Origin of the sequence: Streptomyces sp. NPDC058000 (assembly GCF_042886435.1) — a bacterium.
Lineage (GTDB): Bacteria > Actinomycetota > Actinomycetes > Streptomycetales > Streptomycetaceae > Streptomyces.
In genome coordinates, this window is record NZ_JBHVQS010000015.1 from 1 (window position 1) to 55,452 (window position 55,452).

General features: G+C 72.4%; 52 protein-coding genes and 1 pseudogene (1 of these 53 only partly in view). 23 read left to right on the forward strand and 30 right to left on the reverse strand.

All coding sequences use genetic code 11. The features are described from left to right. The first annotated feature begins 224 nt into the window (after nucleotides 1–224). Complete coding sequence (locus tag ACFVT2_RS17245) at nucleotides 225–524, forward strand: hypothetical protein (protein WP_390018141.1); 300 nt, start codon at nucleotides 225–227, stop codon at nucleotides 522–524. Nucleotides 525–573: 49 nt separating this feature from the next. On the opposite strand, the gene ACFVT2_RS17250 is transcribed toward ACFVT2_RS17245, so the two are convergent. Then, complete coding sequence (locus ACFVT2_RS17250) at nucleotides 574–1,311, reverse strand: ferritin-like fold-containing protein (RefSeq protein WP_390018144.1); 738 nt, start codon at nucleotides 1,309–1,311, stop codon at nucleotides 574–576. Nucleotides 1,312–1,513: 202 nt separating this feature from the next. On the opposite strand from ACFVT2_RS17250, the gene ACFVT2_RS17255 reads away from it, so the two are divergent. Both ACFVT2_RS17255 and ACFVT2_RS17260 read left to right on the forward strand, forming a co-directional pair. After that, entirely contained in the window at nucleotides 1,514–4,084 is a 2,571-nt protein-coding gene (locus ACFVT2_RS17255) for a DEAD/DEAH box helicase (RefSeq protein WP_390018147.1), read from the forward strand. Nucleotides 4,085–4,215: 131 nt separating this feature from the next. After that, a complete protein-coding gene (locus ACFVT2_RS17260; protein ID WP_390018151.1) occupies nucleotides 4,216–5,109 on the forward strand; it encodes an alpha/beta fold hydrolase in 894 nt (297 codons plus the stop codon). A 71-nt stretch (nucleotides 5,110–5,180) separates the two neighbouring features. Here the strand turns inward: ACFVT2_RS17260 and ACFVT2_RS17265 are convergent, their stop codons facing one another. Next, on the reverse strand, nucleotides 5,181–6,107 hold the full coding sequence (locus ACFVT2_RS17265) for an NYN domain-containing protein (protein ID WP_390018154.1): 927 nt from the start codon (nucleotides 6,105–6,107) through the stop codon (nucleotides 5,181–5,183). Between the two features lie 210 nt (nucleotides 6,108–6,317). Between ACFVT2_RS17265 and ACFVT2_RS17270 the strand changes: the two genes are divergently transcribed. Beyond that, nucleotides 6,318–6,473, forward strand: coding sequence for a hypothetical protein (locus tag ACFVT2_RS17270; RefSeq protein ID WP_390018157.1), 156 nt, complete (start codon nucleotides 6,318–6,320; stop codon nucleotides 6,471–6,473). 103 nt (nucleotides 6,474–6,576) lie between these two features. Here ACFVT2_RS17270 and ACFVT2_RS17275 read toward each other — a convergent pair whose 3' ends face one another. The 3 genes from ACFVT2_RS17275 to ACFVT2_RS17285 all read right to left on the reverse strand — a co-directional run bounded on the left by ACFVT2_RS17275 (nucleotide 6,577) and on the right by ACFVT2_RS17285 (nucleotide 9,035). Then, nucleotides 6,577–7,182 (reverse strand): MarC family protein, encoded by a 606-nt coding sequence (locus tag ACFVT2_RS17275; RefSeq protein ID WP_390018160.1) that lies wholly within the window; start codon nucleotides 7,180–7,182, stop codon nucleotides 6,577–6,579. A 163-nt stretch (nucleotides 7,183–7,345) separates the two neighbouring features. After that, nucleotides 7,346–8,200, reverse strand: coding sequence for a PHP domain-containing protein (locus tag ACFVT2_RS17280; RefSeq protein WP_390018163.1), 855 nt, complete (start codon nucleotides 8,198–8,200; stop codon nucleotides 7,346–7,348). Nucleotides 8,201–8,396: 196 nt separating this feature from the next. Further along, complete coding sequence (locus tag ACFVT2_RS17285) at nucleotides 8,397–9,035, reverse strand: DUF6758 family protein (RefSeq protein ID WP_390018166.1); 639 nt, start codon at nucleotides 9,033–9,035, stop codon at nucleotides 8,397–8,399. A gap of 208 nt (nucleotides 9,036–9,243) precedes the next feature. On the opposite strand from ACFVT2_RS17285, the pseudogene ACFVT2_RS17290 reads away from it, so the two are divergent. After that, nucleotides 9,244–9,459: pseudogene (locus tag ACFVT2_RS17290) on the forward strand (MFS transporter); the annotation flags it as partial. 75 nt (nucleotides 9,460–9,534) lie between these two features. Here the strand turns inward: ACFVT2_RS17290 and ACFVT2_RS17295 are convergent. After that, complete coding sequence (locus ACFVT2_RS17295) at nucleotides 9,535–10,119, reverse strand: suppressor of fused domain protein (RefSeq protein ID WP_390018169.1); 585 nt, start codon at nucleotides 10,117–10,119, stop codon at nucleotides 9,535–9,537. A 509-nt stretch (nucleotides 10,120–10,628) separates the two neighbouring features. Here ACFVT2_RS17295 and ACFVT2_RS17300 point away from each other — a divergent pair. Both ACFVT2_RS17300 and ACFVT2_RS17305 read left to right on the forward strand, forming a co-directional pair. Further along, a complete protein-coding gene (locus ACFVT2_RS17300; protein ID WP_390018172.1) occupies nucleotides 10,629–11,771 on the forward strand; it encodes a magnesium and cobalt transport protein CorA in 1,143 nt (380 codons plus the stop codon). A gap of 90 nt (nucleotides 11,772–11,861) precedes the next feature. Continuing rightward, nucleotides 11,862–12,452, forward strand: a complete 591-nt coding sequence (locus ACFVT2_RS17305; protein WP_390018175.1) for a hypothetical protein — start codon at nucleotides 11,862–11,864, stop codon at nucleotides 12,450–12,452. 24 nt (nucleotides 12,453–12,476) lie between these two features. Here the strand turns inward: ACFVT2_RS17305 and ACFVT2_RS17310 are convergent, their stop codons facing one another. Beyond that, nucleotides 12,477–13,265 (reverse strand): hypothetical protein, encoded by a 789-nt coding sequence (locus tag ACFVT2_RS17310; protein ID WP_390018178.1) that lies wholly within the window; start codon nucleotides 13,263–13,265, stop codon nucleotides 12,477–12,479. Between the two features lie 217 nt (nucleotides 13,266–13,482). On the opposite strand from ACFVT2_RS17310, the gene ACFVT2_RS17315 reads away from it, so the two are divergent. The 3 genes from ACFVT2_RS17315 to ACFVT2_RS17325 are packed head-to-tail and all read left to right on the forward strand — an operon-like array spanning nucleotide 13,483 to nucleotide 16,606. Beyond that, complete coding sequence (locus ACFVT2_RS17315) at nucleotides 13,483–14,796, forward strand: magnesium transporter MgtE N-terminal domain-containing protein (protein WP_390018181.1); 1,314 nt, start codon at nucleotides 13,483–13,485, stop codon at nucleotides 14,794–14,796. Then, nucleotides 14,786–15,397, forward strand: coding sequence for a DUF1003 domain-containing protein (locus ACFVT2_RS17320; protein WP_390018184.1), 612 nt, complete (start codon nucleotides 14,786–14,788; stop codon nucleotides 15,395–15,397). Before ACFVT2_RS17315 ends, ACFVT2_RS17320 begins: the two co-directional genes overlap by 11 nt. Before the next feature lie 42 nt (nucleotides 15,398–15,439). Then, nucleotides 15,440–16,606 carry an Mrp/NBP35 family ATP-binding protein gene (locus ACFVT2_RS17325; RefSeq protein ID WP_390018186.1) on the forward strand — a complete coding sequence of 389 codons (1,167 nt, stop codon included), beginning with the start codon at nucleotides 15,440–15,442 and terminating at the stop codon, nucleotides 16,604–16,606. 138 nt (nucleotides 16,607–16,744) lie between these two features. Here ACFVT2_RS17325 and ACFVT2_RS17330 read toward each other — a convergent pair whose 3' ends face one another. The 5 genes from ACFVT2_RS17330 to sigE form a co-directional block, all read right to left on the reverse strand. Continuing rightward, nucleotides 16,745–17,392 (reverse strand): hypothetical protein, encoded by a 648-nt coding sequence (locus ACFVT2_RS17330; RefSeq protein WP_390018189.1) that lies wholly within the window; start codon nucleotides 17,390–17,392, stop codon nucleotides 16,745–16,747. A gap of 117 nt (nucleotides 17,393–17,509) precedes the next feature. Next, on the reverse strand, nucleotides 17,510–18,001 hold the full coding sequence (locus ACFVT2_RS17335; protein WP_390018192.1) for a sec-independent translocase: 492 nt from the start codon (nucleotides 17,999–18,001) through the stop codon (nucleotides 17,510–17,512). Nucleotides 18,002–18,118: 117 nt separating this feature from the next. Beyond that, nucleotides 18,119–20,350, reverse strand: a complete 2,232-nt coding sequence (locus ACFVT2_RS17340) for a trypsin-like peptidase domain-containing protein (protein WP_390018195.1) — start codon at nucleotides 20,348–20,350, stop codon at nucleotides 18,119–18,121. Between the two features lie 154 nt (nucleotides 20,351–20,504). Next, nucleotides 20,505–21,452 (reverse strand): zf-HC2 domain-containing protein, encoded by a 948-nt coding sequence (locus ACFVT2_RS17345; RefSeq protein WP_390018198.1) that lies wholly within the window; start codon nucleotides 21,450–21,452, stop codon nucleotides 20,505–20,507. Beyond that, nucleotides 21,449–22,150 (reverse strand): RNA polymerase sigma factor SigE, encoded by a 702-nt coding sequence (gene sigE / locus ACFVT2_RS17350; protein ID WP_390018201.1) that lies wholly within the window; start codon nucleotides 22,148–22,150, stop codon nucleotides 21,449–21,451. Before sigE ends, ACFVT2_RS17345 begins: the two co-directional genes overlap by 4 nt. Nucleotides 22,151–22,452: 302 nt before the next feature. Between sigE and ACFVT2_RS17355 the strand changes: the two genes are divergently transcribed. Then, entirely contained in the window at nucleotides 22,453–23,136 is a 684-nt protein-coding gene (locus ACFVT2_RS17355; RefSeq protein ID WP_390018204.1) for an O-methyltransferase, read from the forward strand. Between the two features lie 91 nt (nucleotides 23,137–23,227). Here ACFVT2_RS17355 and ACFVT2_RS17360 read toward each other — a convergent pair whose 3' ends face one another. After that, on the reverse strand, nucleotides 23,228–23,395 hold the full coding sequence (locus ACFVT2_RS17360; RefSeq protein WP_003985072.1) for a DUF3117 domain-containing protein: 168 nt from the start codon (nucleotides 23,393–23,395) through the stop codon (nucleotides 23,228–23,230). 323 nt (nucleotides 23,396–23,718) lie between these two features. Here ACFVT2_RS17360 and ACFVT2_RS17365 point away from each other — a divergent pair, with 323 nt between their 5' ends. Beyond that, nucleotides 23,719–24,519 (forward strand): enoyl-CoA hydratase/isomerase family protein, encoded by an 801-nt coding sequence (locus tag ACFVT2_RS17365; protein ID WP_390018208.1) that lies wholly within the window; start codon nucleotides 23,719–23,721, stop codon nucleotides 24,517–24,519. Between the two features lie 72 nt (nucleotides 24,520–24,591). Here the strand turns inward: ACFVT2_RS17365 and ACFVT2_RS17370 are convergent, their stop codons facing one another. Beyond that, complete coding sequence (locus ACFVT2_RS17370; RefSeq protein WP_390018211.1) at nucleotides 24,592–25,197, reverse strand: DNA-3-methyladenine glycosylase I; 606 nt, start codon at nucleotides 25,195–25,197, stop codon at nucleotides 24,592–24,594. Continuing rightward, entirely contained in the window at nucleotides 25,194–25,736 is a 543-nt protein-coding gene (locus tag ACFVT2_RS17375) for a DivIVA domain-containing protein (protein WP_390018214.1), read from the reverse strand. Before ACFVT2_RS17375 ends, ACFVT2_RS17370 begins: the two co-directional genes overlap by 4 nt. Nucleotides 25,737–25,831: 95 nt before the next feature. On the opposite strand from ACFVT2_RS17375, the gene folP reads away from it, so the two are divergent. Continuing rightward, on the forward strand, nucleotides 25,832–26,692 hold the full coding sequence (gene folP, locus ACFVT2_RS17380) for a dihydropteroate synthase (protein ID WP_390018217.1): 861 nt from the start codon (nucleotides 25,832–25,834) through the stop codon (nucleotides 26,690–26,692). A 51-nt stretch (nucleotides 26,693–26,743) separates the two neighbouring features. On the opposite strand, the gene ACFVT2_RS17385 is transcribed toward folP, so the two are convergent. Next, a complete protein-coding gene (locus tag ACFVT2_RS17385; RefSeq protein WP_390018220.1) occupies nucleotides 26,744–27,496 on the reverse strand; it encodes a TIGR00730 family Rossman fold protein in 753 nt (250 codons plus the stop codon). 159 nt (nucleotides 27,497–27,655) lie between these two features. Beyond that, entirely contained in the window at nucleotides 27,656–28,756 is a 1,101-nt protein-coding gene (gene dapE / locus ACFVT2_RS17390) for a succinyl-diaminopimelate desuccinylase (RefSeq protein WP_390018223.1), read from the reverse strand. A gap of 41 nt (nucleotides 28,757–28,797) precedes the next feature. Here dapE and ACFVT2_RS17395 point away from each other — a divergent pair, with 41 nt between their 5' ends. Then, nucleotides 28,798–29,730 carry a heavy metal transporter gene (locus ACFVT2_RS17395; protein WP_390018226.1) on the forward strand — a complete coding sequence of 311 codons (933 nt, stop codon included), beginning with the start codon at nucleotides 28,798–28,800 and terminating at the stop codon, nucleotides 29,728–29,730. A gap of 319 nt (nucleotides 29,731–30,049) precedes the next feature. Next, nucleotides 30,050–30,508 carry an ATP-binding protein gene (locus ACFVT2_RS17400; protein WP_390018229.1) on the forward strand — a complete coding sequence of 153 codons (459 nt, stop codon included), beginning with the start codon at nucleotides 30,050–30,052 and terminating at the stop codon, nucleotides 30,506–30,508. A gap of 78 nt (nucleotides 30,509–30,586) precedes the next feature. Here ACFVT2_RS17400 and dapC read toward each other — a convergent pair whose 3' ends face one another. Beyond that, on the reverse strand, nucleotides 30,587–31,714 hold the full coding sequence (gene dapC, locus ACFVT2_RS17405; protein ID WP_390018510.1) for a succinyldiaminopimelate transaminase: 1,128 nt from the start codon (nucleotides 31,712–31,714) through the stop codon (nucleotides 30,587–30,589). Between the two features lie 192 nt (nucleotides 31,715–31,906). Beyond that, nucleotides 31,907–32,239 (reverse strand): ferredoxin, encoded by a 333-nt coding sequence (fdxA, locus tag ACFVT2_RS17410; protein ID WP_390018232.1) that lies wholly within the window; start codon nucleotides 32,237–32,239, stop codon nucleotides 31,907–31,909. A gap of 142 nt (nucleotides 32,240–32,381) precedes the next feature. Here fdxA and ACFVT2_RS17415 point away from each other — a divergent pair, with 142 nt between their 5' ends. Next, nucleotides 32,382–33,425 (forward strand): GNAT family N-acetyltransferase, encoded by a 1,044-nt coding sequence (locus ACFVT2_RS17415; RefSeq protein WP_390018235.1) that lies wholly within the window; start codon nucleotides 32,382–32,384, stop codon nucleotides 33,423–33,425. A 17-nt stretch (nucleotides 33,426–33,442) separates the two neighbouring features. Beyond that, nucleotides 33,443–34,312 carry a tetratricopeptide repeat protein gene (locus ACFVT2_RS17420; RefSeq protein ID WP_390018238.1) on the forward strand — a complete coding sequence of 290 codons (870 nt, stop codon included), beginning with the start codon at nucleotides 33,443–33,445 and terminating at the stop codon, nucleotides 34,310–34,312. A gap of 58 nt (nucleotides 34,313–34,370) precedes the next feature. Here the strand turns inward: ACFVT2_RS17420 and ACFVT2_RS17425 are convergent, their stop codons facing one another. The 9 genes from ACFVT2_RS17425 to ACFVT2_RS17465 form a co-directional block, all read right to left on the reverse strand. Beyond that, nucleotides 34,371–35,492, reverse strand: a complete 1,122-nt coding sequence (locus ACFVT2_RS17425) for a PP2C family protein-serine/threonine phosphatase (protein ID WP_390018241.1) — start codon at nucleotides 35,490–35,492, stop codon at nucleotides 34,371–34,373. 527 nt (nucleotides 35,493–36,019) lie between these two features. Beyond that, nucleotides 36,020–36,625, reverse strand: a complete 606-nt coding sequence (locus ACFVT2_RS17430) for a response regulator (protein ID WP_390018244.1) — start codon at nucleotides 36,623–36,625, stop codon at nucleotides 36,020–36,022. A gap of 249 nt (nucleotides 36,626–36,874) precedes the next feature. Continuing rightward, nucleotides 36,875–38,155: a sensor histidine kinase gene (locus ACFVT2_RS17435; protein ID WP_390018247.1), complete on the reverse strand. Its 1,281-nt coding sequence runs from the start codon at nucleotides 38,153–38,155 to the stop codon at nucleotides 36,875–36,877. Then, nucleotides 38,152–38,889 (reverse strand): ABC transporter permease, encoded by a 738-nt coding sequence (locus ACFVT2_RS17440; protein WP_390018250.1) that lies wholly within the window; start codon nucleotides 38,887–38,889, stop codon nucleotides 38,152–38,154. Before ACFVT2_RS17440 ends, ACFVT2_RS17435 begins: the two co-directional genes overlap by 4 nt. Beyond that, on the reverse strand, nucleotides 38,886–39,857 hold the full coding sequence (locus tag ACFVT2_RS17445) for an ABC transporter ATP-binding protein (RefSeq protein ID WP_390018253.1): 972 nt from the start codon (nucleotides 39,855–39,857) through the stop codon (nucleotides 38,886–38,888). Before ACFVT2_RS17445 ends, ACFVT2_RS17440 begins: the two co-directional genes overlap by 4 nt. A 171-nt stretch (nucleotides 39,858–40,028) precedes the next feature. After that, a complete protein-coding gene (locus ACFVT2_RS17450) occupies nucleotides 40,029–42,095 on the reverse strand; it encodes a hypothetical protein (protein ID WP_390018256.1) in 2,067 nt (688 codons plus the stop codon). Nucleotides 42,096–42,559: 464 nt separating this feature from the next. Continuing rightward, complete coding sequence (locus ACFVT2_RS17455; protein WP_390018259.1) at nucleotides 42,560–43,117, reverse strand: DUF6113 family protein; 558 nt, start codon at nucleotides 43,115–43,117, stop codon at nucleotides 42,560–42,562. After that, the gene (mshB, locus tag ACFVT2_RS17460; protein ID WP_390018262.1) at nucleotides 43,114–44,133 is read right to left on the reverse strand and encodes an N-acetyl-1-D-myo-inositol-2-amino-2-deoxy-alpha-D-glucopyranoside deacetylase; all 1,020 of its coding nucleotides are present in this window, start codon (nucleotides 44,131–44,133) and stop codon (nucleotides 43,114–43,116) included. Before mshB ends, ACFVT2_RS17455 begins: the two co-directional genes overlap by 4 nt. 110 nt (nucleotides 44,134–44,243) lie before the next feature. Continuing rightward, entirely contained in the window at nucleotides 44,244–44,438 is a 195-nt protein-coding gene (locus ACFVT2_RS17465; protein WP_016572735.1) for a hypothetical protein, read from the reverse strand. Between the two features lie 233 nt (nucleotides 44,439–44,671). Between ACFVT2_RS17465 and ACFVT2_RS17470 the strand changes: the two genes are divergently transcribed. Then, entirely contained in the window at nucleotides 44,672–46,834 is a 2,163-nt protein-coding gene (locus tag ACFVT2_RS17470; protein ID WP_390018265.1) for a prolyl oligopeptidase family serine peptidase, read from the forward strand. A 22-nt stretch (nucleotides 46,835–46,856) separates the two neighbouring features. On the opposite strand, the gene ACFVT2_RS17475 is transcribed toward ACFVT2_RS17470, so the two are convergent. Beyond that, nucleotides 46,857–47,783 (reverse strand): hypothetical protein, encoded by a 927-nt coding sequence (locus ACFVT2_RS17475; protein WP_390018268.1) that lies wholly within the window; start codon nucleotides 47,781–47,783, stop codon nucleotides 46,857–46,859. Nucleotides 47,784–48,271: 488 nt separating this feature from the next. Here ACFVT2_RS17475 and ACFVT2_RS17480 point away from each other — a divergent pair, with 488 nt between their 5' ends. The 5 genes from ACFVT2_RS17480 to ACFVT2_RS17500 all read left to right on the forward strand — a co-directional run bounded on the left by ACFVT2_RS17480 (nucleotide 48,272) and on the right by ACFVT2_RS17500 (nucleotide 54,565). Then, nucleotides 48,272–49,306 carry an ABC transporter permease gene (locus ACFVT2_RS17480; protein WP_390018271.1) on the forward strand — a complete coding sequence of 345 codons (1,035 nt, stop codon included), beginning with the start codon at nucleotides 48,272–48,274 and terminating at the stop codon, nucleotides 49,304–49,306. Between the two features lie 105 nt (nucleotides 49,307–49,411). After that, the gene (locus ACFVT2_RS17485; RefSeq protein ID WP_390018274.1) at nucleotides 49,412–51,211 is read left to right on the forward strand and encodes an ABC transporter substrate-binding protein; all 1,800 of its coding nucleotides are present in this window, start codon (nucleotides 49,412–49,414) and stop codon (nucleotides 51,209–51,211) included. Between the two features lie 109 nt (nucleotides 51,212–51,320). Beyond that, nucleotides 51,321–52,292, forward strand: a complete 972-nt coding sequence (locus ACFVT2_RS17490; RefSeq protein ID WP_390018277.1) for an ABC transporter permease — start codon at nucleotides 51,321–51,323, stop codon at nucleotides 52,290–52,292. 11 nt (nucleotides 52,293–52,303) lie between these two features. After that, on the forward strand, nucleotides 52,304–53,371 hold the full coding sequence (locus tag ACFVT2_RS17495; RefSeq protein WP_390018280.1) for an ABC transporter ATP-binding protein: 1,068 nt from the start codon (nucleotides 52,304–52,306) through the stop codon (nucleotides 53,369–53,371). Between the two features lie 12 nt (nucleotides 53,372–53,383). Then, a complete protein-coding gene (locus ACFVT2_RS17500; RefSeq protein WP_390018283.1) occupies nucleotides 53,384–54,565 on the forward strand; it encodes an ABC transporter ATP-binding protein in 1,182 nt (393 codons plus the stop codon). 71 nt (nucleotides 54,566–54,636) lie between these two features. Here ACFVT2_RS17500 and ACFVT2_RS17505 read toward each other — a convergent pair whose 3' ends face one another. Next, on the reverse strand, nucleotides 54,637–55,452 hold the 3' portion of the coding sequence (locus ACFVT2_RS17505) for an ABC transporter ATP-binding protein (protein ID WP_390018286.1). The gene runs 219 nt beyond the window's last position; only the last 816 of its 1,035 coding nucleotides appear in the window; its start codon lies beyond the right edge, outside the window; its stop codon occupies nucleotides 54,637–54,639.

Here is a 55,452-nt window from a genome sequence, read left to right on the forward strand (position 1 = left end):
GGCCCGGAGAGTCTCTCTCCGGGCCGCCGCCCTGTGTCGTCCCCACTGCCCGGCGCGGCCCCGGAAACCGCCTGCCGAAATCCCTTGCCCGATGGCCGGACGGAGGCGCACGCTGACCGGACAAGCGGGCCCCCGCCGGAGGGTTGTTGCCGGCGGCCCTTGGGTACGACCGCCTACGACCGATTTGTTCGTCCGATCGGCCTCGTCACGCGGGAGGGAACAGCATGATCTGGGAAGCGCTCGGCGCCGTGATCGTCGGATTCGCCATCGCCCTGTCCGCGCGACGCTGGCTGCCCGAGCGGTTCCCCGCCCCCGCCCTGACGCTGGCCACCGGACCGGTCGCGGCGCTGCTCGGCGCGCTGCTGACCCGGTCGATCCTGGGGCCCGGCCACCCGGTCCAGGTGATGGTCGCCGCGCTCGCCGTGGGCTCCGCGCTGCTGTCGGTCCTGGTGCGCCCGCCGCGCCGCCGGTCCCGCCCCCGGAGCCAGGCCGCCCCGTTGAAGGGCCACCGGACGGCCTGCTGACCGTCCGGTGCCCCGTTCGAGGCCGGTGCGGGACTCCGTGCCGGCCCCGTCAGGCCGCGAGGCCCAGCGCGGCCATCCGCTTGGTGTGCGCCTCGGTGATCCGGGAGAACATCCGGCCGACCTCGGCCAGGTCGAAGCCGTCGGCCAGCCCTCCGACCAGCATGGTGGAGAGCGCGTCGCGGTCCGCGACCACCCGCTGGGCCTGCGAGAGCGCCTCGCCCATCAGCCGGCGGGCCCACAGCGCCAGTCGCCCGCCGACCCGCGGCTCGACCTCGATGGCGGCCCGGACCTTCTCCACCGCGAAGGTGGCGTGCCCGGTGTCGTCCAGCACCGCGAGCACCAGGTCGCGGGTGTCGGAGTCCAGCCGGACCGCGACCTCGCGGTAGAAGTCACTGGCGATCGAGTCGCCGACGTACGCCTTGACCAGGCCCTCCAGCCAGTCCGAAGGCGCGGTCTGGCGGTGGAACTCGTCCAGGGCCGCGGCGAACGGCTCCATCGCCTCGTTCGGCTCCGCCTCGATCTCGGCGAGCCGGTCGCGGAGCCGCTCGAAGTGGTGGAATTCCGCCGAGGCCATCTTGGCCAGTTCGGCCTTGTCGTCCATCGTCGGGGCGAGCTTGGCGTCCTCCGCCAGGCGCTCGAAGGCGGACAGTTCGCCGTACGCGAGGGCGCCGAGCAGGTCGATCACAGCGGCCCGGTACTGCGGGTCAGCGGATGCCTGGGCCCAGTCCTGGGCGGCGATTCCGGTCTGTTCAGATACGTCAGCAGCGGCGTTGTCAGGCGTCTCCATGACCGGCACAATAGCCCGCCCGAGGGGCCGCGGAAGGCCCTGGTCAGCCACGGCTCGACCACCCGTTCGTGTGATCGCCGCGACCGGTACGGCGCGCCGTGATGAATTCCTCAGTCATACACGCCTTCGGATTCACACGCGATATCCGGGGTACAGTGCTAAAGGACCCGCCGAGTATCGGTGGGTCGTTCCACGAAAGCGGATGCCCGGTCGGTGGCCCGATCGGCTCCACCCGACCGCCCTCCCCCGCGGCGCGTACGAGACGTGCGCACAGCAGGAGGGATACCGCTCGCGGCAGGAGTGCCTGAGCGATGGCAGTGGTCCCGCGCCGTCCGGCCTGACAGGCCGGCGCCGTACGAACCCGTACGACGGTGCGGTACGACCCCCTTCGCCGCCTCTCGCCGCGTCTCACAGAAGAGGCAAGACTCTGTCTACGACGTTCCGTGATCTCGGGATTTTCCCCGAGACCGCCGAGGCCCTGGAAGCCGTCGGCATCGTTTCCCCCTTTCCCATCCAGGAGCTGACGCTCCCCGTCGCCCTCTCCGGCAACGACGTCATCGGCCAGGCCAAGACCGGCACCGGCAAGACGCTCGGCTTCGGCCTGCCACTGCTGGAGCGGGTCACCGTCCCCGTCGACGTCGAGGCCGGCCGGGCCACGCCCGAGCAGCTGACCGAGGCGCCGCAGGCCCTCGTGGTCGTGCCCACTCGCGAGCTGTGCCAGCAGGTCACCAACGACCTGCTGACCGCCGGCAAGGTGCGTAACGTCCGGGTCCTGGCGATCTACGGCGGCCGGGCGTACGAGCCGCAGGTCGAGGCGCTGAAGAAGGGCGTCGACGTGGTCGTCGGCACGCCCGGCCGGCTGCTCGACCTGGCAGGCCAGAAGAAGCTCAGCCTGTCGCAGGTGCGCACCCTCGTCCTGGACGAGGCCGACGAGATGCTCGACCTGGGCTTCCTGCCCGACGTCGAGAGGATCCTCCAGCTGCTGCCGGCCAAGCGGCAGACCATGCTGTTCTCCGCGACCATGCCCGGCCAGGTCATCTCGCTGGCCCGTCGCTACATGTCGCAGCCCACGCACATCCGCGCCACCGCCCCGGACGACCAGGGCGCGACGGTCGCCAACATCACCCAGCGCGTCTACCGGGCGCACTCGATGGACAAGCCGGAGCTGGTCTCCCGCATCCTCCAGGCGGAGGGCCGCGGGCTGGCGATGGTGTTCTGCCGCACGAAGCGGACCGCCGCCGACATCGCCGACCAGCTCGCCCGCCGCGGCTTCGCGTCCGGCGCGGTCCACGGCGACCTCGGCCAGGGCGCCCGCGAGCAGGCGCTGCGCGCCTTCCGTAACGGCAAGGTCGACGTCCTGGTCTGCACCGACGTCGCCGCCCGCGGCATCGACGTCGAGGGCGTGACGCACGTCATCAACTACCAGTCGCCCGAGGACGAGAAGACCTACCTGCACCGCATCGGCCGCACCGGCCGGGCGGGCGCCAAGGGCACCGCGGTCACCCTCGTCGACTGGGACGACATCCCGCGCTGGAAGCTGATCAACAAGGCGCTGGACCTGTCGTTCGACGAGCCGGAGGAGACCTACTCCACCTCGCCGCACCTCTACGAGCAGCTCGACATCCCCGCGGGCACCAAGGGCGTCCTGCCGCGCGCCGAGCGCACCCGGGCCGGGCTGGCCGCCGAGGAGGTCGAGGACCTCGGCGAGACCGGGGGCCGCGGGCGCGGCCGGCGGTCCGAGGCACGGGCCGAGAAGGACACCCAGGAAGAGCCCCGACGCACCCGCACACCGCGCCAGCGGCGCCGCACGCGGGGCGGGACGCCGCTGGACGAGTCGGCCGCCGCTCCGGTGGAGCCGGAGCTCGCACCGGCGGACGCCGCGGTGCGTACCGCCGAGGGCACCGAGGCCGCCGCGGCACCGCGGACGCCCCGGCGTCGGCGCCGCACCCGGGGCGCGGTGGCAGCCACTGCCACCGCGGCCGCCGTGGCCGAGGTCCGCGAGGCCACGGCCGCCGTGGTCACCGAGGCCGCCACGGTGCCGGCCCCCGCGGCCGGCCCGGACGCCGACGCGGACCAGGAGCCGGCCGCCAAGCCGCGCCGGCGCCGTACCCGCAGTGCCGCCAAGGCCGCAGCGGAGGGCACGACGTCGGCCGCTCCGGTGGAGCCGGTGAGCGAGGCTGCGGAGGCGACCGCTCCGGCCGTGGCCGAGGCCGCAACCGTCGTGGCGACGGCCGAGGGTGCCGACGCCGCCCCGGAGAAGCCCAAGCGCACCCGCAAGCGGGCCGCGACCAAGAAGGCGGCACCCGCCGAGGCCGCGGAAGCCGCCGTGGACACGGCGGAGGGCACCGCGGTGACCGCCGCCGTCGCGGAGACCGAGGCGCCGGCCAAGCCCAAGCGGACCCGGACCCGGAAGACCGCCGCCGCGCAGCCCGCTGCGGAGGCCGAAGCCGCCGTGGCGACGGCCGAGGGCGTCGAGGCCGCTCCGGAGAAGCCCAAGCGCACCCGGAAGACGGCCGCGGCCAAGACCACTGCGGCCAAGACCACTGCCACCACGGCCGCCGCCGCCAAGACCGCCGCGGCCGAGGCCACCGACGGGGAGGCGCCGGCCAAGCCCAAGCGGACGCGGAAGACCGCCGCCGCCAAGGCCGCCGAGGCCGCCCCCGAGGCCGCTGCCGCGGAGGCGGTGGACGGCGCCGAGGCCAAGCCCAAGCGCACCCGCAAGCGGGTCGCCACCAAGAAGGCGCAGCCCTCGGAGGCACCGGCCGAGAGCTGATCCCGCCCGGCCCGACGGCATCTGACGACCCGGCCCCGCCTCGTGCGGGCGCCGGGTCGCCGGCTTTCCGGGCCCCGGCAACGCCGACGTCCCGGGCGGGTTTTCCCCGACCGGCCCGATAACCTCGGCCCATGAGCAGGCCGCCCACCCTCACACTGCCGCCGTGCGCCCGCGCGTACCGGCTCGACACCGAGCGCGGCGCGTTCGCCGCGCACGACGCCCGCCCCGACGGTGCCCCGATCGGCACCGCCCTCCTCGTCCCCGGTTTCACCGGCAGCAAGGAGGACTTCATCGCACTGCTGGCACCGCTCGCCGCCGCCGGGTTCCGCGCGGTCGCGGTGGACGGCCGCGGACAGTACGAGTCCCTCGGACCGCGCGATCAACGGGCGTACGAGCAGCGGGAGTTGGCACTCGACGTGCGGGCCCAGGCACAGGCCCTGGGGGAGCCCGGCGGCGGCCCGCTGCACCTGCTGGGGCACTCCCTCGGCGGACTGATCACCCGGGCCGCGGTGGTGCACGACCCGGCGCCGTTCCGTTCGCTGACCGTGCTCAGTTCCGGGCCGGCCGCCATCGACCCGGCCCAGCAGACCCGGGTGCGGATGCTGATCGAGGCGCTCGGCACGATGGGCATGGAGCAGGTGTGGGAGGCGATGCAGGCGCTGGGCGCTCCCCCGGCCGGTGCCGGGGGGACCCCCACTGCGGCCGCGCACGACGCACTGCCGCCGGAGATTGCCGCGTTCCTGCGGCAGCGTTGGCTGAACACCGTCCCCGAGCAACTGATGGCGACCGGGCGGCAGATGCTGACGGAGCCCGACCGGGTCGCCGAACTGGCCCGCACCGGGCTGCCGGTCCACGTCGTCTCGGGGACCGTCGACTACGCCTGGCCGGTGCCGCTGATGGACGCGATGGCCCGCCGGCTCTCCGCCCGGCGCACGATCATCGAGGGCGCCGAGCACTCCCCCAACGCCGAACGCCCGGAAAAGACCGCCGGGGCGCTGGCCGGCTTCTGGAGTGACGTCGGCTGACCCCCGCCGCCGGAGGGCTGGCAGGCTTCTGGAACGACGTCGGCTGACGTCCCATCACCGAGGTGCCGGCCCTAGAAGCGCCCCTGAATGTGGTCCCAGAACCCGTCGCGCAGCACCCGCCGCAGATCGGCGTGACCGCGCAGGGAGTGCTTCAGCAGCGCCTCGGCGGCGGTGAGCAGCTCCTGGTCGACGGTGCCCGGCAGGTACGGGTGGCCGGGCAGCAGCTCGGCCACCCACGCCGGGCCGCGCTCCGACAGCCACTGGGCGGCGACCCGCGCCCCCACGAACCGGACCTCCTCGCGGGTCGGCGCCGGCCCCTCGCCGGCGCCCGGCTCGGGGCACTCGCCGGCCGTCCGCCGGGTGACGTACGGCTTGCAGAAGTCCAGGTCGAAGGTGCGCGCGCTGTCCACCTCCCACATCAGCGGCTCGGCCTGGTTGCGGCCGCCCGGGGCCTCGATGCCCCAGAGGTGGACCCGGGCGCCGTAGCCCTGGGCCGCCTCCACGGCGGAGACCAGGTCCTCGTCGCCGCCGATCAGGACGGCGTCGGTGATCGCCCGGTGCCGGGCCAGCGACTCCAGGTCGGTGCGGATCAGCGAGTCGACGCCCTTCTGCTGGTTGTGGGCGTTGAGGTTGCCGAGCCGGACCTTGACGTCGGGGAGCTCGGCGATCCGCTGCTGCTCCTGGGTGTGGATCCGGCGGCGGGCGCCGTCGTACCAGTAGACCCGCAGCAGCCGGCTGTCCGGGAAGATCATCCGGGCCTTGTCGATGAACGCCTCGATGATCCCCTCGGCGTCCAGCTCGAACGCCTTGCGGTCCTCCGTACCGGCGACCAGCCGCCCGGTGGCGGCGTAGACGTAGCCCGCGTCGGCGAAGACCGCGTGGGTGGACGGGGTGGTGGCGACCTCAGCGAGGACCCGGGTGAGCAGCTCGTTGGTGCGCTCGATACCGGCGGCGAGCGTCATGAGGTCGGTGGTGCCCGTGGGCTGGGGGTTGCTCATTGCGGGGTCCATTGTCCTGGCGGGCGCTCGGCGGGCACAACCACACCCGTTCCCGCACACGCATTCCTTAGACCATGAAAAGTTTTCGTTAGCGTAGGGAATCATTTCAGCTGTAGGCTCGTTGTACCCATACGGAACGCCCGGCAACGAAGCCAGGCAAGTCCTGTCAAAGAGTTCTCCGCAGGAGGATCAGACGAAGGGAGAAGCCGTATGCGCTTCGAGATCATGCGCCTGGACGACGTCGACGGCGCCGCCGTGGACAGCACCGTCGTGGACGCCGCCTCCGTCAACCAGATCGTGCAGCAGGCCGCCGCCATAGGGCAGCGCATCTACATCCGCCCGGCCGGCACCGCTGCCGTCCACTGAGCGTCGACACGACCGACCCGCGCTCTGACGACGACGTAACGAAGACACGCGAACGCCCCCGTACGGACACGCCGTACGGGGGCGTCGTCGTATCCGGAGCCGCTCAGGACGCCTGGATCACCTGCGTCACACCGTTGATGATCTGCTGCACGGCGAGCGCGGAGAGCATCATCCCGGCCAGCCGGGTCACCAGCACCACCCCGCCGTCCTTGATCACCCGGATGATCACCAGCGAGAACCGCATCACCAGATAGAGCACCACGTGGATGGCGGCGATCGCCGCCCAGACCGCGACCTGGGACGCGACGCCGTCGGCGTGCTGCACCGCGAGGATCACCGAGACGATCGCACCCGGCCCGGCCAGCAGCGGCATCCCCAGCGGCACCAGCGCCACATTGACGTCCTTGGTCTGGGTCGGCTCCTCGGACTTGCCGGTCAGCAGGTCCAGCGCCACCAGCAGGAGGAGCAGTCCGCCGGCGATCATCAGCGCGGGCGTGGAGATGTGGAGGCGCCCGAGGATCTGCTTGCCGAAGAGCCCGAAGACGGCGATCACGCAGAACGCGACGGTGGCCGCCTGCCAGGCCATCCGGCGCTGCACCTTGGCCGGGCGGCCGGAGGTCAGGGCGAGGAAGATCGGGGTGATACCCGGTGGGTCCATGATCACAAATAGCGTGACAAAGAGGGTACTGAAGACGGCGACGTCGAACACGGTGCTGGCCTTGCGGTGGTACGGACGAGGGGAAGGAAGACGCACGGGACCGGACGCGGCACGACCGGGTACGGCCCGTGGGAAAGAGGGTGGGTGCGCAGACGCGCCCCACTGAAGGAGGCGTGCGGTACGGCGGCCGGCCGGGTGGCCGGTGCCCGCGGGCTCAGCCGCCCGCGCCGGGGACCGGGAAGGCGCCGGTGGCCCGGCGCACGATCTCCCCGTAGATCTCGGGATCGGTGGTGCAGTCGCCGAGGCGACAGGTCTTGCGGCTGCCGTGGTAGTCGCTGGAGCCGGTGGTCAGCAGTCCGAGGTCGGCGGCCAGTCCGCGCAGCCGGGCGCGGGTCGGGTCGTCGTGGTCCATGTGGTCGACCTCGATGCCGTCCAGCCCGGCCGTGGCGAGTTCGGCGATCGCGCTCTCCGGGACGCAGTTGCCGCGCTTGACGGCGAGCGGGTGCGCGAAGACCGTGACCCCGCCGGCCGCCTTGACCAGCCGGATCGCGTCGAACGGGTCGAGCTCGTGCTTCTCCACGTAGGCCCGGCCGTCGTTGGCCAGCCACTCGGAGGTGAAGGCGTCGGAGACCGAGCCGACCACGCCCAGCTCGACCAGGGCGGTGGCGATGTGCGGCCGCCCCACGGCGCCGTCGCCGGCGATCCGCGCCACCTGCTCCCAGGTGACCGGGACGCCCAGCTCGCGCAGCTTGCCGACCATGGCCCGGGCGCGCGGCACCCGGTCGTCCCGGACCAGCTCCCGCTCGCGAGCGAGCTCCGGCTCGTCGGGGTCGAAGAGGTAGGCGAGCATGTGCAGGCTGACCCCGTCGAGCCGGCAGGACAGCTCGGCGCCGGTGACCAGCGTCAGCCCCTCGGGCAGCGCGGCGCGCGCCTCGGCGTACCCACCGACGGTGTCGTGGTCGGTCAGCGCGACGACGTCCAGACCGGCGGCCGCGGCATTGCGCACCAGTTCCGCGGGGGTGTCCGTGCCGTCGGAGGCCGTGGAGTGGGTGTGCAGATCGATACGCACGGCACGGGCTCCAGACTGCTGCGGGACGGACACGACGGTGGACCCGGGGCCCGGGCACCACACCGCGGGGCACCGTAAGGAACTACAAGGGGCTACAGCACTACCACGGACTACAGGAAGGATACCGGGCGCCCGAACATGCGCCCGCCGGTCGGGCCCCACCTCAAGCCGAGGAACCGAAGCCGCGGCGCCCTCGTCAGCTCAGAATCCTCGGCGACAGCGCCCCGCAGGGCAGCAGATCCACCTCGGCACCGGCCTCCCGCAGATCCGTCAGCACCAGCTCGTCGTACATCAGCAGCGCGGACTGCTCGGGCCAGGCGATCGCCCACAGCCACAGTCCGCGGGCCTCGCCCGCGAAGACCGCACGGTCCGCGGGGGCGCCATGGACCTGCCACATCGGGGTCGGGCGGCCGGCGGCCAGCACCTTGGCGTTCGGCGGCTTGCCGACGCTCAGGTGGGGTCCGGGGTCGGGGCCGTCGATGCCGGCGTAGCGGGAACCGAGCCCGACGCCCAGTTCCTCGGCGATCAGCAGGAGTTCACCGGGGCCACCGAGCGGGCCGGGGCCGGAGCAGGCGACGGCGGTCGCCCGGCCGCCGCTACGGTCGTCGCCGGCGCACGCCACACCGGTGAACAGCCAGCCGACCGGCAGCGGCCAGGGCATCCACACGGGCACCTGGGCCCGGTGCACGACAACGCCGAGCGCCTCGACGCTCGGCGGGACGACCGGCTGGAGCGGGTGCACGGTGCCGTGGGCGGCGCACTGCCAGCTATCGGAAAAGAGACCGGGCGCCCGTACCCGGCCTCCGCACTTTGGGCAACTGGGTTCGCCCCTCATAACGACCAACGGTCCTCCTGGGCCGCCGTCCCGTCAAGGACGATCACCCGACCGGTGTGCCCCTAATCACGTACCGGACCGCACACTTGGCCGGTTCCCACCACCGCACCAAACCCCCCGAATATTTAGTTGCAGCTTGCACCTTTCAGCTCGCCCAACTCGTTATATGTAAACAGCAATGATCTTCGGTTCGCGCACAGGAACAGGGAACTTCGTCCGGTGGTTCGCGGCGGCGGCCGCGCCGTTCCTCGCCCCGAAGGTCGCGGAGTGGACCGACCTCCACGTCCCGTTCGTGATCGCGGCACTGGCCGCGGCGGTCGGCGCCGGCATCGTCGCGGTACGTCGCCGGGCCCTGATCCTGCGCACCGAGGAACTGGAGCCCCGGCACGTCACCGAGGACGGGATCTCGGCCTTCGCCAACTAGTGGGCGCCACAACGGAACTGGCGCCCCGTCCGCGTACCGCGCGGGCGGGGCGCCGGGCCGTTGCCCGCGGTCCGGTCAGTCCAGCGCGACGCCCGTGCGCAGCGGATCGCGCAGATCGGTCCCGCGCTCCAACCAGCGCGCCTGGAGCGCCTCGGCGCCGTGCACCCGCTTCCAGGCGGCCTCGTTCGGCGTCATCGGCAGCAGCGGCAGGAATCTCACCGGTTCCCTCGGCTCGTCCAGCTCCAGGTCCTCGACGAGGCCGCCGGACGCACCCACCAGCACCGAGGTGAACGGCGCCCCGGGCCACAGCGGATCGCCCACGTCCAGCGACGCCCCGGAGGCCACGACCACGCCCTCGACCTGCGGTGACGCGGCGAGAACGGCGAGCGGCCGGAGCACCTTGTCGGTCTCCGCGCGGCCGGCCCGCACGGAGAGCAGGAGCTCGGCCCGCGGGCCGCGCAGGGGGTCGGCGACCACCGCGGTGGGGTCGGCCATGGGCTGGGCGGACATCCCGAGGGTGGCGTAGCGGAGCACGTCCCCGTCGACGAAGCGCAGCACCTCGATACGGTCGGTGCCGAGGAAGGTGACGGCGGCACGCGCGTCCGGTTCGCCCAGCGCCGTGCGCAACCGGGCCTCGACCAGCTCAAGAACGTCAGACATGGGCCGAGCATAGGTGCCGGCCCCGCGCCCGAAAGCCGCCCCCCGAGGAGCCCGTGAGCAGCGGCTTCGCACGGCGTTTCGTATGGAACGTGCAAAGGCGCGCCTCAGCGCTTCGGACGGCTGATAGCCTTGCCGTCTGCTCAGGGAATGACGTCGTCCCCCAACGGGGACCGGCCGGAGGAGGTGGGGCTGCGGTGGATCCGAGTCGACCGTGCAGTACCGACAGTTCTCCCGTCTTTCTGTTCCCGCAGCGAACCTTCTGATCCGAGAGCTTCCGTACCCCGCCGCACCGCGGCGAAACCTGTGAAGTTCTCTTGCTCCGGACGCAGATGACGGAAGAGCGCCTTCGACTCTTACTTCCGTGATGTCAGCGAACTGCCGTCAGTAGCCCCCCGCACCGAGCGCCGCCCGCTTTGCGGACGTACGGCCAATGTCGCCTCGTACGTCCTCGTTCCGGGCAGCGTTGCGCCCGCGCCACGGCACTGACGGCCGGCCCGAAGGAGCCTGCTATGTCGATGATCCGCGACCTGCGCGCCGCCGTCCGCCCTGCCCGGCGCCGCGACGATTCCCCCTACCGCACCGCATCCTCCGCCCCGGCCTGCACCAACAGCGCCGTCGTCGACTGCGGTGTCTACCGCGACGGCCACCGGCTGCCCGGCCACCTCACCCCGGCCGAGGCGATCGCCGGCGTCCGGGACGAGGGCGGCTTCGTCTGGATCGGCCTGCACGAGCCGACGGAGGCCGAATTCGCCGGCATTGCCCAGGAGTTCGGGCTGCACCCGCTCGCCGTGGAGGACGCCGTCCACGCCCACCAGCGGCCCAAGCTGGAGCGGTACGACGACACCCTGTTCACCGTCTTCAAGACCGTGCACTACGTCGAGCACGCCGAGCTGACCTCGACCAGCGAGGTGGTGGAGACCGGCGAGGTGATGTGCTTCACCGGCCCGAACTTCATCGTCACCGTCCGGCACGGCGGCCAGGGCTCGCTGCGCGCCCTGCGGCACCGCCTCCAGGAGGACCAGGAGCGGCTGGCCAAGGGCCCGTCCGCGGTGCTGCACGCCATCGCCGACCAGGTCGTGGACGGCTACATGGCGGTGGCCGGCGCGGTCCAGGACGACATCGACGAGGTGGAGATCGACGTCTTCAGCTCCGGCACCAACGGCAAGGCCGCCGGCGGCAAAGGGGCCGGCGGCCAGGGCACGGCCAAGAGCGGCGACGCCGGGCGGATCTACCAACTCAAGCGCGAGGTACTGGAGTTCAAGCGCGCGGTGTCGCCGCTGCTGCGGCCGATGCAGCTGCTGAGCGAGCGCCCGATGCGGCTGGTGGACGCCGACATCCAGAAGTACTTCCGGGACGTCGCCGACCACCTGGCGCGGGTCAACGAGCAGGTGCTGTCCTTCGACGACCTACTGAACTCCATCCTCCAGGCCAACCTCGCGCAGGCCGCCGTCGCGCAGAACGAGGACATGCGCAAGATCACCGCCTGGGCGGCGATCTTCGCCGTCCCGACGATGATCGCCGGCATCTACGGCATGAACTTCCAGTACATGCCGGAGCTGCACTGGAAGTACGGCTACCCGGCGATGATGCTGGTCACGGTCTCCATCTGCCTGGGGATCCACCGCGGCTTCAAGCGCAACGGCTGGCTGTGACCCGGCCCCTCGGGGACGCGCCGGCCGTGCGGTGTCTCACCGCCTGGGCGCCCCCGGACGCCCGCCACCGGGCCGATTAGGCTGAGGGCCATGACGGAGGAGACCGTGTCGCAGGCCCTGCTGGATCAGGCGCTCATCGAAGAGGCCACGAAGAAGTCCGGCCTGATCTGGGTCCGCGGGGCGACCGGCCCGGCGCGGGCGCTGTGGCACGTCTGGCACGACGGGGCGGTCTGCCTGGTCGGGGACTCCGCCGCCGAAGGCCCGGAACGGCGCGGAGCCGGAGCGGAGCGCAGCGGCAGCGGTGAGCAGCCGCTGGCCGCGTTGGGGCTCACCGACGGCGGCACCGCGACGGTCACCGTCCGCAGCAAGGACAAGGGCGGTCGGCTCGTCGCCTGGCCGGCCGAGGTCCGCGAACTCGCGCCCGGCAGCGAGGAGTGGCAGGCCACCGTCGAGGAGCTGAAGGGCAAGCGGCTCAACGCACCGGACGCGGACACCATCGCCGAGCGCTGGGCCCGGGAGTGCCGGGTGCTGCGGCTGACGCCGGCCGGCGAGACGGTGCAGCGCCCCGGCCGGATGCCGGACGACTCGCACGCCGTACCGCCGCTGGCCTCGCCCGCGATCACCCGTCGGCCGGTCCCCGCCGCGCTGCCCAAGCTGCTGCGCCGGGGCCGCAAGGGCTGACCCGCCCGTCCGGGGCCGCGTTCGTCAGCCGCCGGTGCCGGTCCGCGAGATCTGCTTGCCGTAGTCGACGACCTGGTCCTGGTCGGGGGCCTTGAGGTCCACGGCCTTGCCCCAGTCGACGAGCTTCACTTCGCCCGCGCCGCCCGCGCGCTGGAGCCGCAGCGGGTACGGCGTGCCCTCCAGGGAGACGTCGAGGGTGCCGCCGGACCCGGCACCGGCGGCCACCTGGACGGTGCGGACCCCGCCGACCGTCGTGTGGTTCCCGACCGTCAACTCGCCATGCAGGCCGAGCAGTCCGGCGAGCAGGGTGTCCTTGTCGGTGAAGCCGCTGAAGCGTTGGTAGACCGGGTCGGCGGCGGGCACCTTGACGTACTTGTTGCCGAGTTTGGCGGCGGTGGTGTCGGGGCCGGCGCCCGCACCGGCCTTCTCCCCGGCCCAGAAGGACGCGTCCGCCTTGAGGTAGAGCGCCTCGCCGACCCGCAGCAGTTGGAAGGCGGCCGCCTTGGTGGACAGCTGGCCGCGGGCGCCGTCCTTGGCCAGCCGCATGTCCAGGGTGTAGGTGCTGCCCTGGCTGACGATCTTTCCGGAGAGCCGGACGGTGTCGGTGCTGGTGGCGGCGGCCCGCGCCTTGGCCTCGATCTGCTGGGCGGGGAGCTTGCCGACCCCGTTGGTGCCGGCGTCCGGATCGTCCGCGGCGCAGCCCGTCACCGTCGCGGCCAGTGCCGCGCACACCGCCGCCACCAGCGCCGCCCGCCCGGTACGTCGGGTCGCGGCCGGCGGTCGGCGAGTGGTGTCCGGGGGGATGGCGCTCACGTCGGCTCTGCCTCCTGCATGCGGGTGACCTCGACAGCTCACGGCAGCGTACCCGGGGTGCGGCGGCCGGTCGGCCGGATGTCGGGCGGCCACCGGACGGCCGCTCCCACCGGGGCGCGGCCCACCCCGACGGGTTAGCCTGAACCCGAGCCAATGCTTGGTTTTCTGGTCAACAGTGGAGCAATCCGGACGGAAAGGGAGAAGGGCGGCGCTGTCCATGGCGGTGGTCACTCCCCGGATCTTCGTCTCCCACCTCTCCGGCGTCGCCGTGTTCGACCCGAACGGCGACCAGGTCGGGCGGCTGCGGGACCTGGTCGCGCTGCTACGGGTCGGTGACCGCCCGCCGCGGCTGCTGGGGCTGGTCGTCGAGGTGATCAGCCGGCGCCGGATCTTCGTGCCGATGACCCGGGTGACCGGCGTGGAGTCCGGCCAGATCGTCACCACCGGGGTCGTCAACATGCGGCGCTTCGAGCAGCGGGCCTCCGAGACGCTGGTCTTCGGCGAACTGCTGGACCGGCGGGTGCGGCTGGTCGAGACCGGCGAGGAGGTCACCGTGCTCGACATCGGCATCATCCAGCTGCCGGCCCGCCGCGACTGGGAGATCGACAAGGTCTTCGTCCGCCGTGGCAAGGGCGGAGCGCTGCGCCGCAAGGGGGAGACGCTGACGGTCGAGTGGTCGGCGGTGAGCGGCCTCTCCCTGGAGGAGCACGGGCAGGGCGCGGAGAGCCTGCTCGCCACCTTCGAGCAGCTGCGCCCGGCCGACCTGGCCGGCGTACTGCACCACCTCTCCCCCAAGCGGCGCGCCGAGGTCGCCGCGGCCCTCGACGACGACCGGCTGGCCGACGTCATGGAGGAGCTGCCGGAGGACGACCAGGTCGAGATCATCGGCAAGTTGAAGGACGAACGGGCCGCCGACGTCCTGGAGGCGATGGACCCGGACGACGCCGCCGACCTGCTCTCCGAGCTCCCCGAGGAGGAGAAGGAGCGCCTGCTGACCCTGATGCGCCCGGAGGAGGCGGCGGACGTCCGCCGGCTGATGTCCTACGAGGAGCGCACCGCCGGCGGCCTGATGACCACCGAACCGATCGTGCTGCGCCCGGACGCCACCGTCGCGGACGCGCTGGCCCGGGTGCGCGACCCGGACCTCTCCCCCGCGCTCGCCGCCCAGGTGTACGTCTGCCGGCCGCCGGACGAGACGCCGACCGGCAAGTACCTCGGCCTGGTGCACTTCCAACGGCTGCTGCGCGACCCGCCGTTCACCCTCGTCAGCTTCATCGTGGACAGCGATCTGCCCGCCCTGCCGCCGGACACCCCGCTGCCGGAGGTGACCAGCTACCTGGCCGCGTACAACATGGTCGCGGCGCCGGTGGTGGACGAGGGCGGGGCGCTGCTCGGCGCGGTCACCGTCGACGACGTGCTGGACCACCTGCTGCCGGACGACTGGCGGGAGGCCGGGCTGCACGGCCGCCCGAACCCCACCGGCACCGCCGGCACAGCCGGGCCGCAGGGGGAGACCGCCGATGGGCGCTGAGGACCGGGAGAACCCCCGGGAGCGGCGGCCGCACGGCGCCTCGGCGGTGCGCCGCGGCGGCGCCGGGGAGCGGCACCGGGGATCCGAGCCGCGGCCGCGGGTGCGACTGGACCTGCCGCGGGTGCCGCGCCGGACGTTCTTCCCGGAGTACGACCCGGAGGCGTTCGGGCGGATGTCCGAGAAGATCGCCCGCTTCCTGGGGACCGGCCGCTTCATCGTCTGGATGACGGTCGCGATCATCCTGTGGATCGCCTGGAACGTCACCGTGCCCGGCAACCTGCGGTTCGACAACTACCCGTTCATCTTCCTGACCCTGGCCCTCTCGCTCCAGGCGTCGTACGCGGCGCCGCTGATCCTGCTGGCGCAGAACCGCCAGGACAACCGCGACCGGATCACCCACGAGCAGGACCGCAAGCAGAACGAGCGCTCCATCGCCGACACCGAATACCTGACCCGGGAGATCGCGGCGCTACGGATGGGCCTGGGCGAGGTCGCCACCCGCGACTGGATCCGCTCCGAACTCGAAGATCTGCTACGGGAGCTGGAACTGCGCCGGACACCCGACGGCGAGCACCCGGAGCGTGACGAACGCGACCGCTGAGGGCCTTTCCGGAGGCGCCCTCGGCAGCCGTACCATCGGGACATGGCAACAGACACGCCCCAGCCCAACGGCTCCGCGCCGAGCGAGGACGCGATCCGCGAAGCGCTCGCGACGGTCAACGACCCCGAGATCCACCGCCCCATCACCGAATTGGGGATGGTCAAATCGGTGGAGATCGCCGCGGACGGCTCGGTGGCGGTCGTGGTGTACCTCACGGTCTCGGGCTGCCCGATGCGAGAGACGATCATCAGCAGCGTCCGCGAGGCCGTCGAGCGGGTCCCCGGTGTCACCCGCGCCGGGGTCGAGCTGGAGGTCATGAGCGACGAGCAGCGGCGGGAGCTGGCGACGGCGCTGCGCGGCGGCACCGCCGAGCGGGAGGTGCCCTTCGCCAAGCCCGGCTCGCTGACCCGGGTCTACGCGGTGGCCTCCGGCAAGGGCGGCGTCGGCAAGTCCTCGGTCACCGTCAACCTCGCCGCCGCGATGGCCGCCGACGGCCTCAAGGTGGGCGTGGTGGACGCGGACATCTACGGTCACTCGGTGCCGCGGATGCTCGGGGCGGACGGGCGGCCGACCCAGGTCGAGAACATGATCATGCCCCCGTCGGCGAACGGCGTGAAGGTCATCTCGATCGGCATGTTCACGCCGGGCAACGCCCCGGTCGTCTGGCGCGGCCCGATGCTGCACCGCGCCCTCCAGCAGTTCCTCGCCGATGTCTACTGGGGCGACCTGGACGTCCTCCTGCTGGACCTGCCCCCGGGCACCGGCGACATCGCCATCTCGGTGGCCCAGCTGGTGCCGAACGCCGAGATCCTGGTGGTCACCACCCCGCAGCAGGCCGCCGCCGAGGTCGCCGAGCGGGCCGGTTCGATCGCCGTGCAGACCCACCAGAAGATCGTCGGCGTGGTGGAGAACATGTCCGGGCTGCCCTGCCCGCACTGCGACGAGATGGTCGACGTCTTCGGCACCGGCGGCGGCGAGCGGGTCGCCGAGGGCCTGACGAAGACCACCGGTACGCAGGTCCCGGTGCTCGGCTCCATCCCCATCGACGTCCGGCTGCGCGAGGGCGGCGACGAGGGCAAGCCGGTGGTGCTGACCGACCCGGACTCCCCCGCCGGTGCGGCGATCCGCGCCATCGCGGGCAAGCTCGGCGGCCGTCAGCGCGGTCTGTCGGGCATGTCACTGGGGCTCACCCCGCGCAACAAGTTCTGACGCGTACGGGCCGACCCCGGCCTCGTACGCCACCGGAAAGGGCGGATCCATGGCGGTCCGCCCTTTCGCGCACGGCGCGTGCGCCGCCCGCAGGGGCGCCCGCCATCCCGTACGCGCCCCCCATATGGCGGCGGGCGCTCAGCCCTCGTAGGCGCTCAGGTCCTTGATCACCGAGAAGCCCAGGCCGTAGGCGCTCATCCCGCGCCCGTAGGCGCCGAGGTGGACCCCTTCCGGCGCGCCTTCGCCGGCGGACCCGGCGAGCACCCAGCCGTACTCGGACTCCCGGTAGCAAAACGGCGTCGGCACCCCGTCCACCGGGAGCATCAGCTCGCTCCAGGTCTCCCCGCCGAGATCGTCGGCCAACTCCCAGGCCAGCATCGTCTGCTGGTCCAGCCAGTCCTGGCGCAGCGTCCGGTCCATCTGGGTCGGCCAGGTGTGGGCGAGCAGACCGGATCCGGCGAGCCAGGCGGCGGTCGAGATCGAGGTGGCCTCCAGGACGCCGGTGCCGTCCGCGCTGCGTCGTACGGGACGGCTGGCGACCGTCACCACCACCGCGAACCGCTCGTCCTCCGGGTTCTCCACCTTTATGGTGGGCTCCACGCCGTGGCCGGTCGCGCCGTGCTCGACGGTGCCGTCCGCGGCCGAGCCCACCTGCATCAGCCAGCGCGGTCCGGTGAACGCCTCATCGAGGCCGTACCACGGGAACTCGGCCAGCAGATAGCCGTCGACCTTCCGGCCGGTACCGGCGGCCACCTGGTCGGTGACTGTCCGACTCGTCGTCTCCATCTGCGCGGAGCCTCCTCGTTGCCCTGCGTCGTGGGCGGCCCGCCCCCCTCAGGCGACCTCACCCCGGACACCGGGAGCATAGCCAGTCGGGTCAACACAGCCGGGCATACGAGATTCTCAGGTCGCGTCGGAGTCGAAGGGCGGCGGCTCACGGCGGGACGCGTCCGTGGCCTTGGTGAACATGTCCGGACGGCCGGCGGAAGCGGCCGGGGACTCCTTGGACAGGCTCAAGGGGGCGCCACCGGCGGACGCGGCGGACGCGGAGTTCGGCGCGGTGGAATCCCGCACCGCCTCGGTGACGTCGGCCATCTCCTTCTTCAGGTCGAAGCCGTCGCGGATCTCGGCGAGCTCCCGCAGGCCGTACTCGTCCTTCTCCAGGACGTGCTTGCGGACGAAGTTCCGCGGCTTGAGGTCCTCGAACTCGAAGTCCTTGAACTCCGGGCCGAGCTCGCTGCGGATGTCTTCCTTGGCGCTGTCCGAGAACGCCCGGACCTTGCGGATGAAACCGGTGACGTCCTGGATGACCTTGGGGAGCTTGTCCGGTCCGAAGATCAGCACCGCGAGGACCACGATCGCAACCAGCTCTAGGGGTCCTATGTCGAAGAACACCTTGCAGCTCCTTGGGGTATCCGCGGCCTTCGAGGGCCTTTGGGCCAAGGCCACCTCTCACGGTACCTGGCCACGGGCGTCGGGCGGGAGTCGCCCGTGCCAACACCGTGAAAACGATCAGTTCCGACCGGAGGAACCCAGTGTCAACCGGGCGGACCGCTCCGCGCCGCCCCGCTGGACCGTCAGCGTGAGCGTGTCGCCCGGCCGGTGGCTGCGGACCTTGATGATCAGCTCCTCGCCGCTGTGCACGGGCGCACCGTCCACCTGGGTGATCACGTCGCCCGGCCGGAGGCCCGCCTTGGCACCGGGCCCGCCCGGGGTGACCGGCGGCGCGCCGGCCTTGCCGCCCGCGGTGACCCGGGCGCCGTCGCCGTCGTACTCCATCTCCAACGTGACCCCGATGACCGGGTGGGTGGCCCGACCGGTGTTGATCAGTTCCTCGGCCACCCGCTTGGCCTGATTGATCGGTATGGCGAAGCCCAGCCCGATGCTGCCGCCCTGCCCGCTGCCGCCGTCCACCCCACCGCTGCCGCTGCCGCCGCTGCTGCTGTCGGCCGCCCGGATCGCGCTGTTGATCCCGATCACCCGGGCCTTGGCGTCCACCAGCGGTCCCCCCGAATTGCCCGGGTTGATGGGTGCGTCGGTCTGGAGCGCGTCGACGTACGACACATCGCTGCCGTCGCCCTTCTTGCCGCCCGCGGTGATCGGCCGCTGCTTGGCGCTGATGATCCCGGACGTGACGGTGTTGGCCAGGTCGAAGGGCGCGCCGATCGCCACCACCGGGTCGCCGACCTGCGCCGCGTCCGAGTCGCCGAGGGTGAGCGGGTGCAGCCCGGTGACGCCCTCGACCTGCACCACCGCGAGGTCGTAGCCGCCGTCCTGCCCGATGACCTTCGCCCGGGCGGTCTGCCCGCCGCTGAACGTCACCGATATCTCGCCGCCGGTCCCGGCCGGTTCGACGACGTGGTTGTTGGTGAGGATGTGGCCCTGCCGGTCGAGCACGAAGCCGGTGCCGGTGCCCTGCTCGGAGTTGCCCCGGACGTGCAGGGTCACCACACCGGGCAGCGCCGCCCGGGCGATCCCGGCGACGCTCTCCGGGCTTCGGCTCCCCTCGCCCCCGGCCACCTGCGGCAACTTGATGTCGTCGATGCCGCCGTACCGCTCGATGTACGCACCGGCCACCCCACCGGCGCCGCCCGCGAGCAACGCCAGCACCACGGCACCGGCCACCAGCGCGGGGCGCCGGCCGCGCCGCCGGGGCGCGGGCACGACGACCGGTCCGGTGGGCGGGGGCGCGCTCCAGGGGTCGTACTGCCGCCAGGCGGCGGGTGCGGCCGGGGGCGCGGGTCGGGGGCCGCCGTCGCCGGGGTGCGGGACGAAGCCGCCCTCGACGGGCTCGGGGGCGGCCGGCTGCGGTCCGGCGGCGGGCCCGACCGGGGCCGTGGGGTGGCCCACCGGGGCGTCCGGGGCCGTGAAGTGGCCGGCCGGGACGGGCGGACCGGCGGGTCGCCGTTCGACGTCCTGCGGGGCGGCAGGGGCCGGTACCGCCCCACCGGGCGCCACGGCAGCCGGGGTGGGCGGCAGCACGGTGCCGTGGGCCGGGGTGGCCATCGGCCGCTGGACGAGCGGGGCGGGCGCCCACGGGCCGGGACCGCCGTACGGGGGCGTGCCGTACGGGTCCTCGGGGTGCAGCGGCTGCCGCCGGGGAGCGGCGGGGGAACCGGCCGGCGGTTCGGTGCGCGGGTCGGGCCGGGCGCCGCCGGTCGCGGACTCGGCATCCGGACCGGGCTGCCGCGGCGCGCGGGCGCCGGCGGGCACCTGACCGAGCGTCATGGTCGCGGCGGGGCGCTCCGGCGCGGTGGGCGCGGTGGGCGCGTCCTCGGCCGGGTGCGCGCCGGTGGCCTCCGGCGCAGGCACGGGCTCCGGTACAGGCGCGGGCTCCGGCGGCGCGGCCGACGCCGTGGTCTCCGGTGCGGGCGCCGCCCCGGATATCTTCGCCGGCGCGACGACCAACTCCCGGTCAGCGCCGGCCGCTTGGGCATCGACAACCACTCCGGCGTCAGCGGCGTTACCGACGTCAGCGGCGGATCGGGGGTCGCCGGCAGTTCGGGGGTCGCCGGCAGTTCGAGGGGCTCCGACGGGCGGGACCGTACCGACCGCGGGCTGCGGCGGGCGGACGACCCAGTCGCCGGACGCCTCCGCGCCGGACGCGCCGGACGCGCCGGACGTGGCAGGCTCGGCGGCCTCCGGTCCCCCGGCCGCCGTCCGGGCGGGCCGCTCGGGCCCCGGAGCCTGCTCCGGGCGGCTCCACCACTTCAGCTTGGGCCCGGCGGCCTTAGCGTCGTCCATGCTCTCCCCAACAATTCGCCCGCGGCCCTGCGCGGGCCGCCGCCACCACCTGGGGCCTGTCCGGCGACAGACCCGTGCGGTACGCGCCCCGGGCAGGGGCGCGCCGCCCGAGAAGGGATTCAACCAGTTCCGGGCGGGGGCGCGCAGAGCCCGGTCAGTGCGGGCCGGCGGCGGACTGACCGGTGGGTGCCGGTGAGCCGATCAGCGGCCGCATGGGCTCCAGCGGCGGCAGCGGGGGCGGGCTGTGCCGGACCGGGGCGTTGCCGCTGGTGGCGGAGAGCGGGGCGAAGCGGAACTCCGCCGCCGGGCCGGTGGCTGCTATCAGCGGCGAGAGGCCGAAACGGCCGGGCGCCGGGCTGAACGCCGGCACCGCGTCCGCCGGCCGGCTCTCGTCCGGCACCAGCAGCGACATCGGGCTCGGTGCGGGGGCCCCGGTCGGATTGCTGGCGGAGGGCCAGGCGTCGGGAAGCGGATCATGCGTGGCCCAGAACCCCCGGCCACGGGAGAGCGCGAGGGAGCCGGCCGCCGGATCGGCACCGAGCGGGGTGACGGCGGTGCCGCTGCCCTCGGCACGAGGACCGGGGGTGTCGACGGCGGCCTCCAGCGGGAGGGCGCCGCCGAGCGCGAACGCCGCCAACGAGACCGCCCCGGCCGCCGCGAACGCGAACCGGCGCCGCTGCGGCGCACCGCGCTCCGTCACCTGCACCCGGAAGCCGCGGGCCCGCGGCTGGGTGGGGACGGCCGCCATGGCGCCGCCGAGGTGGTTCTCCGACGGGACGTAGCCGAACGCGCCGTCGCCGCCGGCGAACACACCGCGACCGAAGGTGCCGTTGCCGAGCCGGCTGCCGGGCCCGTCGGAGTCACCGCCGGGCAACTGCTGAAGACGCGCCAGCAGCCCCTCGGACGGCCCGGGGGACAGTGCCTGCGCGAACACGCTTTTCAGCCGACGCTGCGCGTCGGCCTCCGCCTTGCACCTCCCGCACGTCGCGAGGTGCGCCAGCACCCGCTCCCGTGCGTCGTGCCCCAGTTCACCGTCGACCAGGGCTGCGAGGCGGTCGCCGAGATGGTGCTCGGCGGGGGACGGACCGCCACTGCCGCTCACGCGATTCCGACCTCCCTGCTGGGCACCACGGCCAAGCTCCGCTGCTGCTGCCGCTGCTCCTGTCGCTCCTCGGCCCGGGCCTCGGGGGAGCGGTGCTTGAGCGCCTTGCGCAGGTGCGAGCGGCCCCGGTGGATCCGGCTGCGGACCGTGCCGAGCTTGACGCCGAGGGTCGCGGCGATCTCCTCGTACGACAGGCCCTCGATGTCGCAGAGCACCACGGCGGCACGGAACTCGGGCGCGAGGGTGTCCAGCGCGTGCTGCACGTCCGCGTCGAAGTGGGTGTCGTCGAACTGCTGCTGCGGCGCGGGCTCCCGGCTGGGCAGCTTCTCGGCGGCGTCGTCACCGAGCGCGTCGAAGCGGATGCGCTGGCGGCGGCGGACCATGTCCAGGAAGAGATTGGTCGTGATGCGGTGCAGCCAGCCCTCGAAGGTGCCGGGGGTGTACGTCGACAGCGAGCGGAAGACGCGGACGAACACCTCCTGTGTGAGGTCCTCGGCGTCGTGCTGATTGCCGGTGAGGCGGTAGGCGAGGCGGTAGACCCGGGCACTGTGCGTGCTGACGATCTCCTCCCAGGTGGGCGGAGTCCACGCCTGCACGTCCGCGTCGGCGGCGAAGGTCGCGGTGGGCGCGTCGGCGATGGGGGCCCCTCCCCTGGCCTTGGGGCTGTGAGAGCGGAAACGGTCAGCGGTGTTGGTCACGGATTTCGGCCCGGCGAACGACCGTCGCAAGCGCCTACGGCGCACCCTTCGGTCACCCGTCGCAGCCGCACCTCCCCTGGTGGCTCTGGTGGTGTCCAGTAGAGCCCCTACCATATCCACCTCGCCCGTTAGCTCCGGATAAGCAGTTTTGACCAGCATTTGGTGTGGCTTCTCGTCCTGCCGCGGCTCTCGCCCGGCCTCTTGCGTGGTATCCACCGGTGCGTCCCCCCGTCTCTCCCCCTTGCCACTCCTAACGCCCGGTCCCATCTGCGGGTTCCCACGCACAGCGGATACAGTCACGGTTGCGTCAACTACGGGGACAGGAGAGGGCCATTACCGGCAACCGGCAGACGAGCTTGGCATTCGCCGAGGCGTACGGCGCCGGGACCATCGACGACGCCGCCCACGCCGCCCTGCTCTGGTGCCGCGACCGTGCCCGGGAGGTCGGCGTCCGCACGGTGACCGCCGGCACCGGCGCGGCCCTGCGGCTGCTCGCCGCCACCGCGGACGCCAAGGCGGTCGCCGAGATCGGCACCGGCACGGGAGTGTCGGGCATCTACCTCCTGCACGGCATGCGCCCGGACGGCGTGCTGACCACCGTGGACCTCGAACCGGAGCGGCAGACCTTCGCCAAGCAGGCGTTCCGCGCCGCGGGCTTCGCCGGCAACCGCGCCCGCTTCATCCCCGGCCGGGCCCTGGACGTCCTGCCGCGCCTGGCGGACGGTGGCTACGACCTCGTCTTCTGCGACGGCGACCTCCTGGAGTACCTGGAGTACCTCGCTGAATCGTTGCGGCTGCTGCGCCCCGGCGGCCTGGTCTGCTTCCAGGGCGTCTTCGCGGACGGCCGGACGGTCGACTCCGCGGAGCAGCCGGCGGAGGTGCTGCGGGTCCGCGAGCTCCTGCGGGCGATACGGGAGAGCAAGGCGCTGGTGCCGGCCCTGCTGCCGGTCGGCGACGGACTGCTCTGCGCGGTCAAGCGCGGCTGAGCCGGCCGCACCCCGTGCCGGGCCCGGGGTATCCGGCTGGAGGTACCCGGGGTGGAATCCCCGAAAGACCGCAGCGGTTTCTCCGCCCTCGTCAGACGGTGACCTTCTCCAGGGCCTCACCCAGGGCCTTGGCTTCGTCGGGGGTCAGCTCGACGACGAGCCGCCCGCCGCCTTCGAGCGGAACGCGCATGACGATGCCCCGCCCCTCCTTGGTCACCTCGAGCGGGCCGTCGCCCGTCCGCGGCTTCATGGCCGCCATGCTCGTTCCCCTTCCTGAAACCAGCTCATCTCAGCCGGCGGCCTTGATAGGCGCGTGTCACCGGCGTCGAACACATTGCTTCCAGGCCATTATCCCGCATCGAACGACCCGATGACCAACATCAGGGGGCATCCCTTTGGCAACGCGCTCCCGCAAACCCACCCAATTCGGGGAGCGGGCTGCGATACTTTGCCGCTCTCCACCACCCGGCGCGCCCGCAATCTTTGACGTACGTCACATGTCGACCGCGGATGATCTCCGGCATCCTGAGCGCTGGCTGCCGTTACCGGGCAGTCCAGAGCCGCGACGGAGGGGACTCCACTATGGCCGACACCGTGCTCTACGACGTGACCGACGGACTGGCGACGGTCACGCTCAACCGCCCCGATGCAATGAACGCGATGAACACGGAGGCGAAGGTCGCGCTCCGGGACATCCTCCAGGAGGCCGCCGCCGACCCGGCCGTGCGCGCGGTGCTGCTGACCGCCACCGGGCGCGCCTTCTGCGTCGGGCAGGACCTCAAGGAACACATCGGGCTGCTGGCCGAGGACCGGGAGACCGGCACCGGGCACACCATGAACACCGTGCGGGAGCACTACAACCCCATCGTCACGGCGCTGGCCGGGATGCCCAAGCCGGTGGTGGCGGGGGTCAACGGGGTCGCCGCGGGCGCCGGCGCGGGCTTCGCACTGGCCGCCGACTACCGCGTGGTCGCCGACACCGCCTCCTTCAACACCTCGTTCGCGGGCGTCGCACTGACCGCGGACTCCGGGATGTCCTGGACGCTGCCGCGGCTGATCGGCCACGGCCGCGCCGCCGACCTGCTGCTCTTCCCGCGCTCGATCGGCGCCCAGGAGGCCCACGAGCTGGGCATCGCCAACCAGGTCGTCCCGGGCGACGAGTTGGCCGACGCGGCCGCCGCGGTGGCCCGCCGGCTGGCTGAGGGGCCGACCGCCGCCTACGCCGCGATCAAGGAGTCGCTGGCCTACGGCGCCGGGCACGCGCTCGCCGAGACCCTGGACAAGGAGGACGAGCTCCAGGTCCGGGCCGGCGCATCGGAGGACCACCACCGCGCGGTGGAGGCGTTCGTCAAGAAGGAGAAGCCGGTCTACCTGGGACGGTGACGCCGTCCGCCTGGTGACCCCGGCGGACGGCGGGCCCGGCCGGGGGCGCCTCCCAGCGTGAGCTGGGGGAGGTCAGCCGGCCGCCGCCTCCACCACCGCACGCGCATGGCAGGCCGCGAGGTGATCGTTGACCAGACCGCAGGCCTGCATCATGGCGTACGCGGTGGTGGGGCCGACGAATCTGAAGCCGCGCTTCTTGAGGTCCTTGGCGAGGGCTGTGGACTCCGCGGTCACCGGCTGCACGTCGCCGGTGGTGCGCGGCACCGGGCGGCCGGTCCGGGCCGGGGCGTAGGACCAGATCAGGGCGTCGAGCTCGCCTGGGGCCAGCGCGGCGGCGAGCTTGGCGTTGCCGATCGTCGCGGTGATCTTGGCGCGGTTGCGGATGATGGCCTGGTCGGTGAGGAGCCGCGCGGCGTCCTCGTCGGTGAACCGGGCCACCTCGGCGATCCGGAAGCCGGCGAACGCGGCGCGGAAGCCCTCCCGGCGCCGCAGGATGGTGATCCAGGACAGCCCGGACTGGAACGCCTCCAGGCTCATCCGCTCGAAGAGCGCGTCGTCACCGTGGACCGGCCGGCCCCACTCGGTGTCGTGGTAGGCGCGGTAGTCCGCCATCTGCTCCGACTCCATCCCCCACGGACAGCGCGGGACCCCGTCGGGAGCCGTCACCACTCCGGTCATGACCGGCCCTCCCCTTCTCCTGACGTCACGTCGTCGTCTTTGCGCTTCGAAGCTTCCGGGCCACCGGGCCGCGCGCTGCCGTCCCGGGGGCCCTGCGGGTCCTGCGGGTCCTGCGAACCCAAGGCGCCCGGTGCATCCGGTGTGTCCGGTGTGCCGGTTCGTCCTGGCCCCCCGGCCGGGTCGGAACCGGGCGGAAGGTCCGCCACCAGCCCCGCCCCGCCCATCGCCGAGGCATGGGCGCCGGCCAGCGCCGCCTCCAGCTCGGCGATCCGGGCGTCCCGCTCGGCCAACTCGGCGCCGAGGCGGTCCAGCACGTCGTCGACGTCGTCCATGCGGTAGCCGCGGACGGTCACCGGCAGCCGGACGGCCTCCACGTCGGCCCGGGCCAGCGGGCGGTCCTGCGGCAGCGGGTCGTGGAGCCCCGCGGGCTCGGCGTCGCGCAGTCCGCCGCCCTCGCCGCCGGCGTCACCCCCGCCGACGACGACCAGCGTGACCGCGGCCACCACCACGACCATCGCGATCAGCATGAACCAGAACACGACCAACTCCCCGGACTTCAAGTGCCTGCACCGATCGTGCCATGCGGGTCTGACAGTTAGGGTCGCTCCCGGACCACGGAGAGGGAGTCAGGGAAATGCTGCGGCTGGGAAAACGCGAGTTCGGGGCGCAGGAGCCAGTGATCATGGCGATCGTCAACAGGACGCCGGACTCCTTCTACGACCAGGGCGCAACGTTCCGCGACGAACCCGCGCTGCACCGCGTGGAGCACGCGATCGCCGAGGGCGCCGCGATCATCGACATCGGCGGCGTCAAGGCCGGCCCGGGCGAGGAGGTGAGCGCCGAGGAGGAGGCCCGCCGCACGGTCGGGTTCGTGGCCGAGGTGCGCCGCCGCCACCCCGACGTGGTGATCAGCGTCGACACCTGGCGGCACGAGGTCGCCGAGGCGGTGTGCGAGGCCGGCGCTGACCTGCTCAACGACGCCTGGGGCGGGGTCGATCCCCGGCTCGCCGAGGTCGCCGCGCGGTACGACGTGGGCCTGGTGTGCACTCACGCCGGCGGCGTCGAACCGCGTACCCGGCCGCACCGGGTGGTGTACGAGGACGTGATGGCCGACATCCTGCGGGTGACGCTCGGACTGGCCGAGCGGGCCGCCGCGTTGGGCGTCCGGCGGGACGGGATCCTGATCGATCCGGGGCACGACTTCGGGAAGAACACCCGGCACAGCCTGGAGGCCACCCGGCGGCTGGGCGAGATGGCGGAGACCGGATGGCCGGTGCTGGTCTCGCTGTCCAACAAGGACTTCGTCGGCGAGACGCTGGACAAGCCGGTCAAGGAGCGGGTGCTGGGCACCCTGGCGACCACCGCGGTCTCGGCCTGGCTCGGCGCCCAGGTCTACCGCGTCCACGAGGTCGCCGAGACCCGCCAGGTGCTGGACATGGTGGCCTCGATCGCCGGCCACCGGCCGCCGGCGGTCGCCCGCCGCGGCCTGGCGTGACCCGGGCGGGTTGCCCGGGACCGGTGCGGACCGGTCCCGGGCACCGCGTGCTCAGATCCCGACCTCCTTGGTCACCAGCGCGATGGCCTCGTCCACGTCGTCGCTGAGGTGGAAGAGCTCCAGGTCCTGCGGCGACGCCTTCCCCTGGGCGACCACGGTCTCGCGCAGCCAGGAGAGCAGCCCGCTCCAGTAGTCCGAGCCGAAGAGCACGATCGGGAAGCGGGTGACCTTGCGGGTCTGGACGAGGGTCAGCGCCTCGAAGAGCTCGTCGAGGGTGCCGAGTCCGCCGGGGAGGACGACGAACCCGCGCGCGTACTTCACGAAGCAGGTCTTCCGGACGAAGAAGTAGCGGAAGTCGACCCCGAGGTTCACGTACGCGTTCATGCCCTGCTCGAAGGGCAGCTCGATGCCGAGCCCGACGGAGGTGCCGCCGGCCTCGAAGGCGCCCTTGTTGGCGGCCTCCATGGCCCCCGGACCGCCGCCGGTGATCACCGAGAAGCCGGCCTTCACCAGCGCCGCGCCGATCCGCACCCCGGCGTCGTACTCCGCCGTGCCGCGCGGGGTGCGGGCCGAACCGAAGACGCTGACGGCCGGGCCCAGCTCGGCCAGGGCGCCGAAGCCCTCGACGAACTCCGACTGAATGCGCATCACGCGCCAGGGATCGGTGTGCACCCACTCGGAGGGTCCTTCGGAGTCCAGCAGCCGCTGGTCCGTCGTCGTGCCGGTCTGCACCTGGTCGTGGCGGCGCAGTACGGGGCCCAGCCGCTGCTCCTCAGGGACGTACGCTCCCTCGGGGTTGGCCATGACGTGCTCCCTCCGCTGACAGATCGTTTGCCACTTCAGCGTAGATCCGCCGGTGTGACGCGGAGGGGAATTCGATGGGTATGCGGACGGACGCCGGCGGGACCGTCCGGCTCCGGACGGTCCCGAACGGTCCCGCCGGCCGGGTGCCCGCGCGGGCCGTCAGGTGGTCGGGCCGGCGGTCAGCCAGGCGCGCAGCCGCTCCTCGCAGTGCAGGATGCGGTCGACCGCGACCCGCTCGTCCTTCTTGTGGGCGAGCAGGGCTTCGCCGGGCCCGTAGTTGACGGCCGGGACGCCGAGGGCGCTGAAGCGGGAGACGTCGGTCCAGCCGAACTTGGGCATCGCGCTGCCGCCGACGGCTTCCATGAACGCCTTGGCGGCCGGGTGGGACAGCCCCGGCAGCGCCCCCGGGGAGTGGTCGTCGATGACGAACTCGTCCACGGGGCAGTCCGCGAAGACCTCGCGGACGTGGGCCACCGCCTCCTCGGGGGTGCGGTCCGGTGCGTAGCGGAAGTTGACGGTGACGGTGCACGCGTCCGGGATGACGTTGCCCGCCACGCCGCCCTCGATGCGGACCGCGTTGAGGCCCTCGCGGTACTCCAGGCCGTCGATGACCGGGCGGCGCGGCTCGTAGGCGGCGAGCTTCGCCAGGATGGGGGCGGCGGCGTGGATCGCGTTGGCGCCCATCCAGCTGCGTGCGGAGTGCGCACGCTCCCCACTGGTGCGCAGCAGCACCCGCAGGGTGCCCTGGCAGCCGCCCTCCACCTGGCCGTCGGAGGGCTCCAGGAGAACGGCGAAGTCGGCCGCGAGCCAGTCGGGGTGGGCGTCGGTGACGTGGCCCAGGCCGTTGAGGTGCGCGGCGACCTCTTCGTTGTCGTAGAAGACGAAGGTCAGGTCCCGGTTGGGGGCGGGGACGGTGGCGGCCATCCGGAGCTGGACGGCGACCCCGGACTTCATGTCGCAGGTGCCGCAGCCCCACAGGACGCCGTGCTCGTCGAGCCGGGAGGGGACGTTGTCCACGATCGGCACGGTGTCGAGGTGTCCGGCGAGCACCACCCGCTCGGCGCGCCCCAGGTGCGTGCGGGCGACGACGTTGTTGCCGTACCGGTCGACGGTCAGGTGCGGCAGGGCGCGCAGGGCGTCCTCGACGGCGTCGGCGAGGTCCTTCTCGTTGCCGCTCTCGGACGGGAAATCGACGAGCTGTGCGGTCAGCGCGGCGGCGTCCAGCGACAGGTCAAGGCCGGGGTGAGTGGAGCGCTCCATGGGGCCGACCCTATCGGCAGCCCTCGGGTACGTTGTGCTGCGTGTCCGCCCAGCCCGTGTCCCGTGCCCGCCGCGCCCGCCTGTGGCGTACTGCCGCGGCGTTCGCCGTCCTCCTCGGGGTGGTTGCGTACCTCTTGGTGCAGTACGTCACCAGCGGCCCCGGGGCGCCCCGCTGCGCGGTGCGCGTACAGGGCGGCGGGGATCCGTACGAGCTCAGCCCCGAGCAGGCCGCGAACGCCGCGACGATCTCCGCGGTGGCGACCTCGCGCGGGCTGCCGGAGCGGGCGGTGACGATCGCGCTGGCGACCGCCATGCAGGAGTCCGGGCTGCGCAACATCAATTTCGGCGACCGGGATTCGGTGGGGCTTTTCCAGCAACGGCCGTCGCAGGACTGGGGCACCGTGAAACAGATCATGGACCCGGTCTATTCATCCGGGGAGTTCTACCGCCATCTGGTGAAAGTTCCCGGCTATTCCCGACTGCCACTGACCGTTGCCGCACAGAAGGTGCAGCGCAGCGGCTATCCGCAGGCGTACGCCAAGCACGAGGCGAATGCGGCGCTGCTCACCGGGGCGCTGACCGGCCGGAACGGGGGCGTGTTGAGCTGCACCGTGAGCCACCCCGTGGACAGTGCCGGGCCGGACGGCGCGGCGAAGGTGCGGGAGAAGTTGGTGCGGGAGTTCGGTTCCGAGGTGCTGCCGCGGACGGAGGGCAGCAGCGGGCGCACCGCGGCGGCCGGCCGCAGCCTGACGGTGCCGGTGCAGCCGGACGGGTACGCCGCGGCGACCGACGATGCCGCGCAGCGCGGCTGGCGGCTGGCGAACTGGGCGCTGGCGCACGCCGCCGACCTGCACGTCGAGCGGATCTCCTACGCCGGGCGGACGTGGACGGCGGCCGATTCGGACAAGGGTTGGCAGGGCGCGACGGCGACCGGGGACGCCGCGGGCGGGGTGCGGATCGTCACCGCGCAGTAGCGCGCCGACCCACGGGAATCCGGCCGGTTGGACCGTGTCGGACGACAATCCCCTTTCCCAGTCCGGGTTTTCACCTGGTTGAAACCGTATCCTCGGCCAATTCCCGTGCGTTTAAAGGTCTGTGACGTTTCCGCACGGCTTCGGGGCGTGCACATATTGCTCATCTTTATCCAGGGCAGATTATGTGACACGTTGCCAATTCTTTACCGGAGTTCACCGCAACCTTCGGACTCCTGACGCGGTAATCAGGGCGTCCGTCCGCCCGGCGGACATGGCACATCTGTCAGAAGTACGAGTCCTTCTCCGTAAAAGGAGCACCATGTCCCTCCCCGTTACGCGTCGGATCGCCCGAGCCGCCCTGCTGGTCGCAGCGGGCGCAGCTCCCGTGGTCGCTGCGGCCGGATCCGCGAGCGCCGTGAACCTGCCTCCGTCGGGCCGCGAAGTGGGCGGACTGACCACCCTGGACTCCGCAAGCACCAGCAAGGCCCTGGACAACACCGCCCGGACCGGCCTCTCGCTCGTCAACAAGACCGGTGCCGAGGCCGCGCAGAACCTCGCGCCCGCCCTGGTGCGGACCCTCGCCCCGGTCGTCGAGGAGGCCGCACCGCTCACCCAGGACACCGCCCGCAAGGCGGAGGGCGTGGCCCGCCCGGTGGCGAAGAAGGGGGCCTCGACCAACTCCCTGGCCACCGACACCGTCAAGGGCCTGTTCGGTGCGCCCCAGGGAGCGCAGACGCCGGTCCACGGCCTGATCGGCGGGATGCCGATCGGCCGCTGAGCCACCGCACACCGCGCAACGCCGCGGGGGCCCGGGGATCTCTCCCCGGGCCCCCGCGCACGTCTGCGGGTCAGCGGTTCATTCGGCCAGGCGGCGCACCGCGGCCGCCACCCGTTCGTCGGTGGCGGTGAAGGCGATCCGGACGAACCGCTCCCCCGCGGCGCCGTAGAACTCGCCGGGGGCGACCAGGATGCCGCGCTTGGCGAGGTCGCCGACGGTGTCCCAGCAGGGCTCGTCGCGGGTCGCCCAGAGGTAGAGCGACGCCTCGCTGTGCTCGATGCGGAAGCCCGCGGCCTCGAAGGCGGTGCGCAGCGCGGCGCGCCGGCGGGCGTAACGGTCGCGCTGCTCGGCGACGTGCGCGGTGTCGCCCAGCGCCGCGACGGTGGCGGCCTGGACCGGCGCGGCCACCATCATCCCGCCGTGCTTGCGGATCTGCAGCAGCTCACCGAGGACCGCGGCGTCGCCCAGCAGGAACGCGGAGCGGTAGCCGGCGAGGTTGGAGCGCTTGGACAGCGAGTGGACGGCGACGATGCCCTCGTAGGAGCCGCCGCAGACGTCCGGGTGCAGGACGGAGACCGGCTCGGCCTCCCAGCCCAGTTCGAGGTAGCACTCGTCGCTGAAGACCAGAACGCCGTGCTCGCGGGCCCAGGCGACGGTGCGGCGCAGTTCGTCGAGGGTGAGCACCCGGCCGGTGGGGTTGGACGGGGAGTTCAGCCAGAGCAGCTTCAGGCCGGCCGGGTCGAGCTCGGTGGGCTCGTCGTAGACGACCGGCTCGGCGCCGGCCAGGCGGGCGCCGACCTCGTAGGTGGGGTAGGCCAGCCGCGGGTAGGCCACCTTGTCGCCGGCGCCCAGGCCCAGCTGGGTCGGCAGCCAGGCGACGAGTTCCTTGGAGCCGACGACCGGCAGCACGTTGGTGTGCTCCAGGCCGGGGGCGCCGAGGCGGTCGGCGGCCCATCCGGTGAGCGCGTCCCGCAGTGCCGCGGTGCCCCACACCGTGGGATAGCCCGGGCTGTCCGCCGCGTCGGTGAGTGCCTGCCGGACCAGCGCGGGCACCGGGTCCACCGGGGTGCCGACGGACAGGTCGACGATGCCGTCGGCGTGCGCCGCGGCGGTCGCCTTGTACGGCTCCAGGCGGTCCCAGGGGAAGACGGGCAGTCGGTCGCGGGGCGACGTGCCTGACGGGTGGCGGGAGGAGACTGCGCCCACGGTGCTCTCTTTCTCGTACGGAGTGGCGCGGGGGACGTCGGCGCGCGAAAACGCCTCGGTCCCGTACGGCGGGTGGGCCGTACGGGACCGGGCGGTGCCGTGCGGCCTTCCCCAGCTCATGCCGGGGCTACCCCAGCAGCCTCGGAGGCACGGGGGAGCGGGCCGGCTCCCCTCCGTCCCTCCGGAGGGTGATCAGTGGTCCTGGTCCTGGTTCTGCGGCGGCAGCGCGGCGATGAACGGGTGGTCGCGCTCGATCAGACCGAGCTTGCTGGCACCACCCGGGGAACCGAGCTCGTCGAAGAACTCCACGTTCGCCTTGTAGTAGTCCTTCCACTCCTCCGGGGTGTCGTCCTCGTAGAAGATCGCCTCCACCGGGCAGACCGGCTCACAGGCACCACAGTCGACGCATTCGTCCGGGTGGATGTACAAGGACCGGGAGCCCTCGTAGATGCAGTCGACGGGGCACTCCTCGATGCATGCCTTGTCCTTGACGTCGACACAAGGCTGCGCGATGACGTAGGTCACGCTGTCGTTCCTCCTCGGTAGGGCCGGCGGACCGATGGGCGGTACCGCCGCTGGGCGCGCGGGAGCGCGGCGTCGTCGATGCCCGCCACCTAGTATCTCCGTTCCCGGGCACGAGACGAACAAGAGGGGCGGTTAGAGAGCGATGGAATTCCTCGCCGGCGGACGCGCAGAGGTCCGGATCACCCATGCTGACGTGGGCAAAAGGGTATCCGTCCGGCGCTTGACCGGGGCTCGGGCCGGAGAGCCGGCGTTCACGGACGCGGTCGGGATTCTCACATCGTGGAACGACGGTGTGCTGAGCATCACACGGCGCAGCGGCGAAAGCGTACGGGTGGAGGAATCCTCGCTGGTAGCGGCCAAGGTCGTCCCGGCGGCGCCGGCCCGCAGGAAGGTCCCGGCGGCCACGGTGCGCGAGCTCCAGAGGGTCGCGGCCCGAGGTTGGCCGGCCATCGAGACCGAACGTCTCGGGGAGTGGACACTGCGGGCCGCGATCCAGGAGGCGGTGGTCGGGCGACGGGTGGGGTTCACCCGACGGGCCAACTCCGTGCTGCCGCTCGGCGACCCCGGTGTCCCGCTGGACGAGGCGCTGGCCCGGGCCACCCGGTGGTACGCCGACCGCGGGCTGCCCACCTTGGTCACCGTCGCCACCGGGCGGGCCGACGCCGACGAGCGGCTGGCCGCGGAACTGGCCGCCCGCGGCTGGTCCGACGAGGCGCACACCTCCGTGCGGATCGCGGCCCTGGCACCGCTCGCGGACACCGAAGCGGACATTTCGGGCGTGCGGCTCTCCCGGCAACCGGACACCGACTGGCTGACCCTCTACAACCGGGCCGGCACGCCCACGGCGGAGGCCCGGGCGGTGCTGACCGGTGGCCCCTCGGTGTGGTTCGCGCGGGTGCCGGCGCCGGACGGCGGGACCGCGGCGATCGGGCGACTGGTCGTCGACGGGCGCTGGGCGGGCTTCGCGGCGGTGGAGACCGCCCCAGGGCAGCGGCGCCGGGGACTGGCGACACTGGTGATGGCGGCGCTCGCCGAGCGGGCCCTCCAGGAGGGTGCCTCGGCGGCCTACCTCCAGGTCGAGACGGACAATGCGGGGGCCTTGGCGCTGTACGACGGGCTGGGGTTCGTCGAGCACCACGGCTATCACTATCGTCGCGGCCCGGCCGGCGGCGCGGCCGGGTCCTGAGGGGGTATCCGTCCGATATGGGCGAGCGAGCGGAGCGCGGGGAGCCGGAGCGGCATGCGGCGCGCGACGAGCGGCGGCGGCAGTTCGCCGCGGCGGCCCGCGAGGAGCGGCCGGACCTCGCGCTGCTGTGCCTGCTGATCGGCGCCGAGGCGGATCCGGCCCTGGACGAGGCCGGTATCGACGCGGCACAGATCGAACTGGACCGGCTGGCCGGTCTGCTGCCCTACTCCCCCGTCGGCGGCCCGGGCGCGTGGGCCCGGAACCTCGCCGAGCTGCTGGGCACCCGGCAGGGCTTCGGCGGCTCGCCCGGCGACTACCGCAGGCTGGAGTCGTCGCTGCTGCACGAGGTGCTGCGGCGGCGCCGCGGGCTGCCGATCCTGCTGTCGGTGGTCTGGACGGAGGTCGCCCGGCGGGCCGGGGCGCCGGTGTACGGGGTGGCGCTGCCGGGGCACTTCGTCATCGGCCTGGGCGATCCGGCCGGGCGGCACGTGCTGGCCGATCCGTTCGAGGGCGGGCGGCTGCTCACCGACCAGGACGCGGCGATGATCGTCGCGGGCGCGACCGGTGAGGCGCTGTCCCCGGGGATGCTGGCCCCGGCCGGCCCGTTGGAGATCGTCCAGCGGATCCTCAACAACATCCGGGCCTGGGCCCAGGCCCGCCCGGAACACAGTGCGGTGCAGCTGTGGGCGCTGGACCTGTCCTTGCTGCTGCCCAGTCATCCGGCGCGGCTGCGCCACGAGCGCGCGCAACTCCTCGTCCAGCGGGGCGAGTTCCTGACGGGGGCGGCCGAGCTGGAGGAGTACGCGCGGGTGCTGGAGCCGGTCCAGCCGGCGGCCGCGACCGCGGTGCGCCGGGAGGCCGCAGCGGCCCGGGCCCGGCTGAACTGAGCGGGCGGCCCGCCCTGGTCCGGCTCGGTCCGCCCCAGTCCGCCCCAATCCGCCCCGGTCAAGCCGCTACGGATCGGGCCGGTGCGGGCGCGGTCTCGTTGACCGGGGTGCGGCGGACCACCAGCAGCGTGGCGTCGTCCTTCAGGTCGCCGCCGGTGAAGTGCTCCAGGTCGGCGCGGAGGGTGCGGGCCAGGTCGGCGGGTTCCAGGTCGATGCGGGCGGCGATCCGCTCGGCCAGGGGGTAGAAGCCGCCGTCGCCACCGCGGGCCTCGGTGACGCCGTCCGTACACAGCACCGCCCAGTCGCTCGGTTCCGGCTGGATGCGGACGCTCCGGCGGGGCTCGCGGCTGAGCCCGCCGAGTCCCAGCGGGAGCCCGCCCTCGCCGTCGGAGCGCTCGTGGACGAGGCCGTCCCGCACCAGGTAGTACGGGATGTGTCCGCAGGACAGGAGCCGGGCCCGGCCCGGGCCGCGGACCTCCAGCAGCAGCGCGGTGACGAACCGCTCGTCGGTGCCCTCCTTGGCGGAGCGGGCGTTGTAGCGGGTCAGTGCCTGCTCCATCCGGCCGGCCACCCCCTCCAGCGAATCCTGGTACTGGGCCGCCTCCCGGAACGACGCCAGCACCTCCAGGCCCGCGCCGATCGCCGGCATGCCCTTGCCCTGGACGTCGCCGATCATCAGCCGCAGCCCGTGCGGGGTGTCGACGGCCTCGTAGATGTCGCCGCCGACCCGGGCGCCCTCCTGGGCGGACACGTAGAAGCCGTACGCCTCCAGGGGGCCGGCTCGGAGCGGCAGCTCGCGCAGCATCGCCCGCTGCACGGTGTCGGCCACCAGGGTGGTGCGGGCGTGCAGCGCCTCGCGTTCGAGCCGGGTACGGCACAGCACGAGGGCGAAGACGCCCACCAGGAACGCCCCGAAGACGCCGACGACCCGGCTGGCGGGGGCCCAGTCGGGCACCGTCAGCAGATCGACGTAGGTGAGGGAGACGACGTAGACGACGGCCACCAGCAGCGTGCGGTGGTAGGAGCAGCGCAGCGCGGCGACCAGCGGGGCGATCCCCATGAACGCGGAGATGTGCAGCTCCGGGCCGGTCGTGGCATCCACCGTCGCGACGACCAGGATGGCGAGGATCAGCAGCACGGGGGCGAGGAGGCTGCCCTCGGCGGGGCGATGGGCTGGCATGACACTTCAAGCCTGCGGGACGTTCCGCGAGCGCGCACAGGGGCGAAGGTCCACCCGCCCCCTGGCGAAGGTCCCGGAAGCGGCGCCGGTGGGGCGGGCCGGCGGCGGTAGGGCGGCCCGGGGCAGGGGGCTGGTGGGGTCGGTCCCTCGGGCCGGCGTGGATGACCCGCGGCGTCCGGTGCCGTGGAACTCGGCTTCGGGTCTGCTGGCCGCGCCTGGGGCCGGTCCGGTGGATCACGCCGGGTCCGGGTCCGGGTCCGGCTCCGGGTCTGGGGCCGGGGCCGGGGCCGGGGCCGGGGCGTCTGGCACGGCTCCTCGCCGCGTTGCCGAAACGTCCCGATAGCTCCGCTGTCAGGCCGCTCCGGTGTCCGGCGCGGCACTCCCCCAGCTGACGCTGGGAGGTGCCCCACGTCGCGTTGCTGAGACGTCCCGATGGCTCGGCTACCTGGCCACTCCGGCGCCTTGCGAGGCCGCTGCGCCAGTCCCCGTTGGGGCCTCTCCGGGTCCTGGTCCGCCGGGCAGGCCCCCTAGAGCCAGCCCTTGTCGCGGGCGGTGCGGACCGCCTCGGCGCGGTTGCGGGCGCCGGTCTTCTGGATGGCGAGCGAGAGGTAGTTGCGGACCGTGCCCCGGGAGAGGTGCAGTGCGGCGGCGATCTCAGCGTTGGTGGAGCCGTCGGCGGCGGCGTGCAGCACCTCGCGCTCGCGCTCGGTCAGCGGGCTGGCGCCGTCGGCCAGCGCGGCCACCGCCAGTGCCGGGTCGATGACCCGCTCGCCGCGCAGCACCCGGCGCACGGCGTCCGCCAGCTGGGCCGCCGGGGCGTCCTTGACCAGGAAGGCGTCCGCGCCCGCCTCCATGGCCCGGCGCAGATAGCCCGGGCGGCCGAAGGTGGTGAGGATGACGACCTTCACGTCGGGCAGCTCGGCGCGCAGCCGGGCCGCGGCGTCCAGGCCGCTCAGGCCCGGCATCTCGATGTCCAGCAGCGCGACGTCGACCTCGTGGGCCCGCGCCTGGGCGAGGACCTCGTCGCCGCGTGCCGCCTGGGCGACGACGTCCAGGTCGTCCTCCAGGGACAGCAGCGCCGCCAGCGCCTCCCGGACCATCGACTGGTCCTCCGCCAGCAGCAGTCTGATCATGCCGGCCAGCTTACGACCTGACCCGGCCGCGGCGGCCGGGAGCCCGCGCGACCGCTGCCTGGGGCGATCCCGGCGGAGCGGCGGCTCCAGGCCCTGTCGTCACGCTTCTGGTTGCGGGTCGACGCCCGACGCACCGAGAGCACGGCCGAGGCACCGAGAGCACGCCCGGCTTACCGAGAGCACGGCCGAACGCCGCCCCGCGCGCCCTCTGCACAGCCGACGTGAGCCGACGGCAGGGCCTGGACCGGCCTAGACCGGGCCGTTCACCGGAGGCCCGGTCACCGGCTCCGGGGAGGTGTCCGGCACGGGTATCGGATCCTCCGGGGACGCGGTCGGGGTGGTCCTGGGAACGTATGCGCGCAGGGCGAAGCCCCGGGACCCGGGGGCCTGGCCGGTCTCCAGGTGACCGTCGGTGAGGGCCAGCCGCTCGCGGAGGCCGGTGAGGCCGTTGCCGTCGTGCTGGCTGCGGAGCGGGCCGTCGCCGTCGTCGTTCACCGTGAGGCAGACGTAGTGCCGGTCGTCGGCCTCCCACTCCTCGGTGAGCAGCAGTTCGCAGCGGTGGGCGCCACTGTGCCGGACGACATTGGTGACCGCCTCGCGCAGCGCCCAGGCCAGGGCGCCCTCGGTGTCGGCGGTCAGCCCGCGGGGCTCGCCCTCCAGGGCCGGGTCGGCGGTGAGCGCGATGCCGGCGGTGCGCAGCGCGGCGCGGGCGCCGGCCAGCTCCACGGCCAGGCGGGGGCGGCGGTAGCCGGTGACCGCTTCGCGGACGTCGACCAGGGCCTGGCGGCTGACCTGCTCGATGTCGGCGACCTGTTTGGCGGCGTCCTCGGGGCGGTCGGGCAGCATCCGCCCGGCCAGCTCGCTCTTGAGGGTTATCAGGGAGAGCGAGTGACCCAGGAGGTCGTGCAGATCGCGGGCGAGCCGCAGCCGCTCCTCGTTGGCGGCGAGGCGGGCGACCTCCTCTCGGGCGACGCGGAGTTCCTGGGTGGTGCGGACCAGGTTCTGCACGCCGATCATGACGAAGCCACTGCCGAGGGCGGGTAGGGCGTAGGCGAAGAGGTAGTAGTTGCGGATCTCCGGGTAGCGGGCGCCGATCGCTATCAGCACCAGGGTGATGAGCGGGATGATCCAGCGGGAGTGCTGCCAGGGCAGCACCACGGCGGAGGCCACGCTGGTGAAGATGAACAGCACCAGCCAGGAGAAGCCCAGCGTCCACGTCAGGGCGACGGACAGCGCCAGCATCACGGCCAGCGGGGTGTACCGCAGCGAGACGGGCGGCTTGTGCCACATATGGCGGACGATCAGGACGACGTAGGCGAGGACGAAGAGCGTGAGGCCCACGATGCCGCAGATCCGCTCAGCAGTGGTGAAGCCGTGGCTGGTCAGCTCCCCCACCGGGTCGGCGAGGTAGAGCAGCCAGACGCCGATCCACATCGACTTGCTGAGGGCCTGGCGGCGACTGCGCGGGCGCTGCCCGATCAGGACCGGGTTCCGGTCGTCGGGTCCGCTCTTCGTCTCCACCGGTCTCATGCCTTCCGAGTGTCCTTGCGGTACAGCCAGGCCGCACCACCCACGAAGAGGACGAGGTAGCCCAGCAGGATCGCCATGTCCTTGACGTGCGGCGCGCCGCCGGCCTCGACGGCCGTACCCAGCGCCGCGTACGCGTGCGTCGGCAACCACTCGGAGATGTTCTGCACCCACTGCGGCAGCAGCGTCATCGGCATCCACAGGCCGCCGAGGAAGGCCAGCGCGAAGAAGCAGAGCATGGAGACCGGGCGGACCGCATCGCCACTGGCCAGGTAGCCGATGGCGACACCCAGGGCGGCGAAGACGAAGCTGCCGAGCCAGGTGCCGACGGCGATGGCGAGCCACTGCCAGGCTTCGAGGCGGACCCCCTTGACCGCGGCGGCGGCGATCATGACCAGCAGGATCGACGGCAGGCTGACCGTGGCCGCGGCGGCTATCTTGGCGGCGACGTAGCCGCGGCCGGGCAGTGCGGTCAGCCGCAGCTGGCGGACCCAGCCCTGCTCGCGCTCCTTGGCGATGCGCTCGCTGTTGCCCAGCAGGACGGCGGTCATGGCGCCGAACGCGGCCATCGAGACCATGTAGTACAGCCCCATGTTGAGGCTGGTTCCGGGGATCGGCTTGCTGTCCGCGCCGCCCGCGATGATCAGGTAGAGGGCCGGCGGGTAGATCACCGAGAAGAACATGAACTTCTTGTTGCGCAGCGCGCGGAGGATCTCAAGCTTGATCAGGGTGGTCATCGGGCCGCCTCCTCGGCGGTGGTGATGGCGATGAACGCCTGCTCCAGGCCGAGGCCGGAGACTTCGAGGTTGCGCGGGTAGAGGCCGAGACCGTAGAGGGCGTGCACGGTGGCGTCGGCGTCCTGGGACTGGATGCGGACGGTGTGCCCGGAGCCCGCGGCGGAGCCGCCGTTGGACACGGTCAGCGAGGTGAGGTGCGGCAGTGCCTCCAGGGCGCCGCGGTCGACCAGCTCGTCCAGGTCGAAGGTGATCCGGCGGGCGCCGGCCCGGGCCTTGATCTCGGCGGAGGTGCCGTCGGCCAGCACCCGGCCGCGGTGCAGCACGATCACCCGGTCGGCGATCTCGTCGGCCTCTTCGAGGTAGTGCGTGGCGAAGAGGACCGTGCGGCCCTCCTGGGCCTGGCGGCGCATGGCGCCCCAGAAGGTCTGCCGGGACGAGACGTCCATGCCGGTGGTGGGCTCGTCCAGCACGATGAGGTCGTTGGCGCCGGCGGTGGCGAGGGCGAACCGCACCCGCTGCTCCTGGCCGCCGGAGAGCTTGCCGACCACCCGGTCGGCGATGTCCGTGATGCCTGCGGAGGCCAGGATCTGATCCACCGGATAACCGTGCGGGTGCAGATCGCGGGCGAGCTGGACCAGCTCCCGAACCTTGACGCCCTCCATCAGGCCGCCGCTCTGGAGCATCGCGCCGACCCTGCCCAACTGGATGGCGCGCTGCGGGGTGGTGCCGAAGAGGGACACCGACCCGGTGTCGGGGGTGCGCAGACCGAGGAGCAGGTCGAGGGTGGAGGACTTGCCGGCGCCGTTGGGGCCGAGGAGGGCGACGGTCTCGCCGGGGTGCAGCTCCAGGTGCAGGTCGGCCACCGCGCGCACCGCGCCGTAACTCTTACTGACCCCCTGGAAGCTGACCACCGGGGCCCGTCCCGCGCCCTGCGCGGTGGTGGCTGTGGTGGTAGCTGTCGTCGTCATGGCATTCAGCTTCCTGGATCGTCGCGCCGTTCGGCAGTGTCAGGTGTCCGCAAGGTGGCATGACAGATGTCATGGGTGAAGCCCCCTAGGGGAATCCCGGAGGACTCGCCCTAGAGGGCTTCTGACCTGCGCTTTCCGTAGTGTACGGCGGCTGGACGGGGAGCTGTGGCGTCAGCTGCCGTTGGTCGCGATGGTCTGGACGCGCTCGGCGGGGGTCGTGCCGACCAGCGCCTTGCCCACCGCGCCGGCCACCTCCTCGACGCTGATCGGGTGCTTGCTGCCGTCGCCCTTGGTCACCATGACGCCGTCGAAGGTGGTGCCGTAGAGCTCCTTGAGGGCCGGCCGGTCGTAGTAGGGCACCAGCTCGCCGCCGATGACCTTGAAGGACAGGAACTTCGGGATGGACTTCTGCGGGCTGAAGGAGACCGCGTGCTGGGCGTCCGTCCGGATCGTGACCAGCCCGGACATCGCCGGCTCGGCGAACTGCTTGAGCGCCTTGTCCACCGCGGCCTTGCTGACCTTGGGCTGCTGGGTGGTGGCAGCGAGCACCACGGGGGTGTCGCCGCCGGTGCTGACGCGGTTGAGGTACGCCTCGGCGATCTTGCTCTCGGAGGCGGCGACGTCGATCGCCTTGTGGGGCGCACCGTAGTGCGGCACCGCCTTGCCGTTCTCGAACGTGATCCCGCCGTCCACCGCGGCGTCCGCAGGCCCGGTCACGCCCTGCAGCGCGACCCCCAGCTTCTCCTTGTCGGTGATCACCGCCGGTTGGGCGGTGCGCTTGACGCCGAAGAGCGAGCCGATGACGGAGATCGGGTTGTAGTCCCGACCGGCCGCGTTGCGGACCGTCGCCTGGAGGTCGACGTCCAGCCCCGCCCGGGCGGGCAGCAGGGTCTCGGGCTTGCCGTCGACCGTGATCTGGAGCGGTGCGGTGCGGCGGTCCTTGAGGCCGGCCTCCAGCTTCTTGACCGCATCGTCCTTGGAGCTGCCGCCGATCTCCACACCGAGCGCGGTGGTGTTGTTGGGGACGTCGGCGTGGTCGAGCAGCAGCCCGGCACCGTAGGCGACGCCCGCCAGCACGACGACCGCGACGCCGGCGAGCACCAGCTTGCTGCGGCCCTTCTTGGGCGGGTTGATCGGCTCGGGGATCTTGGGCCGCGGTTTGGCGGCCGCGCCCTCCTCGTCACCACCGGACGCCCCGGTGAACGGGGTGGCGGCCGTCGGGCCGTCCTTCCCGGGCACCTTGGGGATCCCGCTGACGAGGGTGTCGCCGGACATCCGGCCGCCCGGGCCGCCGCTCTTCGGACCGCCCTTGGGGCCGGACCCCGCGCCCTTGCCCTTCCGGCCGCCGGCCAGGCCGCCCGGGATACCGCCGGTGACGCCGAGGCCACCACCGGGCCCGGCGGGCGGCGCCGGGGGCTGCGGGGTGAGCTCGGCGGTGTCGTCGCTCAGCCGGCCCGCGGCGCTCTTGCCGGCGCTCGGGTCGCTGAAGCCGGGCGGGAGGTCGAGCGCCGAGTCACCGCGCGCCGGGCCGGTCGTCGGACCACTGGGGCCCGCCGGGGCGTCGAACGGGTTGCGGTCGCGGTCGGGCTGCGCCGGCGCGTCGAACGGCGAACCGCCGCGCGGGCCACCGTCGAACGGGGACGCCGCACCGCGCGGACCGCCGTCGAACGGGGAGGGACCGGTCAACGGGTCGCCGCCGAGGGGATCACCTCCCAAGGGGTCGCTGCCGAGCGGGCCACTGCCCAGGGGGTCACTACCCAGGGGCTTGCCGCCCAGCGGATCGCTCCCCAGCGGGTCTCGGCCCAGCGGACCGCCGTCGAGCGGGTCGCCGCCCAGCGGGTCGCTCTCGTAGGGCGAAACGCTCCGCCCGCGGCCGCCGTCGAAGGGCGCGCCGCCGCTCTGCGGGGCCGGCCCGGAGGATGCCGGGGAGGCGTCCGAGAAGTACGGGAGGTCCGGGCGCTGCGGGGCCGTGCCGCCTGTCGCACCGGGCTCCGCCGGCGCCGGGGAGGAGCCGGCGGCCGGCGGCGTCACGCCGGTCTGGGCCTGCGGCTTGCGCGGCGCGAACCAGTCGCTGGTCGTCTTCTCCTTCGGGGTGGCGGGCGCCTCGTCCGCCGTCGCCTCCGGCCGCGGCGTCTCCGCCGTGCGTTCGGCGGCCCGCTCGCCGCCGAAGGCCGGACCGGGCGTCCCCATGGAACCGGACGAGCCGGCGGAACCGCCGGGTGCAGCCGATGCGTTCATGCCGGACTCCTCACCGACGGGCTTGCGCACGACGACCGGCGGGATGGGGCGGGACCCCGGAATGTTGATCTTGATCCGCGTCGTCAGCGTGGTCTCGGTTTTGGGCTCCTCCGGCCGGTCCGCGGCTCCGGTTCCCGGCGCCTCGCCGGCCTCTCCCCTGGGCGAGCCGTAGGGCGGTGTCCCCGACGGGTACACGGCTCCGCCACGGCCCCGGGGGCCGGAGGACGAACTGTCAGATTCACGACTCAAAGCAGGTTCTCCCGGTTGGCTCCGCCGCTCGTCAGAGATATTCCCCGGCCTCAGGCCGGCAGGTGCCCCCAGGGCGGCGCGGCGGCGCGCACCACCATACTGGCCGCCGCCGGCCGACACCCTGGGTGCGCGGGAACACCGCCCCGCCGGCCGTCGCTCCGCCACCACGGCCGGCACCCCGGGAACCCGCGGCATCCGTCCTGGTATGAGCCACGTCATCCGCCAACTCGGCCCCGGGGCACGCCGGCAGCGCGCAGCTGGTTCCCGGTGGCGCAGATCACAGCGATCACGATGCCGCCCAGCAGGAAGGCGTACGAGCCGAGCCCCGGCCCGAACAGGAAGTCGCCTTCCGGTCGGACGTCGCTGAGCAGCAGGAACACCGTCACCAACCAAGCGGCGCCGGGCACCAGGACCCCGCCCGCGGTGCCGGTGGCCCGGGCGCCCCCGTAGAACAGACCGCCGAGACCGGCCAGGGCCAGCAGCAACCCGCCCGGGAACCACGCCGCTTGGAGGAGCGTTCCGGCCAACGCGACCAGAACGGCCACGACCAGCAGCAGGACGTACAGGCCCACCCGGCCCGGCGTCAGGGGTGCGCTGGGGGCGGGCCGGCCCGCCGGCGGCGCGGGGTTGCCTCCGCCGGCCGGGGCCGGGCCACCGCCGGACGCCCGGGTCCGACGGTTCTGGTCCGCATCGGCGCCGCCGTTCCGGGCGCCGCCCTTGCCCTTGGCCCCGCCGCCTTCGGGCGTGGCCCCACCACCGTTGGACGTCGTCATTCCGCCGCCTCCTCCCTGCGGGCACGTTCCTCCGTGCCCGTCGAACCGGCCGACTCCCCGACGCCGGCGAAGAGATCGTCCTCACGTTGCCCGTCGGCCGCGCCGGGCGTCCCGTGCACCAGCCGGTAGTGCTCGGTGCCGAACAGCGGCTGTCCCAGGTCGTTGGAGAGCGCGAAGAACGCCCCGTCGACCACGATCTGGGTCACATGTGCGCGCATCGCCGCGGTCTTCGCGTCCGCGTACCCGCCCGTACCGGCGATCGTGGTGGTGATCGTGTCGTCCGGGACCACGCCCGGGACGTCGTCCACCGCCGCGACCCCGGAGAAGCCGTGACCGGCCGCGCGCACCGCGGCGAGGCCCGCCTCGACCTCCGAGCGGGGGTTGCAGTTCCAGTAAATCTTTTCGACCGCATACGCGCCGCCGAGATCCGGGCGGAAGTCCGCCCGCGCGGCCAGCTCCGCGGCCCGCACGGCAACCCGGTGGGCCTGGATGTGATCGGGGTGGCCGTATCCGCCGTTCGGGTCATAGGTGACCAGGACCTGGGGGCGGACCTCGCGGATGACGGCCACCAGGTGGGCCGCGGCCTCGTCGACGGGGGCCTGCCAGAAGGAGCCCGACCGGTCGTTCTGGGGCGCACCCATCATCCCGGAGTCCCGGTAGCGGCCGGGGCCGCCGAGGAAGCGGTGGTCGGTGACTCCGAGGGCGGCCATCGCCGCGGCCAGCTCATGGACGCGGTACGGCCCCAGGGTGTCGTCTCGGTCCGGCGTCAGGTGGGCGAGCGCGGGCGGGATGACCTCGCCCTCCTCGCCTCGGGTGCAGGTCACCAGCGTGACCAGCGCGCCTTCGGCCGCGTACTTCGCCATGGTGGCGCCGTTGTTGATCGACTCGTCGTCCGGGTGCGCGTGCACCAGGAGGAGGCGGCGGGCGGGGAGGTCACTGCGCCGCGCTGGGGGTCCCCCCGGACGAAGTCTGGGGGAGCCTTCGCCCGTGGCGGCCGGGGCAGGGTGGGACGTCATGCAGACAGCCTACGAGCCGCCCCTCGCACCCTCCGCAGCCGATCGGGGCGGCCGCCCGGGCGCCCCGCGGGAGGGCGGTGCGGGGGCGGCTCCGGCCGACCGGGGCGCGATCAGAACTTGATGCCGCCGAGCATCCCCGCGACATTGGTCGTCAGGGTCTTGATCGTCGGAGCGATGGACGAGCTGGCCAGATAGAAGCCCAGCAGCATGCAGACGAATGCATGCACCGCCTTCAGTCCGGACTTCTTGATCAGCAAGAAGACGATGATCGCCAGCAGCACCACCGCCGAAATCGAGAGTGCCACGGCGGCTCACCTCCAAGTAGTCACGGTCCGGACAGAGTTGACGGTACGTGAGCCGACGGGTCGACGCCACGCACCTGGGTATGCCAAGGGCTCTTTACCCCGTACCCGCTACGCGCAAGGGATCATAACTTTCCGTCCTTGCGCATAAGTCGGTGCACCGGAGCATGGCGGGGGCGCACGCCGTTTTCCACAGTCCCGCGCCGACGAGCGGCTCCCGCCGTAGGCTCGGCGGCATGACCGGACAGCTGCCCTTTCCCCGGCACTACGCGCGCACCCAGCGCTTCACGCTCGGCACCCCGCGCGACTTCGCCCTCGCCCCCGACGGCACCCGCGCCGTCTTCCTCCGATCCCGTACCGGCACCGACCGCAGCCAGCAGCTCTGGGTCCTCGACCTGGACGGCGGACGGGAGTTCACCGCCGCGGATCCGCACGCCCTGTTGGCCGGCGCGGACGAGGAGCTGCCCCCGGAGGAGCGGGCGCGTCGCGAGCGCAGCCGGGAGGGGTCGGCGGGCATCGTCGGCTACGCGGTGGACGCTGCCGTGGAGTTGGCCGCCTTCGCGCTCTCGGGGCGGTTGTTCGTCTCGGAGTTGCGCGCCGGCACCACCCGTGAACTCCCCGCGGCGGGGCCGGTGGTGGATCCGCGTCCGTCCCCCAATGGGCGCCATGTGGCGTATGTGGCCAACGGCGCGCTGCGGGTCGTCGCGGCGGACGGCAGCGGGAGCGGAGGTGCCGCGGGCGCGGACCGGGTGCTGGCGGAGCCCGACGGCCCCGATGTCACCTGGGGGCTGGCCGAGTTCATCGCGGCCGAGGAGATGGACCGCCACCGGGGCTACTGGTGGTCGCCGGAGAGCGACCGGGTGCTGGCCGCGCGGGTCGACGACGCGCCGGTGACCCGCTGGTGGATCGCCGACCCGGCGCACCCGGACCGGGAGCCCGCGCGGGTGCCGTATCCGGTGGCCGGCAGTGCCAACGCCGAGGTCACCCTGGCGCTGTTCGGCCTGGACGGCTCCCGGACGGACGTCCGGTGGGACACCGCGCGCTACCCCTATCTGGCCCGCGTCCACTGGTCGGCGGCCGGCCCGCCGCTCCTCCTGGTCCAGACCCGGGACCAGCGCGCCCAGCGTTACCTGAAGGTCGACACGGAGACCGGCGCGACCGCGCTGGTGCACGAGGACCAGGACGACGTGTGGGTCGAGCCGTTCCCGGGGGCGCCGGCCTGGACGCCGGACGGGCGGCTGGTGCGGATCGCCGACGAGGGCGGCGCCCGGAAGCTGTTCGTCGGCGACCGGCCGCTGACCGGGGAGCCGCTGCACGTGCGGGCCGTATTGGACATCGGCGAGGACGACGTCCTGTTCTCGGCGAGCGGCGCGGACATGCACGACATCGGGGTCTACCGGGCGTGGTTCCGCGGCAGCGGCGACCAGGGCGGCTGGGAGCGGGTCGGCGAACGGCCGTACCCGACGGTCTCCTCGGCGGTGCGCGGCGGGGCGCTGACGATCCTGACCCAGGCGTCGCTGGAGCGGCCGGGCGCCCGGTCGGAGGTGGTGCGGCTGGATCCGGACGGCGGCGAGAAGGTGCTGGCGGTCATCGGCTCGCATGCCGAGACGCCGGGTCTCACCGCCCGCCCGCAGCTGGTGCTCGCCGGCGAGCGCCGGATCCCGTGCGCGGTGCTGCTGCCCACCGACTACCAGGAGGGCGACGGTCCGCTGCCGGTACTGCTCGACCCCTACGGCGGTCCGCACGGCCAGCGGGTGGTCGCCGCGCACAACGCCCATCTGACCTCCCAGTGGTTCGCCGACCAGGGCTTCGCGGTGATCGTGGCGGACGGCCGGGGCACCCCGGGCCGGTCCCCCGCGTGGGAGAAGGCGGTCTCCCGGCAGATCGGGCCGATGGCCCTGGAGGACCAGGTGCACGCCCTGGAGGCGCTGGCCGATTCCTTCCCCTTGGACCTGGGACGGGTGGCGATCCGCGGGTGGTCGTTCGGCGGCTACTTGGCGGGACTGGCCGCCCTGCGCCGGCCGGACGTCTTCCACGCCGCGGTGGTGGGGGCGCCGGTGACCGATCTGCGGCTGTACGACACCCACTATCAGGAGCGGTACCTCGGCCACCCCGACGAGGAACCAGCGGTCTACGCCATTAATTCTCTGGTGACGGACGAGGGGCTGTCGGGGGCGGTCGCACCGCACCGCCCGATGTTGATCGTGCACGGCCTGGCCGACGACAACGTGGTGGTGGCGCACTCCCTGCGGCTCTCCTCGGCGCTGCTGGCCGCGGGCCGGCCGCACGAGGTGCTGCCGCTGTCGGGGGTGACGCACATGGCGTCCCAGGAGCAGGTGGCGGAGAACCTCCTGCTGCTCCAGGTGGACTTCCTCAAGCGGTCGTTGGGGATCGGCTGAGGGCCGGGCGCCGTTCGCCGGCTCACCAGCCGGGCGGGGGCGCCGACGGTGGCGGCGGGGCGTGCCGTGGGCGCGCCACGTCCGGCCCGTCGCCGTACGCCACGGGCCGGCGTTCGCCCGCGGGGGCGTCCGGCGCGCCGGGCCGGGCCGCTGCGAGCAGGCCGCCGAGACCGGCGAGGGCCACCGACGTCGCGGCCACGAGGGAGAGTTGAGCGGCACCCGGGAGCCCGATCAGGTGCCCGAACGCGCCGCTGCGGCCGGCGACGGCGAGCCGGGCGCCGCCGTGGCCGAGCAGCAAGACCCCGGTCATCAGGGCGGCGGGTCGGGCCAGGGGCCCGGCGTAGCGCGGCGGTCGCGGCGGTCGCGGCCAGGAGGACCAGCGCGACGGCCGCCCAGGGCGACCGCGGGCCAGCGGCGCGGGCTGCCCTGGGCGCCGGGCCGGTGCCCGTGCGGCGGCGCCTCCTGGATCACGCCGTACGCCGCCGCGACCCCGGCGAGCGGACCCGGCGCCGGTCGCCGGCCGGCCGCGACGACCGCCAGCAGGAGCGCCGCGAACACCAGTTGGGCGAGTGCGGTGGCCTGCGCACCGGCCGTGAGCGTCCGTCCGGTCCCGGCGCCGGTCCGCGGTCCACAGGAGCGGCAGCCGCAGCAGTGCGGTGGCGGCCGCCAGGGACAGCAGTGCGCCCGGTGCCGTCGCGGCCCCGCGCCGGACGGCAAGGGCGGCCGCGAGCCCGCCCATGGCCAACACCGCGTCGTATACGGAGGCCGCTCGACGCGCCGTCGTCCCGGGTGCCGCGCCGAGCGACCCCGTCAGCACGTCGACCGGCCGCCCGAGGAGAACCAGGTCCCGGACGAGCCAGGCCGCACTGGTCGCGGCGAGCAGCAGGCAGCCCGTGATGGCGGCGCGGCGTGCACCGTTGGCGAGATGACGCGACCGCACTGTGGACACGAGCCGTCCCCCGTCCGTGTCGGTGGCCCACGGCGTACACAGCACCCTCGCATTCGTGAAGGCACCACCAAAGGTCTACTCCAATCTCGGCCCGCGGACAACAGACGCGGAGGGACCGAGGCGCGAAACACCCGCAAAACGGCGGTCGGCCGGGGGGCCACTGGCGTCCCCGGCCGACTTACGGCACCCGCACGGCCGTACGTTGCCCAGCATGGCGCGTCCGTATATCGGTGTTGCGACAGTCAAGTTGCCACCACGTTAAGTGGTGGTGGGTGATTTACCCCTGTATGCCGTGCATGACAGCCGCATGTCAAGCACGCCTAAGCGTCAATCTGCGCAATCTTCGCTCAAGAAGCGGACGACCTGTGCGGAAGCACACCGCATGCCCTTGACTCCGCTGTAAATCACTTGCGAAAGTCGCGCTCATCCAGCGGTGCGACCGGTGCCGCTTCACGTTCCAAGAGAACTCGGCGCGGGGGCACTTCGCGATGACTAGTCCATCCCAGACCGCGGCAGGCAAGTCCGATACCCCGGGACTTGCATCCAAGGGTCTGAAGAAGGAAAAGAAGGGCAAGGGCGGTGAGCTCGTCGGCCGTTCCCCCGGGCAGTTGATGTGGGCGCGCTTCAAGCGCGACCGCACCGGCATGATCTGCGGGATCGTCGTGCTCGCCTTCTTCGTCATCGCGGCACTGGCCCCGGTGATCGCCTCGATCTACGGCAAGAATCCGTACACGCTGTACGGCAGCGATAACCCCGGACTGCTGGACGAGTTCGGTTATCCGATGGGGTCCAACGGCGGTATCTCCGGCGATTTCTGGTTCGGTATCGAACCGTCACTGGGCCGTGATCTCTTCACTCAACTGCTGTACGGCATGCGGACCTCGCTCGGAATCTCGGTGGCGGTGACCGTCCTGGTGGTCGTCACCGGCACCATCCTCGGTGTCACCGCGGGATATCTGGGCGGCCGCACCGACTACTGGCTCGGCCGGGTCATCGACTTCCTGCTCGCCTTCCCCAGCCAGCTGACGTTCGTGGCGTTCATGCCCGTCGTGGTGGCGCTCTTCGTCGCGCCGGGCGACGAGACCCCGACCTACATCCGGGTGATCGCGCTGATCCTCGTGCAGTGGGCGCTGGGCTGGATGGGTCTGGCCCGACTCCTGCGCGGCCAGGTGCTGTCGCTGCGCGAGCGGGAGTTCGTCGAGGCGGCGAAGATCACTGGCGCCTCTCCCTGGCGGATCATCACCAAGGAACTGCTGCCGAACGTGGTGACCCCGATCCTCGTGCAAAGCACCTACATGCTCCCGCTGTTCGTGACGGCGGAGGCCGGCCTGTCCTTCCTGGGCGTCGGCATCATGGAGCCGACCCCGGACTGGGGGCGGCTGTTCCACACGGCCGGCATGGTGTACGAGAACGACCCGACTTTCCTGCTCTTCCCCGGCGCCGCGATGGTGATCTTCGTGCTCTGCTTCAACCTGCTCGGGGACTCGGTCCGGGACGCCTTCGACCCCAAGTCCGGTCGCTGATCGTCCACTTGACGGGGGGAGCTGTCACCCCCGCGCCGGTCGCGTACCGGATGCGTCAGACAGCACATCTGGGACAACGACTGACAGGCAGGTGCTTGGATCCTCATGAACGCACTCACTACGCGTAGAGCCCGTGCGGTACTCGTGGCCATGGCGGCCGGTTCGCTCGCCCTCACCGGTTGCAGCAGCGGCGGTGGCACGGGCAAGGACAAGTCGCAGACCGACAAGGACGCCGCGGCCCAGGCCAAGGCGGTGCCGCTGGGCAACGCCGCCCAGTCCACCGGCCCGGCGGCCCCGGTCGCGGGCGCCCAGCCCGGCGGCACCATCACCGTCTACCAGCGGGACAGCTACAACCACCTGGACCCGGCCCAGATGTACGTCAGCGACATGGGCGACCTGTCGAAGCTGATCTTCCGTGGCCTGACCACCTTCAAGCAGGACGACAAGGGCGACAAGACGGTCGTCGGTGACCTCGCCACCGACGCCGGCCAGATGTCCGACGGCGGCAAGACCTGGAAGTACACGCTCAAGGACGGCATCAAGTTCGAGGACGGCAAGCCGATCACCTCGAAGGACATCCGGCACACCTTCGAGCGGCAGTACGCCAAGTTCATCACCGAGGGCCCGACCTACGTCCAGCAGTGGCTGTCGGGTGAGGGCACGACCTACCGCAAGGCGCTGCCGGACGGTCCGTACAAGGGCGACCACCTGCCCAAGTCCGTCCTGGACACCCCGGACGACCACACCGTCATCTTCCACTTCCAGAAGCCGCAGACCCAGCTGCCCTACGCGCTGACGATGGCGGGCTACAGCGTCGTCCCGGACAGCGACAAGGACACCCAGGACAAGTACGACGTCGGGCCGGTCTGCGCCGGCCCGTACAAGATCTCGGACTTCAAGGCCGGCAAGTCCATGACGTTGGTGAAGAACACCAACTGGGACGCCAAGACCGACCCGATGCGCCACCAGTACGTCGACGGTTTCAGCATCACCTTCAACCACCAGGCGTCCGACTCCACCAAGCGGCTGATGGCCGACAAGGGCGTGGACCAGACCGCGATCAGCTTCACCAACGCCGTGGAGCCGACGCTCACCAAGCAGGTGCTGCAGGACGCCAGCGCCAGCAAGCGCCTGGTGCAGGGCTACCAGCCCTACGTCTGGCAGATGAACATGAACATGGACCGCATCAAGGACAAGAAGATCCGCGATGCGATCACCTACGCCATGCCCAACAGCCAGATCGTCCGGATCAACGGCGGCAGCTACGGCGGTGAGATCGCCGGCGGTCTGTTCGCCCCGACCGTCGCGGGCTACAAGAAGGGCTACGACCCCTACGGCAAGCTGTCCAAGCCCAACGGCGACCCGGAGAAGGCCAAGCAGCTCCTGAAGGAAGCCGGCAAGACGGGCATGAAGCTCGTCTACGCCTACTCCAACACCGAGATCCGGCAGAAGGAGGCCGTGGCGATCTCCGACGCGCTCGGCAAGGCCGGCTTCAACGTGCAGAAGAAGGAGGTCGACGCGGGCTCCTGGTACCAGCAGATGGGCAAGGTCGACAACGGCTTCGACATCTACATGACCGGCTGGGGCCAGGACTGGCCGGACGCCTCCACGGTGATCCCGCCGTCCTACGACGGCCGGCAGATCCAGGACGGTGCGGCCAACTACTCCCACGTCCGCGACCAGCACGTCAGCGACGAGATCGACCGCATCAAGAAGATCACGGACATCCAGCAGCAGACCCAGGAGTGGGAGAAGCTCCACCAGTACATCGTGGAGAAGATCGACCCGGCCACCCCGGTGTTCTACACCAAGAACCTTCAGCTGTACGGCTCGAAGATCGGTGGCGCCCGCTACAACACGGACGTCAACTACATCGACCCGACCACGCTGTTCGTCAAGAAGTAAGCACCGCATGAAGGCACTCCGGAGCGCGCGCACGGCGGGGCGCGCCTCCGGGGCCTTCCCGCCACCCCTCACCCCACTGCAGCCGCCGTCCTGAGAGCAGCGAATTGCCATGCTTCCCTTCCTACTTCGCCGGACGTTCGGCGCGGTCGTCACCCTCGTCCTACTGAGCGCCGTCACCTTCTTCGTCTTCTTCTCCGTGGGCGACCCCGCGATGATGGCCTGCGGCAAGAACTGCACCGCGGACAACATCGCCCTGATCCACCAGAACCTGGGCCTCGACAAGCCCCTTCCGACGCAGTACTGGGACTTCCTGGTCGGCGTCTTCGCCGGGCGTGACTTCAGCCTCGGCCACTGCAGCGCCCCCTGCTTCGGCTACTCCTTCGCCACCAAGCAGGACGTCTGGTCGACGATGATGGACCGGCTGCCGACCACCGCCTCGCTGGCCATCGGCGGTGCCGTGGTCTTCCTGGTGATCGGCCTGGGTGCCGGCCTGCTGGCCGCCTGGAAGCGCGGCACGCTGCTGGACAAGACGGTCACCGGCGCGTCGATGGTGCTCAGCTCGGTGCAGATCTACATCCTCGGCCCGATCGTGCTGGGCATCTTCGTCTACAGCGGCCTCATGGCGGCGCCCAAGTACGTGAACCTCACCACCAGCCCGGCCGGTTGGTTCATGGGCCTGCTGATCCCGTGGCTGGTGATGTCGACGATCTTCACCGCGCAGTACACCCGTATGTCGCGCTCGACGATGATCGAGCAGCTCCAGGAGGAGCACGTCCGCACCGCCAAGGCCAAGGGCATGCCGGCGCGTTACGTCTTCCTGCGGTACGCCTGGCGCGGTTCGCTGATCCCGATCGTCACCATCCTCGGCATGGACCTGGGTTCGCTGTTCGGCGGCGCGATGATCACCGAGTTCACCTTCCAGCTCGCGGGGCTGGGACGGTTGGCGATCGACTCCGTTACCACCCTCGACCTGCCCATGGTGCTGGGCGTGCTGGTCTTCAGCGCGGCCCTGATCCTGGTGTTCAACATCATCGTGGATGCGGCGTACGCGTTCATCGACCCGCGCGTGCGCCTGTCCTAGGAGAACCTGACGTGACCACACCCACCAAGACCGAGGAGACACCGGTCCCGAACGGATCCGGTACCGATTCCTTCCTCTCCGTCCGCGACCTGCATGTCCGGTTCTCCACCGAGGACGGCATCGTCAAGGCGGTCGACGGCCTCTCCTTCGACCTGGAGCGCGGCCAGACCCTGGGCATCGTCGGTGAGTCGGGCTCCGGCAAGTCCGTCACCAACCTCGCGGTACTGGGGCTGCACAACCCCAAGTCCACCGAGATCACCGGTGAGATCCACCTGGAGGGCCAGGAGCTCACCGGCGCCAAGGAGAAGACCCTGGAGAAGCTCCGGGGCAACAAGATGGCGATGATCTTCCAGGACGCGCTGACCGCCCTGTCGCCGTACTACACCGTCGGCCGGCAGATCGCCGAGCCGTTCATCAAGCACACCGGCGCCAGCAAGCGCGAGGGCCGGCAGCGGGCGATCGAGATGCTCGCCAAGGTCGGCATCCCGCAGCCCAATCTGCGGGTGGACGACTACCCGCACCAGTTCTCCGGCGGCATGCGGCAGCGCGCCATGATCGCCATGGCGCTGATCTGCAACCCGCAGCTGCTGATCGCCGACGAGCCGACCACCGCCCTGGACGTCACCGTCCAGGCGCAGATCCTGGACCTCCTCAAGGACCTCCAGCAGGAGTTCGGCTCCGCGATCATCCTGATCACCCACGACCTCGGCGTGGTCGCCAACACCGCCGACGACCTGCTGGTGATGTACGCCGGCCGGGCGGTGGAGCGCGGCTCGGTCAAGGAGATCCTCACCGAGCCCCGGCACCCGTACACCTGGGGCCTGCTCAGCTCGATGCCGCGGCTCTCCTCGGACGTCAACGAGGAGCTGCACCCGATCCCGGGCTCCCCGCCGAGCCTGCTCAACCCGCCGTCGGGCTGCGCCTTCAACCCGCGCTGCGCCTTCACCGCGGAGGTCGACGGCGGCCGTTGCACCACCGAGCGCCCGCCGCTGGCGCTGGGCCGGGCCGCCGCCTGTCACCTCACCGCCGAGCAGAAGCAGACCTTCTTCATCGAGCAGATCAAGCCCCGGCTGGGCTAGGGAGCTACCACCATGGCCAAGAACGACACCCTGCCCGCGCCCGGAGCCAGCGCGTCCACCCAGGGCGAACCCCTGCTCACCGCCGAGGGGCTGACCAAGCACTTCCCGATCTACGGCGGTTTCCCGTTCAAGCGGAAGGTCGGCGCCGTCCAGGCGGTCGACGGGGTGGACCTGACCGTCCACGCCGGCGAGAGCTTCGGTCTGGTCGGCGAGTCCGGTTGCGGAAAGTCGACCACCGGCCGGCTGCTGACCCGGCTGATGGAGCCGACCGCCGGCAAGGTCACCTATGCGGGCCAGGACATCACGCACGCCAACCGCAAGCAGTTGGCGCCGTTCCGCTCCGAGATCCAGATGATCTTCCAGGACCCGTACGCCTCGCTGAACCCGCGGCAGACGGTCGGCACGATCATCGGCGGCCCGATGGAGATCAACGGGATCAACCCGCCCGGCGGCCGGGAGAAGAAGATCCGGGAGCTCCTGGAGACCGTGGGGCTCAACCCCGAGCACTACAACCGCTTCCCGCACGAGTTCTCCGGCGGCCAGCGGCAGCGCATCGGGGTGGCCCGCGCGCTCGCCCTGAACCCGAAGCTGATCATCGCGGACGAGCCGGTCTCGGCGCTGGACGTCTCCATCCAGGCGCAGGTGGTCAACCTGCTCCAGGACCTCCAGCGCGAACTGGGCATCGCGTTCGTCTTCATCGCCCACGACCTGGCGGTCGTCCGGCACTTCAGCGAGCGGGTCGCGGTGATGTACCTCGGCAAGATCGTCGAGGTGGGCACCCGCGACGAGATCTACAACCGGCCGCGCCACCCGTACACCCACGCCCTGCTGTCGGCCGTGCCCGAGCCGAAGCTGGCGGAGGACGGCGAGGAGGACCGTCAGCGGATCCGGCTCGCCGGTGACGTCCCCTCCCCCGTCAACCCGCCGTCCGGCTGCCGGTTCCGCACCCGCTGCTGGAAGGCGCAGGAGAAGTGCGCGACGGACGAGCCGCCGCTGGTGCAGATCGGCGGCAACGGGGACGGTCACCTGACGGCCTGTCACTTCCCGGAGGAGCCGACGACCCACGGCGAGGACATCGTCCTGGACCCGGCGCTGGCGGCGATCGAGGAGTCGGCCGGCGCGGACGCGAAGAACGCCAAGGACGCCAAGAACGCCAAGAACGCCAAGGACACAGCGGACGGATCGGCGAACTGACCCGCCCCGCCCGTACGGCAGCGCCGGAGCCCGCTTCCCCAGGGAGGCGGGCTCCGCCGCGTTCCCGCGCCCTACTCGCTCGGCACCACCTGCCGCTCCTCCGCGAAGTGACAGGCCGAGGCGTGCCGCGCCGGGCCCTCGGTGTCCTGGAACGCCGCCGGGACCGCCAGTGGGGGCTCGACCCGCGCGCACAGCTCCTGCGCCTTCCAGCAGCGGGTGCGGAACCGGCATCCGGACGGCGGGTCGGCCGGGGACGGGACGTCACCGCTCAGCAGGATGCGTTCGCGGTGCGCACGGGCGTCGGGGTCGGGCACCGGGACGGCGGAGAGCAGCGCCTGGGTGTACGGGTGGGTGGGGTGGTCGTAGATCTGCTCGCCGGTGCCGAGTTCGGCGATCCTGCCGAGGTACATCACCGCGACCCGGTCGGAGAGGTGGCGGACGACGGACAGGTCGTGCGCGATGAAGACGTAGGAGAGCCCGAAGTCGTCCTGGAGTTGGGCCAGCAGGTTGACGACCTGGGCCTGGACGGAGACGTCGAGGGCGGAGACCGGCTCGTCCGCGACGATGATCTCCGGGCGGAGGGCCAGGCCGCGGGCGATCCCGATGCGCTGGCGCTGGCCGCCGGAGAACTGGTGCGGATAGCGGTTGATGAACTCGGGGTTGAGCCCGACGACCTCCAGGAGTTCCTGGACCCGGCGCCGGCGGTCCCCCTTGGGCGCCACCTCGGGGTGGATCTCGTAGGGCTCGCCGATGATGTCGCCGACCGTCATCCGGGGGTTCAGCGAGGTGTAGGGGTCCTGGAACACCATCTGGATGTTGCGGCGGACGGCCTTCATGGCGCGCCCGGACAGGTGGGTGATGTCCTCGCCGCGGTACCGGATGTGCCC

Excerpts from the sequence above, each read along its gene's own strand:
- ACFVT2_RS17245 (WP_390018141.1), top strand. The coding sequence starts at position 225 with ATGATCTGGGAAGCGCTCGGCGCCGTGATCGTCGGATTCGCCATCGCC.
- ACFVT2_RS17250 (WP_390018144.1), bottom strand. The coding sequence starts at position 1,311 with ATGGAGACGCCTGACAACGCCGCTGCTGACGTATCTGAACAGACCGGA.
- ACFVT2_RS17255 (WP_390018147.1), top strand. The coding sequence starts at position 1,514 with ATGCCCGGTCGGTGGCCCGATCGGCTCCACCCGACCGCCCTCCCCCGC.
- ACFVT2_RS17260 (WP_390018151.1), top strand. The coding sequence starts at position 4,216 with ATGAGCAGGCCGCCCACCCTCACACTGCCGCCGTGCGCCCGCGCGTAC.
- ACFVT2_RS17265 (WP_390018154.1), bottom strand. The coding sequence starts at position 6,107 with ATGAGCAACCCCCAGCCCACGGGCACCACCGACCTCATGACGCTCGCC.
- ACFVT2_RS17270 (WP_390018157.1), top strand. The coding sequence starts at position 6,318 with ATGCGCTTCGAGATCATGCGCCTGGACGACGTCGACGGCGCCGCCGTG.
- ACFVT2_RS17285 (WP_390018166.1), bottom strand. The coding sequence starts at position 9,035 with ATGAGGGGCGAACCCAGTTGCCCAAAGTGCGGAGGCCGGGTACGGGCG.
- ACFVT2_RS17295 (WP_390018169.1), bottom strand. The coding sequence starts at position 10,119 with ATGTCTGACGTTCTTGAGCTGGTCGAGGCCCGGTTGCGCACGGCGCTG.
- ACFVT2_RS17300 (WP_390018172.1), top strand. The coding sequence starts at position 10,629 with ATGTCGATGATCCGCGACCTGCGCGCCGCCGTCCGCCCTGCCCGGCGC.
- ACFVT2_RS17305 (WP_390018175.1), top strand. The coding sequence starts at position 11,862 with ATGACGGAGGAGACCGTGTCGCAGGCCCTGCTGGATCAGGCGCTCATC.
- ACFVT2_RS17315 (WP_390018181.1), top strand. The coding sequence starts at position 13,483 with ATGGCGGTGGTCACTCCCCGGATCTTCGTCTCCCACCTCTCCGGCGTC.
- ACFVT2_RS17320 (WP_390018184.1), top strand. The coding sequence starts at position 14,786 with ATGGGCGCTGAGGACCGGGAGAACCCCCGGGAGCGGCGGCCGCACGGC.
- ACFVT2_RS17325 (WP_390018186.1), top strand. The coding sequence starts at position 15,440 with ATGGCAACAGACACGCCCCAGCCCAACGGCTCCGCGCCGAGCGAGGAC.
- ACFVT2_RS17330 (WP_390018189.1), bottom strand. The coding sequence starts at position 17,392 with ATGGAGACGACGAGTCGGACAGTCACCGACCAGGTGGCCGCCGGTACC.
- ACFVT2_RS17340 (WP_390018195.1), bottom strand. The coding sequence starts at position 20,350 with ATGGACGACGCTAAGGCCGCCGGGCCCAAGCTGAAGTGGTGGAGCCGC.
- ACFVT2_RS17360 (WP_003985072.1), bottom strand. The coding sequence starts at position 23,395 with ATGGCGGCCATGAAGCCGCGGACGGGCGACGGCCCGCTCGAGGTGACC.
- ACFVT2_RS17365 (WP_390018208.1), top strand. The coding sequence starts at position 23,719 with ATGGCCGACACCGTGCTCTACGACGTGACCGACGGACTGGCGACGGTC.
- ACFVT2_RS17370 (WP_390018211.1), bottom strand. The coding sequence starts at position 25,197 with ATGACCGGAGTGGTGACGGCTCCCGACGGGGTCCCGCGCTGTCCGTGG.
- folP (WP_390018217.1), top strand. The coding sequence starts at position 25,832 with ATGCTGCGGCTGGGAAAACGCGAGTTCGGGGCGCAGGAGCCAGTGATC.
- ACFVT2_RS17385 (WP_390018220.1), bottom strand. The coding sequence starts at position 27,496 with ATGGCCAACCCCGAGGGAGCGTACGTCCCTGAGGAGCAGCGGCTGGGC.
- dapE (WP_390018223.1), bottom strand. The coding sequence starts at position 28,756 with ATGGAGCGCTCCACTCACCCCGGCCTTGACCTGTCGCTGGACGCCGCC.
- ACFVT2_RS17400 (WP_390018229.1), top strand. The coding sequence starts at position 30,050 with ATGTCCCTCCCCGTTACGCGTCGGATCGCCCGAGCCGCCCTGCTGGTC.
- ACFVT2_RS17415 (WP_390018235.1), top strand. The coding sequence starts at position 32,382 with ATGGAATTCCTCGCCGGCGGACGCGCAGAGGTCCGGATCACCCATGCT.
- ACFVT2_RS17420 (WP_390018238.1), top strand. The coding sequence starts at position 33,443 with ATGGGCGAGCGAGCGGAGCGCGGGGAGCCGGAGCGGCATGCGGCGCGC.
- ACFVT2_RS17425 (WP_390018241.1), bottom strand. The coding sequence starts at position 35,492 with ATGCCAGCCCATCGCCCCGCCGAGGGCAGCCTCCTCGCCCCCGTGCTG.
- ACFVT2_RS17430 (WP_390018244.1), bottom strand. The coding sequence starts at position 36,625 with ATGATCAGACTGCTGCTGGCGGAGGACCAGTCGATGGTCCGGGAGGCG.
- ACFVT2_RS17435 (WP_390018247.1), bottom strand. The coding sequence starts at position 38,155 with ATGAGACCGGTGGAGACGAAGAGCGGACCCGACGACCGGAACCCGGTC.
- ACFVT2_RS17440 (WP_390018250.1), bottom strand. The coding sequence starts at position 38,889 with ATGACCACCCTGATCAAGCTTGAGATCCTCCGCGCGCTGCGCAACAAG.
- ACFVT2_RS17445 (WP_390018253.1), bottom strand. The coding sequence starts at position 39,857 with ATGACGACGACAGCTACCACCACAGCCACCACCGCGCAGGGCGCGGGA.
- ACFVT2_RS17450 (WP_390018256.1), bottom strand. The coding sequence starts at position 42,095 with ATGAACGCATCGGCTGCACCCGGCGGTTCCGCCGGCTCGTCCGGTTCC.
- ACFVT2_RS17455 (WP_390018259.1), bottom strand. The coding sequence starts at position 43,117 with ATGACGACGTCCAACGGTGGTGGGGCCACGCCCGAAGGCGGCGGGGCC.
- mshB (WP_390018262.1), bottom strand. The coding sequence starts at position 44,133 with ATGACGTCCCACCCTGCCCCGGCCGCCACGGGCGAAGGCTCCCCCAGA.
- ACFVT2_RS17470 (WP_390018265.1), top strand. The coding sequence starts at position 44,672 with ATGACCGGACAGCTGCCCTTTCCCCGGCACTACGCGCGCACCCAGCGC.
- ACFVT2_RS17480 (WP_390018271.1), top strand. The coding sequence starts at position 48,272 with ATGACTAGTCCATCCCAGACCGCGGCAGGCAAGTCCGATACCCCGGGA.
- ACFVT2_RS17485 (WP_390018274.1), top strand. The coding sequence starts at position 49,412 with ATGAACGCACTCACTACGCGTAGAGCCCGTGCGGTACTCGTGGCCATG.
- ACFVT2_RS17490 (WP_390018277.1), top strand. The coding sequence starts at position 51,321 with ATGCTTCCCTTCCTACTTCGCCGGACGTTCGGCGCGGTCGTCACCCTC.
- ACFVT2_RS17500 (WP_390018283.1), top strand. The coding sequence starts at position 53,384 with ATGGCCAAGAACGACACCCTGCCCGCGCCCGGAGCCAGCGCGTCCACC.